General features: G+C 34.2%; 54 protein-coding genes (1 of these 54 running past the window's edge). 22 read left to right on the top strand and 32 right to left on the bottom strand.

The features are described from left to right. Positions 1 to 415: 415 nt before the first annotated feature. Positions 416 to 1,027: a recombinase family protein gene (locus HOY35_RS06320; protein ID WP_172211850.1), complete on the bottom strand. Its 612-nt coding sequence runs from the start codon at positions 1,025 to 1,027 to the stop codon at positions 416 to 418. Between the two features lie 241 nt (positions 1,028 to 1,268). Here HOY35_RS06320 and HOY35_RS06325 point away from each other — a divergent pair, with 241 nt between their 5' ends. The 10 genes from HOY35_RS06325 to HOY35_RS06365 all read left to right on the top strand — a co-directional run bounded on the left by HOY35_RS06325 (position 1,269) and on the right by HOY35_RS06365 (position 12,433). After that, positions 1,269 to 3,362 carry an InlB B-repeat-containing protein gene (locus HOY35_RS06325; RefSeq protein WP_172211848.1) on the top strand — a complete coding sequence of 698 codons (2,094 nt, stop codon included), beginning with the start codon at positions 1,269 to 1,271 and terminating at the stop codon, positions 3,360 to 3,362. Positions 3,363 to 3,626: 264 nt separating this feature from the next. Beyond that, positions 3,627 to 4,286, top strand: coding sequence for a CPBP family intramembrane glutamic endopeptidase (locus HOY35_RS06330; protein WP_172211846.1), 660 nt, complete (start codon positions 3,627 to 3,629; stop codon positions 4,284 to 4,286). A 919-nt stretch (positions 4,287 to 5,205) separates the two neighbouring features. Next, positions 5,206 to 5,691 carry a hypothetical protein gene (locus tag HOY35_RS06335; RefSeq protein ID WP_172211844.1) on the top strand — a complete coding sequence of 162 codons (486 nt, stop codon included), beginning with the start codon at positions 5,206 to 5,208 and terminating at the stop codon, positions 5,689 to 5,691. Positions 5,692 to 6,007: 316 nt separating this feature from the next. Continuing rightward, positions 6,008 to 6,610 (top strand): hypothetical protein, encoded by a 603-nt coding sequence (locus HOY35_RS06340; protein WP_172211842.1) that lies wholly within the window; start codon positions 6,008 to 6,010, stop codon positions 6,608 to 6,610. Between the two features lie 260 nt (positions 6,611 to 6,870). Continuing rightward, positions 6,871 to 7,023: a hypothetical protein gene (locus HOY35_RS13480; RefSeq protein ID WP_249666050.1), complete on the top strand. Its 153-nt coding sequence runs from the start codon at positions 6,871 to 6,873 to the stop codon at positions 7,021 to 7,023. A 6-nt stretch (positions 7,024 to 7,029) separates the two neighbouring features. Then, complete coding sequence (locus HOY35_RS06345; protein WP_249641502.1) at positions 7,030 to 7,662, top strand: hypothetical protein; 633 nt, start codon at positions 7,030 to 7,032, stop codon at positions 7,660 to 7,662. Positions 7,663 to 8,395: 733 nt separating this feature from the next. Then, positions 8,396 to 8,668: a hypothetical protein gene (locus HOY35_RS06350; RefSeq protein ID WP_172211840.1), complete on the top strand. Its 273-nt coding sequence runs from the start codon at positions 8,396 to 8,398 to the stop codon at positions 8,666 to 8,668. A 610-nt stretch (positions 8,669 to 9,278) separates the two neighbouring features. Beyond that, the gene (locus HOY35_RS06355; RefSeq protein ID WP_213173260.1) at positions 9,279 to 10,826 is read left to right on the top strand and encodes a T7SS effector LXG polymorphic toxin; all 1,548 of its coding nucleotides are present in this window, start codon (positions 9,279 to 9,281) and stop codon (positions 10,824 to 10,826) included. Continuing rightward, on the top strand, positions 10,826 to 11,437 hold the full coding sequence (locus HOY35_RS06360; protein WP_172211836.1) for a hypothetical protein: 612 nt from the start codon (positions 10,826 to 10,828) through the stop codon (positions 11,435 to 11,437). Before HOY35_RS06355 ends, HOY35_RS06360 begins: the two co-directional genes overlap by 1 nt. Before the next feature lie 318 nt (positions 11,438 to 11,755). Continuing rightward, positions 11,756 to 12,433, top strand: coding sequence for a hypothetical protein (locus tag HOY35_RS06365; protein ID WP_172211834.1), 678 nt, complete (start codon positions 11,756 to 11,758; stop codon positions 12,431 to 12,433). 423 nt (positions 12,434 to 12,856) lie between these two features. On the opposite strand, the gene HOY35_RS06370 is transcribed toward HOY35_RS06365, so the two are convergent. The 4 genes from HOY35_RS06370 to rplM form a co-directional block, all read right to left on the bottom strand. Then, positions 12,857 to 13,078, bottom strand: a complete 222-nt coding sequence (locus HOY35_RS06370) for a hypothetical protein (protein ID WP_213173261.1) — start codon at positions 13,076 to 13,078, stop codon at positions 12,857 to 12,859. A 152-nt stretch (positions 13,079 to 13,230) separates the two neighbouring features. Beyond that, entirely contained in the window at positions 13,231 to 14,250 is a 1,020-nt protein-coding gene (locus HOY35_RS06375; protein ID WP_349627496.1) for a LysM peptidoglycan-binding domain-containing protein, read from the bottom strand. 438 nt (positions 14,251 to 14,688) lie between these two features. Then, positions 14,689 to 15,081 (bottom strand): 30S ribosomal protein S9, encoded by a 393-nt coding sequence (gene rpsI / locus HOY35_RS06380; RefSeq protein ID WP_172211828.1) that lies wholly within the window; start codon positions 15,079 to 15,081, stop codon positions 14,689 to 14,691. A gap of 13 nt (positions 15,082 to 15,094) precedes the next feature. Beyond that, positions 15,095 to 15,541, bottom strand: coding sequence for a 50S ribosomal protein L13 (gene rplM, locus HOY35_RS06385; RefSeq protein WP_172211864.1), 447 nt, complete (start codon positions 15,539 to 15,541; stop codon positions 15,095 to 15,097). A 212-nt stretch (positions 15,542 to 15,753) separates the two neighbouring features. Between rplM and HOY35_RS06390 the strand changes: the two genes are divergently transcribed. Then, positions 15,754 to 16,551, top strand: a complete 798-nt coding sequence (locus tag HOY35_RS06390; RefSeq protein WP_172211826.1) for an MBL fold metallo-hydrolase — start codon at positions 15,754 to 15,756, stop codon at positions 16,549 to 16,551. A gap of 138 nt (positions 16,552 to 16,689) precedes the next feature. On the opposite strand, the gene HOY35_RS06395 is transcribed toward HOY35_RS06390, so the two are convergent. From HOY35_RS06395 to HOY35_RS06405, 3 genes are read right to left on the bottom strand one after another with little or no spacing between them, the layout of a single operon-like run. Continuing rightward, the gene (locus tag HOY35_RS06395) at positions 16,690 to 17,349 is read right to left on the bottom strand and encodes a TrkA family potassium uptake protein (RefSeq protein WP_172211824.1); all 660 of its coding nucleotides are present in this window, start codon (positions 17,347 to 17,349) and stop codon (positions 16,690 to 16,692) included. Positions 17,350 to 17,392: 43 nt separating this feature from the next. Beyond that, a complete protein-coding gene (locus HOY35_RS06400) occupies positions 17,393 to 18,040 on the bottom strand; it encodes a TrkA family potassium uptake protein (protein ID WP_172211822.1) in 648 nt (215 codons plus the stop codon). Beyond that, complete coding sequence (locus tag HOY35_RS06405; RefSeq protein ID WP_249641501.1) at positions 18,037 to 20,835, bottom strand: cation-transporting P-type ATPase; 2,799 nt, start codon at positions 20,833 to 20,835, stop codon at positions 18,037 to 18,039. Before HOY35_RS06405 ends, HOY35_RS06400 begins: the two co-directional genes overlap by 4 nt. A gap of 263 nt (positions 20,836 to 21,098) precedes the next feature. On the opposite strand from HOY35_RS06405, the gene HOY35_RS06410 reads away from it, so the two are divergent. Beyond that, the gene (locus HOY35_RS06410; RefSeq protein WP_172211818.1) at positions 21,099 to 22,259 is read left to right on the top strand and encodes a cobalamin-independent methionine synthase II family protein; all 1,161 of its coding nucleotides are present in this window, start codon (positions 21,099 to 21,101) and stop codon (positions 22,257 to 22,259) included. Positions 22,260 to 22,442: 183 nt separating this feature from the next. Here the strand turns inward: HOY35_RS06410 and HOY35_RS06415 are convergent, their stop codons facing one another. Beyond that, complete coding sequence (locus tag HOY35_RS06415) at positions 22,443 to 23,969, bottom strand: flavocytochrome c (protein ID WP_172211816.1); 1,527 nt, start codon at positions 23,967 to 23,969, stop codon at positions 22,443 to 22,445. 236 nt (positions 23,970 to 24,205) lie between these two features. After that, positions 24,206 to 25,438: a CapA family protein gene (locus HOY35_RS06420; protein ID WP_172211814.1), complete on the bottom strand. Its 1,233-nt coding sequence runs from the start codon at positions 25,436 to 25,438 to the stop codon at positions 24,206 to 24,208. Between the two features lie 347 nt (positions 25,439 to 25,785). On the opposite strand from HOY35_RS06420, the gene HOY35_RS06425 reads away from it, so the two are divergent. Next, on the top strand, positions 25,786 to 26,769 hold the full coding sequence (locus HOY35_RS06425; protein ID WP_172211812.1) for a sodium:calcium antiporter: 984 nt from the start codon (positions 25,786 to 25,788) through the stop codon (positions 26,767 to 26,769). A gap of 708 nt (positions 26,770 to 27,477) precedes the next feature. Here the strand turns inward: HOY35_RS06425 and HOY35_RS06430 are convergent. From HOY35_RS06430 to HOY35_RS06490, 13 genes are all read right to left on the bottom strand, one after another. Then, positions 27,478 to 28,470 carry a peptidoglycan recognition family protein gene (locus tag HOY35_RS06430; protein WP_172211810.1) on the bottom strand — a complete coding sequence of 331 codons (993 nt, stop codon included), beginning with the start codon at positions 28,468 to 28,470 and terminating at the stop codon, positions 27,478 to 27,480. A gap of 131 nt (positions 28,471 to 28,601) precedes the next feature. After that, on the bottom strand, positions 28,602 to 29,264 hold the full coding sequence (locus HOY35_RS06435; protein ID WP_172211808.1) for a hypothetical protein: 663 nt from the start codon (positions 29,262 to 29,264) through the stop codon (positions 28,602 to 28,604). Between the two features lie 24 nt (positions 29,265 to 29,288). Next, complete coding sequence (locus HOY35_RS06440) at positions 29,289 to 30,569, bottom strand: aspartate aminotransferase family protein (protein WP_172211806.1); 1,281 nt, start codon at positions 30,567 to 30,569, stop codon at positions 29,289 to 29,291. Continuing rightward, positions 30,556 to 31,668 carry an iron-containing alcohol dehydrogenase family protein gene (locus HOY35_RS06445; protein WP_172211804.1) on the bottom strand — a complete coding sequence of 371 codons (1,113 nt, stop codon included), beginning with the start codon at positions 31,666 to 31,668 and terminating at the stop codon, positions 30,556 to 30,558. The genes HOY35_RS06440 and HOY35_RS06445 overlap by 14 nt, the downstream gene beginning before the upstream one ends. Before the next feature lie 482 nt (positions 31,669 to 32,150). Then, positions 32,151 to 33,785 carry a M20/M25/M40 family metallo-hydrolase gene (locus HOY35_RS06450; RefSeq protein WP_172211802.1) on the bottom strand — a complete coding sequence of 545 codons (1,635 nt, stop codon included), beginning with the start codon at positions 33,783 to 33,785 and terminating at the stop codon, positions 32,151 to 32,153. Position 33,786: 1 nt separating this feature from the next. Beyond that, positions 33,787 to 34,734, bottom strand: coding sequence for a C-terminal binding protein (locus tag HOY35_RS06455; protein ID WP_172211800.1), 948 nt, complete (start codon positions 34,732 to 34,734; stop codon positions 33,787 to 33,789). Beyond that, entirely contained in the window at positions 34,731 to 35,600 is an 870-nt protein-coding gene (locus HOY35_RS06460; RefSeq protein WP_172211798.1) for a dimethylarginine dimethylaminohydrolase family protein, read from the bottom strand. The genes HOY35_RS06455 and HOY35_RS06460 overlap by 4 nt, the downstream gene beginning before the upstream one ends. A 38-nt stretch (positions 35,601 to 35,638) precedes the next feature. After that, positions 35,639 to 36,709, bottom strand: a complete 1,071-nt coding sequence (locus tag HOY35_RS06465; protein WP_172211796.1) for a histidinol-phosphate transaminase — start codon at positions 36,707 to 36,709, stop codon at positions 35,639 to 35,641. A gap of 84 nt (positions 36,710 to 36,793) precedes the next feature. Then, positions 36,794 to 37,795: an ornithine cyclodeaminase family protein gene (locus HOY35_RS06470; RefSeq protein WP_249641500.1), complete on the bottom strand. Its 1,002-nt coding sequence runs from the start codon at positions 37,793 to 37,795 to the stop codon at positions 36,794 to 36,796. 49 nt (positions 37,796 to 37,844) lie between these two features. Continuing rightward, complete coding sequence (locus HOY35_RS06475) at positions 37,845 to 38,690, bottom strand: aminotransferase class IV (RefSeq protein WP_172211792.1); 846 nt, start codon at positions 38,688 to 38,690, stop codon at positions 37,845 to 37,847. A gap of 143 nt (positions 38,691 to 38,833) precedes the next feature. Next, on the bottom strand, positions 38,834 to 39,661 hold the full coding sequence (locus HOY35_RS06480; protein WP_172211790.1) for a transporter substrate-binding domain-containing protein: 828 nt from the start codon (positions 39,659 to 39,661) through the stop codon (positions 38,834 to 38,836). A 50-nt stretch (positions 39,662 to 39,711) separates the two neighbouring features. Further along, a complete protein-coding gene (locus HOY35_RS06485; RefSeq protein WP_172211788.1) occupies positions 39,712 to 40,395 on the bottom strand; it encodes an amino acid ABC transporter permease in 684 nt (227 codons plus the stop codon). Positions 40,396 to 40,407: 12 nt separating this feature from the next. Further along, on the bottom strand, positions 40,408 to 41,187 hold the full coding sequence (locus HOY35_RS06490; RefSeq protein ID WP_283770051.1) for an amino acid ABC transporter ATP-binding protein: 780 nt from the start codon (positions 41,185 to 41,187) through the stop codon (positions 40,408 to 40,410). Positions 41,188 to 41,426: 239 nt separating this feature from the next. Here HOY35_RS06490 and HOY35_RS06495 point away from each other — a divergent pair, with 239 nt between their 5' ends. Continuing rightward, positions 41,427 to 42,305 (top strand): LysR family transcriptional regulator, encoded by an 879-nt coding sequence (locus HOY35_RS06495; protein WP_172211786.1) that lies wholly within the window; start codon positions 41,427 to 41,429, stop codon positions 42,303 to 42,305. A 115-nt stretch (positions 42,306 to 42,420) separates the two neighbouring features. Here the strand turns inward: HOY35_RS06495 and HOY35_RS06500 are convergent, their stop codons facing one another. Next, positions 42,421 to 42,855, bottom strand: a complete 435-nt coding sequence (locus HOY35_RS06500; RefSeq protein WP_172211784.1) for a universal stress protein — start codon at positions 42,853 to 42,855, stop codon at positions 42,421 to 42,423. A gap of 181 nt (positions 42,856 to 43,036) precedes the next feature. Between HOY35_RS06500 and HOY35_RS06505 the strand changes: the two genes are divergently transcribed. Together HOY35_RS06505 and HOY35_RS06510 are read left to right on the top strand one after the other, a co-directional pair. Continuing rightward, entirely contained in the window at positions 43,037 to 44,809 is a 1,773-nt protein-coding gene (locus HOY35_RS06505) for an oleate hydratase (RefSeq protein WP_172211782.1), read from the top strand. Positions 44,810 to 45,209: 400 nt separating this feature from the next. Next, positions 45,210 to 45,695, top strand: coding sequence for a DNA-deoxyinosine glycosylase (locus HOY35_RS06510; RefSeq protein ID WP_172211780.1), 486 nt, complete (start codon positions 45,210 to 45,212; stop codon positions 45,693 to 45,695). A 27-nt stretch (positions 45,696 to 45,722) separates the two neighbouring features. Here HOY35_RS06510 and HOY35_RS06515 read toward each other — a convergent pair whose 3' ends face one another. The 4 genes from HOY35_RS06515 to HOY35_RS06530 form a co-directional block, all read right to left on the bottom strand. Beyond that, the gene (locus HOY35_RS06515) at positions 45,723 to 46,673 is read right to left on the bottom strand and encodes a zinc ABC transporter substrate-binding protein (RefSeq protein WP_172211778.1); all 951 of its coding nucleotides are present in this window, start codon (positions 46,671 to 46,673) and stop codon (positions 45,723 to 45,725) included. A 36-nt stretch (positions 46,674 to 46,709) separates the two neighbouring features. Continuing rightward, on the bottom strand, positions 46,710 to 47,549 hold the full coding sequence (locus tag HOY35_RS06520) for a metal ABC transporter permease (protein WP_172211767.1): 840 nt from the start codon (positions 47,547 to 47,549) through the stop codon (positions 46,710 to 46,712). Beyond that, positions 47,533 to 48,288, bottom strand: a complete 756-nt coding sequence (locus HOY35_RS06525) for a metal ABC transporter ATP-binding protein (protein WP_172211765.1) — start codon at positions 48,286 to 48,288, stop codon at positions 47,533 to 47,535. The genes HOY35_RS06520 and HOY35_RS06525 overlap by 17 nt, the downstream gene beginning before the upstream one ends. 151 nt (positions 48,289 to 48,439) lie before the next feature. Further along, positions 48,440 to 49,087, bottom strand: a complete 648-nt coding sequence (locus HOY35_RS06530) for an NAD(P)-dependent oxidoreductase (protein ID WP_172211763.1) — start codon at positions 49,085 to 49,087, stop codon at positions 48,440 to 48,442. 134 nt (positions 49,088 to 49,221) lie between these two features. Between HOY35_RS06530 and HOY35_RS06535 the strand changes: the two genes are divergently transcribed. Beyond that, complete coding sequence (locus HOY35_RS06535; protein WP_172211761.1) at positions 49,222 to 49,548, top strand: helix-turn-helix domain-containing protein; 327 nt, start codon at positions 49,222 to 49,224, stop codon at positions 49,546 to 49,548. 82 nt (positions 49,549 to 49,630) lie between these two features. Next, on the top strand, positions 49,631 to 50,278 hold the full coding sequence (locus HOY35_RS06540) for a DUF998 domain-containing protein (RefSeq protein ID WP_172211759.1): 648 nt from the start codon (positions 49,631 to 49,633) through the stop codon (positions 50,276 to 50,278). A 674-nt stretch (positions 50,279 to 50,952) separates the two neighbouring features. Here HOY35_RS06540 and HOY35_RS06545 read toward each other — a convergent pair. After that, the gene (locus HOY35_RS06545) at positions 50,953 to 51,513 is read right to left on the bottom strand and encodes a TIGR00730 family Rossman fold protein (RefSeq protein WP_172211757.1); all 561 of its coding nucleotides are present in this window, start codon (positions 51,511 to 51,513) and stop codon (positions 50,953 to 50,955) included. Between the two features lie 93 nt (positions 51,514 to 51,606). On the opposite strand from HOY35_RS06545, the gene HOY35_RS06550 reads away from it, so the two are divergent. Together HOY35_RS06550 and HOY35_RS06555 are read left to right on the top strand one after the other, a co-directional pair. Continuing rightward, positions 51,607 to 51,930 carry a MazG nucleotide pyrophosphohydrolase domain-containing protein gene (locus HOY35_RS06550; RefSeq protein WP_172211755.1) on the top strand — a complete coding sequence of 108 codons (324 nt, stop codon included), beginning with the start codon at positions 51,607 to 51,609 and terminating at the stop codon, positions 51,928 to 51,930. A 236-nt stretch (positions 51,931 to 52,166) separates the two neighbouring features. Next, positions 52,167 to 53,024, top strand: coding sequence for a hypothetical protein (locus HOY35_RS06555; protein WP_172211753.1), 858 nt, complete (start codon positions 52,167 to 52,169; stop codon positions 53,022 to 53,024). A 210-nt stretch (positions 53,025 to 53,234) separates the two neighbouring features. Here HOY35_RS06555 and HOY35_RS06560 read toward each other — a convergent pair whose 3' ends face one another. Both HOY35_RS06560 and HOY35_RS06565 read right to left on the bottom strand, forming a co-directional pair. Then, positions 53,235 to 54,602, bottom strand: a complete 1,368-nt coding sequence (locus HOY35_RS06560; RefSeq protein WP_349627494.1) for a DHA2 family efflux MFS transporter permease subunit — start codon at positions 54,600 to 54,602, stop codon at positions 53,235 to 53,237. After that, the gene (locus tag HOY35_RS06565; protein WP_172211751.1) at positions 54,595 to 55,014 is read right to left on the bottom strand and encodes a MarR family winged helix-turn-helix transcriptional regulator; all 420 of its coding nucleotides are present in this window, start codon (positions 55,012 to 55,014) and stop codon (positions 54,595 to 54,597) included. Before HOY35_RS06565 ends, HOY35_RS06560 begins: the two co-directional genes overlap by 8 nt. Positions 55,015 to 55,571: 557 nt before the next feature. Here HOY35_RS06565 and HOY35_RS06570 point away from each other — a divergent pair. Then, entirely contained in the window at positions 55,572 to 56,327 is a 756-nt protein-coding gene (locus HOY35_RS06570; protein WP_172211749.1) for an SDR family oxidoreductase, read from the top strand. 74 nt (positions 56,328 to 56,401) lie between these two features. Here HOY35_RS06570 and HOY35_RS06575 read toward each other — a convergent pair whose 3' ends face one another. Then, entirely contained in the window at positions 56,402 to 56,920 is a 519-nt protein-coding gene (locus HOY35_RS06575; RefSeq protein WP_172211747.1) for a GNAT family N-acetyltransferase, read from the bottom strand. A gap of 254 nt (positions 56,921 to 57,174) precedes the next feature. Here HOY35_RS06575 and HOY35_RS06580 point away from each other — a divergent pair, with 254 nt between their 5' ends. Then, positions 57,175 to 57,671: the 5' portion of a GNAT family N-acetyltransferase gene (locus HOY35_RS06580; protein ID WP_172211745.1), read on the top strand. 52 nt of this gene lie beyond the right edge of the window; 497 of the gene's 549 nt are visible here — the first part of the coding sequence; it begins with the start codon at positions 57,175 to 57,177; its stop codon lies off the right edge, out of view.

The following is a 57,671-nucleotide window of genomic DNA, read 5'->3' on the forward strand; positions in this document are numbered from 1 at the left end:
TTCTTCCCGAAGGGATGAAGCCGATTCTCCTGCTAATAATCTCTCAACGATCTGAATTTTTAATGTCTCCGGATAATAATTATGTTTTGCCATTAGAAAAACACCTCCAAATTTATTTTACTAAATTTGAGGTGCTCTTTTTTAATTGTATCTAATTATAGTGTCAGTTCCCATGTATATTGTTTTATTTTTTTATTTGGACTTTATATGAACTATTTATAAAACCAATAATAGCTACAGACTTTAATGAACCGCTAGGAGGAATTATTCGCTCAATTTTCAAAATATTAATTTGGTTCATTCCTTTGTATTGGGATTTACTAACTATTTTACACATAAATCGATACGTATAAAAATCTTTTACTATATTATAGCGGACAACTTGTACCTGATTATAATATAGGAGACAATTCCTTTAGCTATCTCTTTGAGATAGCTTTTTAATTTTATAAACGGTAGGTCTTGATATATTGTTCTTTTTTGCAATTTCTGCAACTGATAAGCCTTTATTAAGCATAGCTACTACTGCTTCATATACTAATCGTTTTTGTGGATTATTTGATATTGCGGAATACTCAGTAGGTCTTCCTTTATAATGACCTGCGATTTTTGCTAACTCGATACCTTGCCTTTGTCTTTCTTTGATTTTCTCACGTTCATTTTGGGCAATATAACTTAATAATGAAAGAAACATATCAAACATTGCTGTATCTAATAATTCATTACCAGTATTGAAATTTAAAAATTGAGCATCTAGTATTTTTATATTGACCTGTTTCATTTTAAAATACGCTACTGTATTTTTTATATCTTCATAATTTCTACCTAAACGATCTAAGGCAGGTACTACTACTGTGTCACCTTCTCGTACATAATCTAATAAATTTTTGAATTCAATACGTTCAGTATTTTTGCCACTAGCTTTTTCTTGAAAGAGTTTATCAATATTTTCATCTTTCATCATCGATACTTGTCGATTTAAATTCTGATCTACAGTCGATACTCGAATATATCCAATTTTTGCCAACTACTGCTCCTTTTGAAAAAAACAATTAATTTACATTTAAAATTTACTTTCTAAATCACAGTTATTATAGCATTTTATAAAATAAATTTTAAGTACACCTAAAACTTACGAATTTTTTTACAATAAAATTCTTTAAAGATATATTTTCTTTTCTAATAGCGTTCTGAATTTTTATATTTTGAACGTAAATTTATATTTTTATGATAAAATAGAAAAGAGTATATAAAAAAGGAGATTACTTATGAAAAAAAATATTTATTTATTACTGAGTTTTTTAGTATTACAACCGATACTACCAGCTCTTGCAGAAACACAAAATGAATCCATTTTTTCTTATGCGGAATCTGGTTCAAACAACGGATCAGAAGGAACTGATAATGATGATAATTCTGGAATTCCCCAATTTGATGATGAAATAACTTCTTTACCTTCAGAATTGGGTAAAGAAGAATTAAAAAGTGATACTGAAATTAGCGAAGAGAATTTTTTTGAAAATTCGGAATCAGAAATTAAAAACTCTGAGAATGCTGATACAACCATTGGAATCACAACTTATGCAGGAGAAATTACAATTGATGTGATGAATTTCCCAGATGATAATTTCAGGAGATATGTTAACATTTATATTGACGCCAATTCCGATGGTGTATTATCGACAAATGAAATTAATCAAACAACAGCTTTAGATTTAAGCTATAAGGGAATATCAAATTTAACTGGGATTCAATATTTTACTAATTTAACCACTTTTAATTGTTCTAACAATCAACTCTCTAGTTTAAATTTAAGCAATTTAACTAATTTAACTAGTTTGAAGTGTTCGTGGAATAGTTTAACCAGTTTAAATCTAAGTAACTTACCTAGTTTGAGTAGCTTGCAAGCTTATACTAATAATTTATCTAGTTTAAATCTAAGTAACTTACCTAATTTAACTACTTTGAATTGTTCTAACAATCAGCTTACCAGTTTAAATTTAAATAACTTCCCTAAGTTAGCTGAATTATTTTGTACTAGCAATCAGCTTACTAGTTTAGATCTAAGTAATTTAACTAGTTTGAGTGACTTGCGAGTTAATTTTAATAATCTGACTAGTTTAGATCTAAGTAATTTACCTAATTTTAGTAACTTGTGGGCAAATAATAATAGTTTAACTAGTTTAAATCTAAGTAATTTACCTATTCTAACTAACTTTGATTGTTCTAACAATCAACTCACTAGTTTAAATCTAAGTAATTTACCTATTCTAACTAACTTTAATTGTTCTAACAATCAACTCACTAGTTTAAATCTAAAAAGTTTTTTGAGTATTGAAAAAATTTATTATGAAAATAATCCTAATTTAAAAACATTAGACCTTAGAAATTGTCCCAATTTAAATATAGCCTATCATTCCACAAATCAAGAAACTGTATATATTTCAGCTGGGATGACCACGTATATTGGATGTGATCTGATGAAAGAGCACACTGGAAATATTGTAATTGACTTAGCTGGATTTTATGCAATCAATCCCGATGGTAGTAAATCAGTTGATTTAAAAACTGTAATTTCTCCAACATTGATATCTGTTTTTGAACAAAATACACAAACAGGATATGATCCCAACACAAATATTTTAACAATCCCTGCAGGTGAAGCAAAAAGTATTTACACTGCTGGAAAAGATGATGAAAACAATCCAACTCACTGGACTTTCTATACAAATATTAATGAAGTGGATGATATTGTTGCAACATTTAATACAAATGGTGGTTCTATCGTAGAAGCACAAATAATTAGTAATGGTGGACTTATTTCACAACCAAGTGAAACAACCAAGTCTGGTTACAAATTTAATGGATGGTATGCTGACTCGGCTCTAACAACGCCATGGAATTTTGAAACGCCTATTACAGCAGATACAACATTGTATGCTGCATGGACAAAAAATACCGTACCTGTCGTGAATCACACGGTAACATTTAATAGTAATGGTGGAACAGCTGTTTCAAATCAAGTAGTTTCTGATGGTTCGGTAGCAAGCCTACCAACTGAGCCAACCAGGTCTGGTTACAACTTTAATGGATGGTATGCTGACTCGGCTCTAAAAACACCATGGGATTTTGAAACGCCTATTACAGCAGATACAACATTGTATGCTGCATGGACACCGGTCACATCAGAGTCAATAACTCAATCAGTTAATCATTCTAATTCAAATAAAACCCAATCAAATGAATTGTTACCCAAAACTGGTGAACAAATAACATTATTTAGTCTTTTTGGAATTTTTTTACTTGGATTAGTTGGTTTCATATTTTCTCACAGGAATCTTCGTAAAAAAAGATATTTTTAAACGACATATTAGCTAAACAGATACCATAAGCTTTCACTTACGGTATCTGTTTATTTAGTTTCCAACTTTTTTAATTTTTTAAACTTTTCAAAAAGTTCCAATTTTTCTGAGAATTTTCTCTACTTTCATGAGGTCTAAATTAAATACTACACTTTTTTGATATTTCCTTTATAGGATAAATTCATAATTATTATATAGAAAAAATAATGAAAGTAAAACAAGATTAATGTATAGTTAATCTAACTTACAAAAGGTGGAATGAATATGACAAAAAAAACGAATCTTTATCTGATCATATATATTGTTTTATTTTTTTTTATTTGGACTTTATATGAACTGTTTATAAAACCAATAATAGCTATAAACTTTAATGAACCACTAGGAGAAATTATTCGCTCAATTTTCAAAATCTTAATTTGGTTTATTCCTTGTATTTATTTACTCAAAAAAAATAATAATAATGTTTACATTTCTTTAGATAATATGTTTACGAATAAAATAAAATGGACGAATTATTTACCTCTATTTATTTTTTTCACGATTTTTTTAGTAGTAGGATCGTGGGTTCAATATGGTAATTTGTCGATAAAGGATACTTTCCAACCACATAATTTAATTGGCTCATTCTTGCTTGTTGGGATTACTGAAGAAATGGTTTTTCGGGGTTGGCTGTTGAATTCTTTTCTAACTAAAATGTCACCTGTACTAGCTATCGTAATTAATGCCTTTCTGTTTTTAGCAATTCATTTTCCTATCTATTTTTATAAAGGAGTATTGCTAGAAGTAATAATTTCAGGTCAATTTTTACAAATACTTATTTTAAGTATTATATTTAGCTTAACCTTTATTAAAAGTAAAAACCTATTAGTTCCAATAATATTTCATATGTATTGGGATTTACTAACTATTTTATTTTACACATAAATCAATATGCGTAAGAATTCTTTAAAATATTATAACGAACAATTGGTATTGATTAGAGATAGGTTTAAAAAATTGGCTGTTTTTTTACAATAAAGGGAAGTTAAGTGGTCCCCATATACGTTATACTAAACAACAAAACTTTTAGCTTGTCGCCAAATTTTGTCAACTGTAGCAGATCAATTCACTAAATTATAGGCGACAAAATATCTTAACATTCTAAATAATAAAAAATAAGAGTAAGCTACTTTTAAATCAGTAGCTTTTTTATTTTTTCCAAAAAATTTCAATTTTTCCGAAAGATGAAAAGCTGTTATATCAGGATTTTTACTCACTACTACTACTTTTTAGGTCAAAAACAGTCAATATCACCTATACCAATCAAAATTTTTTGTTATTATTGTCGCCAAATTTTATCAGCTGCAGCTGCTCATGTTACTTTATTTAGGCGACAAAATATATAATAATTCTTAAAAAAAAATAAAAAAGCTATATATGATAATTTCTATATTATCATATATAGCTTTTTTTAAAGTGATGTCAAAGTTTTAAATGCTCTTCTTTTATCTGCGTCTAAAGCATTTTCTACATAATAATCTAACATTGTTTCAATCGTTTCATATGCAAATTTATTGTCAATAAATTTAGTTAATATATCAATCTCACTTTTAGTTTGATATGAAAGTTTTATATTTGCATCTTGATTTTTATTTTTGGTTTTTGGTTTTGAAGCAGCTACTACTTCATCTTTAATTACTTTTTATAAATTAAATTTTAAGTAGACCTAAAATTGACAAATGTTTTTATACTAAATTGGCTTAAAGATATGTCCATTTTTATAATAGTGTTCCACTTTGGTATAATACAATTGAAATAAAATAATTTTTTTCATAATTACATAATTGAAATGGAAAACAGATATATGGGAGAATCAAAGGAAATTCAAGTACAGAATTTTTATGGAAAATTCCTTTTAAATTTACTAATGAAAGGAAAACCTCTCATTCAAATCACTCCAGAAGGAGTAAAAAGAAATTTTTTAAAAAAGAGTGTTTCTATTCCTTGGTCAGAAATAAAAACAGTTTTTGAGGACTGGAAAATAGTTCCTAATAGCTTCACTGATTATTATATAATTGGCATAACAACTACAAATCAATATGCTTTTCAGCATTATAAGAAAATATTTTCTGTAAAACAACTCATTCGAAAAAATAAGCCTTATAGATATTCTCGTGGCATATTGAATAACTTTAATGAAAGCGAAAAAATAATTCAAAATCTTCAAAAAGAAAAAATTGTAATCTATATATATCGTAATCAGTTAAAAAAGAATGGAAAAGATTTATTTAGTATATTACAAAAAAACTTCGAAATTACTAAGACAGGATTTACTTATATTAGACCATGAAATATTATAATTTATTTTATTTCGAAATTTAAATAAAAATATGCGAGAGATATAAAAACATGAGTAACCGACTATAACTAATTATCATCCTTTTGAAATGAATAAAAATTTAGAATATTTTATAGATGCCTCTGGATTTATTTATTTAGGTGACAAAAGTGAGTTTGATGATTTAGAATCAGCTCTTGATTTTTCCAAAAAGTATTTAACTAATCATGATAATAAATTACTTATATTCCAAATTATTTATAAGAAATTTTAGCATTAAGTATGTTTGTAATAAACAAAAGTATTGAGTTTAAAAGGAGAAGATTTGATGTATAAAACTGAATATGATGAGCTAAGAATAAAGGGAATACTTGATGTATTGCAGCACGACTATCCTCGGAGCACTTGTGCAGAAAAAATAAAAAATATTTTAAATTTTTATGCAGGAAAATCTACTAATAGTTTTATTTATTATGCACTTAATGATTTAGAATGTTTTCTTGAAATTTTTCCAGCGCAGAACCATAATAACTTATTATGGTATAAATCGCTATCAGATGAAATGACTTACGAAGAAGGAAAAAAATATTTTTTGGATTATTTATCGACCTTAGAAGATGCGCAAGATCTTGAATATATAACTCCTAAACCACATTTATTTAACTTTTATCAACGTTGGGTAAAAGTTAATGGATATAAATTTGAGATTAAAGTCATCTATAATGTTGCTTATAGTTATACACTTATGAAGGAAATTGAGAAAGATAATTATTTTATAAACATTGAACAACATAGAGGAGCTGCTTCAGGTAGTCTAGATTATAAGTTAAATCAAGAAGATAACAAAATTTTAAAAAGTCTTTTAGAGGTAGGAAATAAAAAAGAAATTAATCATTTTATTAAGGAAAAGTATCCAACAGTTGAGGATTGAGTGACTAATAATTTTCGTTGTATTATATAAAAAGGATTTTAGTCACTACCAGTCCAATTAATCAAAAAATAAACTGATTTTATACCGATTGATAAAATTTAGATAAAAAGTGTTTTTCATTTAAAATTAAATACTTAAAAAAAGCACAATTTATTTGTGTTTTTTTATTGAATTTATTTTTTTCATGATTATACTTAAATCATCTTCATTTCAATAATATTGAAACAGGGAAAATGTTTATTGGGGGTGCTACTTCTACTATGGCTAATTTTGATTATTCAAAAGAGAAAGTTCAAGATATTTTTATGATTGATGTTAAATCATTTTATGCCAGCTGTGAATGTGTTGCTCGTGGCTTAGATCCGCTTAAAACATGTATGGTCATTTTATCACACGCCGAAAATACAAGTTGAGGTGGTTTGGTACTTGCTGCTTCTCCTGCTGCTAAAAAAGATTTTGGTGTGACCAATGTCATGCGTGGTCGAGATTTACCAATATCTAAATCATTCAATAAAAAATTACTAATTGCTGAAGCTAGAAAAGAGAAGTTACCTGTTTATGATGAAGCACTTAATTTCTATCGTGTGCCTCCAAGAATTCGATATTATGTTAACGAAAATATGAAAATAAATACAATCTTTAAAAACTATACTGCACCAATTGATTTGCACCCTTATTCAATTGATGAAACAATACTTGATGTGACAGCATCTATCAACTACTTCTTTCCTGATAAACACCTAACTAGGTATCAAAAAAGAGAGCTATTAGCAAAACGAATACAGATTGATATTTATAAGCAATTTGGATTCTATGTGACGGTTGGTATTGGCGATAATGTAATTCTTGCTAAGTTAGCTATGAACAATGAAGCAAAGCACAATCGAACGATGAGGACACAATGGACTTATGCAGACGTTGAAACAAAAGTCTGGGCAATTAAAGCTTTAACTGAATTTTGGAGTATTGGCATATGTAGTTTGTTTACGTTAAAGCTGTTAAGTCATTTATCAGCTTTCGTATTAATAATCGATAAATTTGAAGGACTTTGATACCAATGAAAATTCATTATATATTATCAAATACGAATAAAAAAGCAATTGCTAATATACTAATTAAAAATAAGGAAATAATCTATTTAACTAAGTATTTATTCCGTTTATATCGAATCCGATATCACTAAATAATTAAGCACATCTGTCAAATATTTTAAAACTTCATTCCAAGCAATTCGGATATAATATCATAATTTATAAAAACATATGAACAAATATTCCATATATTTCGTTTTAAGAGCTTTTTTGTGCAACTGGTCTAATTTGCTATACATTGATAAAAAATGTAAAATTAATAGCTTAAATCGAATATTTAGATAATATTAACAATTTGCCTTAAGTTTTAAAAGTTATTTCAAATTATTATTGAGTAATCAATATATTCATGTTCTCTTCAAAAATACAAAATATGTCTGTAATCATACTCCTCTACCGGAAAGCAGAATTAAGAAAACCTTTATTTGGATGAGATTCAGTGCCATTTTCTACAATATAATAATTTTCTATTTTGTGTGAAAATTTATAGATAATAAGTTTAATCATCCATGTATATAGTAATATATTAAACACTTAAAAAATGTATCAAAAAAAATTGATCCATCTACATTCCAACTCAAGAAACCGATATGATTCTAATTAAAGATTACTTCATTATTTTAATAATTAACATTAAATATAATAACTAGAGAAAACATAGTTTCATATTATTTTTATGAGGTTGGTGTGAACAATGGAAAAAATATATTGCATTACTACACATTCTGGTTCAAAATATGTAGTCCTATATACACCTAAAGGGAAATGGCTTGAAAGATTATCTTTAGGAAGAATAGGTTCTCTGAGAAAAGATAAAGAAAAAATTAAAATATATAAAATTTTAAAATTATCCTTAGGAGAACCAGCAATATTTATATTAGAACCACTTAGAAAAGGAGACTTTACTTTAAGACAAACCACAAAAGTTACAAAAATAAAAATTATAACTAAGATTTTCAAAAAATAAAAGCGAAACTTATTTCAAAGTCTCTGGGTAATTTGCACACAGTAGCAGAATGCATGTATATCCATCCCAAAGCAAAAGAATTTATGATATTAATAACAAATTCAAATATTATAGATAATTCCCAAAATATAAGTGTCATTTTTTGGAGGTTTGGTATTTGTTCATTACTCCTCATATCTTTAATTTATTTAGAGAATATTAATGATATAAAATCATTGCTTGCGAAAATAACATTAGTTTGTTTCCAGGTATATTATATTCTAATACTAACCAAATTTTGAAAATTATACTATCTAACATAGCATTAAGTCTAGGTATAGCATATGCTTTATATGTTCTTACAGAAATAATTTAAAACATATATAAGGAGATTTTAGAATCACATAAAACTAACCATATGAAACAATATGGCATATTAATTCCCATAATTACGTTTAATATTAGATTATTAGTAAATAATAATTAATTTTTTTCTAAACTCCTACCACCGTCAGAGATGATGATGGTTTTTGTTATTTTGGACTTCTACTTGTCTTTAAAAAAATGCTGTGATAGTCTAATTATAAAATGTTAAAATAACATGGAAATTTTTAAGAAAGGGCTGACCAACTTGGGATTAAAATATGCAAGTGGTGAATCTTCAGAATTAATTTCAGCACTGACCACTAACATTAATACAGCGAATTCAACGATTGAGTCGTTGAAATCAGGTTCTCAACAGCTGACTGCTGCAATCGATGGCAATACCTTATCAGGTGCTGCTTATACTGCTGGAAAAGGTTTATTTCAAGAATTAATTATACCAACAATTACTCGGGTCACCGAGGCAACTGACGATGTCAAAGCTGATTTATCCAAATATAGCGCTGCTAACGACACTGTTTCAACGGAATCATTGTTGGATGAGACTAACTTGAAGCAACAAATTGCAATAAAAAAGGCTTCAAAGGCGGCAGTAGATGCTGCCAGTCGTTCAATTCATTTACAAACACTCTCTAACCCGATTGCTAAGCTAGCAGATGCTTTATTCGATACTCAAAATCGATTAAATGGTATTTCTGACGATTTGCAGGATGATATTGACAAATTACAAAAGAAGCTGGATAAGCTTTATGAATTTTCAAGTGCAGTCAGTGGTTTATTTAGTGACAGCTTAAATAACTTTAAAATTGCGATGCAAGGTGTTACTGTTTTAAATAATACAACGGTTAATAGTGATGGCACTTATTCATTACCTAAAGGTACAGATAAAAGTTGGTTTACGGATAAAAAAACCGATGATGATATTATAGAACAAAACATAGCGCTTTTAGGGCTTCCTAAAGCAGCAGAAAAGTATTATCAAAAAGAGCTGAAAAAAATCTTGAAGAATGTCCCTAAAGAACAATGGGGTAAGACAATTCAAGAAATCAATGAAGGTTTATTATTTGATGATGAAGGCAATCTCTTATTAATTGGCAAGGCTAATTTTGGTAGTGGTGACGGTCTGATTGTTCTAAAGAACGGTAAATATGATGAGAAGCTGACAAAAATTGCCAATCAAGAGGCCAATGCAGAGCACTGGGAGAAGGTTAAAGACAATAGCGGAAAACTTATTTTTGGTTTAGCTGCACTTCTTGGTGGCGGTGGGCTTGGTTTACTTTCTGGAACAGTAACCGTTGGTTCTGGTGGGACATTAGCACCAGCGGGTGTAGCTGGTCTTTTAACTTCAGAAAGTATGATTGCTTATGGTATTGGCGCACTCGGCGCAACGGTTGCAACAGTAGGTGCAGCCTCCTCAATCAGTGGTGTTAGCAGTATTGAACAATCAAACTCTGGATTGAATTATAGCTTTGCTAAGAATTATGATGATCGAGTTTCAAGCTCTTCTAAGTCAGTAAATAATATGGATGAGTTTTTCGACACAGAATTTGGTTCGGAGATTAAAGATAACCTTTCAAAAACAACTAAGCGAGTTGATGGGCAAACTGTTTACAAAGTTGAAAAAGATATGCCAAAATATGGCTTGAAAAAGAAAGATCAAATTTATTTGGATGGTCTTCATAAAGATCACCTTGAGATTTTCAATAAAAGAGGACATGCAAAAGAAGTTAGAAATTTAGACGGAACTATTAATGAAATTAAATCAAAAAAAATAAATGGGAGGACGATTAACTAATGTCTAAAATGTTTAATGATGTTTATAAATATTTGACTCAATTAAATCAGCAATTTGATGGAAAATTAATTGATCAAGAAGATTTGGATGATCTGCTTTTAAATTGGAATGATATGCGTAATGAAGAAAAAGAGTTAAACGATTCAGTCCAATATCTTTTGTCATTACCTAGTTTTTCCGAAACATGGGATGAGTTAATAAATGAAAATTCAGAAGAATTGAAAAATGGCAATGAATTACATAAAAATATTCTAGAGATATATTCAAATTGGGAAGAATTGTATGAGATAATCATTAAAATAAATAAATCTTATTTAAGAGCAATACATACACCTCTTGATGAGAGAGTATTTTACGATTTTGGTGAAGCAAGTATCACTAAAGAAGTTGAAAATGATGAAAACATGGAAATGGTTTCCAAAGACGGTATGGATGCTTTAAGGAAAGAACTTTTTGAACTAAGAAAATATAAAGCGGCAAGTTTGCCTAGTAACAAGAAAAATTTTGACTTACTAAAGAAAGATGAACCTATAATTATTACTAAATCAGAATATGAAGAACTTATTAGACTACGTAAATTGCAAAAAATACATAACAACAGTGATATTTAAAATAATCCATTTAATTTTTTATTCGTTTAATCATTATAAGTTATTATATAATGAATTGGGTAATCCTTAATCTTCTTATAATTATAAAAAAATATTCTTCATGAAATTAATAAGTAACTTACTCATTAAGCAGATTACTTAGATTTGCGGTGTCGTATTGACGTGGTGAATTTATAAAATTTAATATTTAAAGAGGTCTGTGTTTTTGTCCATATTTGACCTCTTTTTTAGTTTTATTTGATCTTATTTACTTTAGATTTTACGCATCCTGTAAAAAAAGAGGTCTAATAAGAAAAATTTATAGTTAGGGTGAATACATTGAAGAAACTCTTAAAAAAGATGAAAAAAGATTTAGAAGATGATACATTATTACGTTATTCATTTATATTAATGCTATTTTATCCTTGCATATATTTAGTACCATTGTTAAAACAATACACTTCAAATATTATTTTTGAAATCGTATACTTAGTAGCAATAATATTTTCAACATTTGTATTACTTTTAGTTGAATACACAATAATTACAAAAGAAATAAGAAAATTTAATAGAATACTTAATCAGATAGACGATTTAAAATTAATTGATTTCGGATTTCCAAATGATTTAATCAATTCAATTGTTCTCAAAAATCAAATAATAAAAAATAATCATAAAAAAGTTTATCAATATCTGTCGGAAGCCATCCATGGATTAAATAAACAAGAAACACTATTTGCCTTAATTAGGATAAAAAATTATAAGAATCCATTTTCCTTTATGGATACAATAGTAAGTATAATATTATTTATTTTCGGCTATTTTAGTCTAAGTGTTTTATCTAAACAGATTTATTTCATCCTCGCTCTCTTGCTAGTAACATTCCCATTTTTTTTAACTTATTATTTTTCATATAAGAAAAAAATGTATATCTGCAATATTTTAAAAGATTTATTAAATTTTCATCTTGATGAATTAAATGATGAGATTATTAAACATTCTACATCACACATATAATAAGAATTTCGATCCAATAGACCCAGAAAAATTTAATTTTCTTTGAAATGTAATGATATATAAGTTGTATAGTATATACTCTATAATTTTAGTCTATTTATAAGCTAATGATAAAAGATTATTATTATTTTAAATTCCCTTAAAATTCATTAATTGCATCATAAGCCACAACAACATTAAAATTGATTTTAACTTCAGACATAATTAACTTTATCAATATTATTTTATAGATTATAACATCGATAAATAGGTTAATAAATTATCATACTAGCGCAACCATAAACAATTCAAATTCATATATCTAAAATGAACTGACTTGCATTCTCTTATCTTAAATTATTTAACTTTATTTCATCACAAATATCTATGAAAAAAATTCAGCATCCAATTCTGACTTCTATTAAATTACAGGATATAAAAATACTAAATATCTAAATAATAATAAAAAAAGGCATCCTTATTCTTTTCATTGCTAAATATACTGATAAAATCAAAAACATTAGTCGTATTATTAAATTCTGATAAGTTTTTCTTTATTCCAGAAAGCATTTTATACAAATCATATGCAAAAATGTTTTCATTACCAATTAATAAATATCCACCTTGATATAATATTAATTCTAACCATTCATCAATATCTATCACTTTTCCCCACCTTTCCGAAATCAATGTCTGGTATAGTACTTCTCCTATTTCCGTTCCAGTAAAATTTATCATTAGCCTCCCATAATAGTAAAAACAAAGATACTCAAATTAATGAGTATCTTTAATTATTTTTATTACATTACTGATTTATTTTAATAAAAATATACTACATCCAAATCAAATGAGTTACTTGCTGATCCCCAGCCTGAATATTCTCCATTACCTACAAAGAAAGGTGATCCTTCTGTTAAAAGTAATTCTTGGGCTGTATGAATACGTTCATCTCTTTGTGCCAACGTATATTGACCTAAATCTCCGTTATCTTCACCTTGATAGAATGTACCTAAAACTAAACCATTGGCATTACAATATGCTTGTAAGTCTGCTGGTGCCGCAATTACTACTCGTCCATCTCCAGGATTAACAGGATCTACTGACTTAGCTTGATAAAAAAAGTTAAGTGTTTGAGCTTGACCTGAAATAATTGCTGTTTGTGCATACTTACCATCAGCAATTTCATAACCATCAATTGTGATATAACTTGCATAAACTTGGTCACCAATCGCTCCAGTTAATGTTGTTGATGGTGCTAATACTGTACCATCTGTAGAAACATAGTTAACTGTTACTGGCTGTGCTACTACTGGAGCTGGTGTTGGTGTAGGGTCCGGAGTTGGATCTGGAGTTGGTGTAGGTGTCACATTTCCACCACCATTATCAGTGTTACCACCGTTATCGGTATTACCACCAGTTGAACCACCATTATCAACAGCGCCATTTCCACCATTATTAGTACTATTTGAACCATTAGTAGTTGAACCATTAGTGTTTGAAGTTGAACCAGTAGTTACACCAGCTGTTGATGTTCCTGTATTTGTTGTTGATTGAGCCGCGGTTTGAGCTTGCGCTACTGCCGCTGATTGTGCACGTTCTACTGATTTTGCTTGAACACCTGCTACTGAAGCTCCTGAAAGTGTAAACGAATTACCTTTTGAATCTGTTACAACCGCTCCATTAATTGATAATTGATTACCAGCATAGATCAAATCTTTATTCACAACGTTATTCCAAGATGCTAAATCATCTACTGTAATACCAGTTGCTTCTGAGATACCACTTAAATAGTCACCCCATTGAATTGTATAAACATCTCCTGAAACACCTGCTTTAATTTCCTCTACTGAACGTGGTGCCCATGTACCATCAACTTGATCTGCACTTGCTGAAGTAGCTGATACAAAACCAAAACCTAAAACTGCTGCTGAGAATAATAAACCTTGCCAAAATTCATGGAATGAGCATTGAAGATATTTCCCAAGGTCTTACACATTCAGATATTGCAACAACAAAAATATATGTTAATAACGAAAATGTCGTACAGTTAACCCCTGCTGATTTTGCATATAATAATCTCAAGAAAAAATTAGCAAACTGAAGGTGGGGATTCGGTGGGGATTTTGGTGGGGATTTCCAAAATTCATAAAAAAAGCGCTTCACAAAATGAATTGAGAAACGCTTGAAACGTTGTATTGATTGGTACTCGATTTCTTCCGAAATCTCCGTCCCATACTGTATCCGTAAGCGAATCAATTCGCAACGGCTCCAGCATATTAACGTTTTGAGAATTGTGAAGCTTTACGAGCTTTTTTAAGACCTGGTTTTTTACGTTCTACCATACGGGCATCACGTGTTAACAATCCTGCTGCTTTCAATGAAGCACGGAAATCTGGGTCAACTTGTAATAATGCACGTGCAATACCGTGACGGATTGCGCCTGCTTGCCCAGCATAACCACCACCTACAACGTTAACTAAAACATCGTAAGAACCTGCAGTTTCAGTCACTGCGAATGGTTGGTTAATCACTAAACCAAGGTCAGCATGTGGAATATGTTCTTCAACTGGTTTATTATTTACAGTAATTTTTCCTGTTCCTGGTACCAAACGTACACGAGCAACAGCGTTTTTGCGGCGTCCAGTGCCGGCATATTGTACTTGAGCCAATGAATAATCCTCCTTAAATTAAATTCGTAATATCTAATACTTCAGGTTGTTGCGCTTGGTGAGTGTGTTCAGCGCCTGCAAATACTTTTAATTTCATGCCTTGCGCACGACCTAAAGTATTTTTTGGTAACATACCTTTTACAGAAGTTTCGATTAAACGAACGGGATTGTTTTCACGCAATTCGCCAGCAGAAATTTGTTTCAAACCACCTGGGTATAATGAATGACGATAGTAAATTTTATCGCTTGCCTTTTTACCAGTTAATTTAATTTTTTCTGCATTAATAACGATTACAAAATCACCTGTATCAGCATGAGGTGTGAAAGTTGGTTTGTTTTTACCACGTAGAATCTTAGCTACGACAGCAGATAAACGACCTAATGGAATATCAGTCGCATCTACGACATACCATTTACGTTCTACTTCGCCTGGTTTAGCCATATATGTTGTACGCACGATTATTTCCTCCAATTGTTCTTTTGTTTACATTTCATTTTTCGGTTCCGGGGCCTTAAAATGGGGTAAACATACCGTTGTCTATAATACTTGTTTTACCTGATGAAGTCAAGAAAAATATTATGGAATTCGATATTTTCCAAGCTTTTGCTATGAAATACTTTAAATTTTTGCTATCACAACGTATAATAGAACTTTGAGAGGACTGATAATTCATGGAAGGCTTTAAAGTTAGTATCCTTGCTTCTGGGAGTACGGGCAATTCACTATATATTGAAACAGACCAGCGTAAAATCTTGGTTGATGCGGGACTATCTGGCAAAAAAATTACTCAGCTTTTAGCCGAAATTGGACGAACACCGGATCAAATTGATGACTTATTTGTTACTCATGAGCATCGTGATCACATCCATGGTGTCGGCGTCTTAGCACGTAAGTATAAAATGAATGTCCACGCCAATGAAAAAACTTGGTACGAAATGGATAAATGCATCGGCAACATCGATGGCGAACAAAAAAAAATATTTGAGTTAGGTAAAACAATTACCTTCGGCGATATTGATGTAGAAAGCTTTGGTGTCAGTCATGATGCAATTGAGCCGCAATTTTATCGTTTTATGAAGGATAATAAATCATTCGTTATGCTAACTGATACTGGCTATGTCTCAGATCGTATGCGGGGCATTATAAAAAATGCAGATGCTTATCTAATCGAAAGTAATCATGATTTAGAAATTTTAAGAATGGGTAAATATCCGTGGAATTTAAAGCAGCGTATTTTGAGTGATAAGGGGCATTTATCCAATGATGATGGCTCAAAGGTAATGACTGAGGTACTTGGTAATAAAACTAAACGGATTTATCTAGGGCATTTGAGTAAGGAAAATAATATTGTCGAATTAGCTCATATGACAATGGAAGCAACCTTAATGAAAAAGGATCTTGGTGTTAATGAACAATTTAAAGTTTATGATACCTCTCCTGTTCAACCAACAGATTTATTTGCAATCTAATCAAACACATTATGAATAGCTAAATACCGAACCTTTTATTGAGGTTCGGTTTTATTAATTTAAAATTTAGGTTGTTAATAATAAATCAATACCCTAACATGAACAAAAAATAGCCATCCGTAGATAGCTATCACAGGCTCAATTAAATAACTGGTAGACCTCCCGTGTCTCCGCTGAATTAGTATACGCTAAAATATGATCGCCGACCTCTAACACTGTTTCGCCTCTTGCCACGATGTTTTCACTTGCACGTTGAATGGCAATCAAAACCGTCGTTTTCGGAATATGTAAATCCTTCAGCGCAATATTTTCAACCTTAGAGCCTGATTTAATGGTCAACTCGATAATTGAAGCATCTCCTTTATTTAGACGCATCAAGGTTGTTATATTTTCCATATCAATTTGATCAATAATGATATTAGATAATAAGTCTGCCTGACTCACCTTAACGTCAACTCCCATTTCAAAGGTATAAAGCCATTCGTTTTTCGGATTATTGACTCGAGCGATTACCTTATCAACGCCAAATTCAAATTTAGCAATCGTTGAAGCAACCAGATTAATTTCATCTGCCCCCGTCACGACAGCTAACACATCTGTTCGACTAATACCTGCCTTTTCCATAATTCTTGGATCAGCACCATCTCCATAAACTAGGACCTCCTCTGGAAAAATATTTCTCAAAGCCGCCATCACGTGCTCTCGATGCTCAATAATTTTGACACGATTACCAGAATCTAATAACCTTCTCCCGACATACGAGCCAACCTGTCCGCCACCAACTATAATAATATCCATCTATTCTTCTCCTCTCATAATTCTTGTTAATAACAAATACTGCTTATAAATCTAAAATTCGAGTAATTCGATCAATTGAATCAGTAAGAACAGTAAAATATAGAATATCATTCGCCTGCAGCAGGGTTTCACTATTTGGAATGAACGACTGGTTGCCTCGGCTTAAAGCACAAATACGGATTTCATTTAAGGGTAGCGCGTCTTTAATTTTCTTGCCAATCAGTAATTGAGGCACACTAATTCGGACTAGCTCAACCGGTGTATTACCAATACTCATTACCGTTTCTACATGATTAAAGGTTAATAGCTCCTTCGCACGAGCTACGCCCCATTGTGTTGTGGCAATGACTTGAACACCTAGTGCATTATAAATAGATACCTTACGGCTATCGTAAAGTCTGGCTATCACCTTTGGCACCTTATAATTGATTCGAGCAATTCGAGCAACGAGTGCATTCGTTTCATCGCTCTGAGTACAGGCAATCAGGCCATCTGCCGAACCAATGCCTGCTTTTTCAAGAATCTCTTTATCAAATTCCTTACCACAGAGAATAGTGCCTGAATAGGTTTGCTCTAAGCGCTTAATTTCTTCAACATTTGAGCTTACAACAGTTACTTTTTCTCCGCCTGCCTCAAATTCATTGGCAAGACCAGTTCCTAATCTACCTGAGCCGACAATGACAATTTTCATAAAATGGCCTCCTTATTTTTAATCAAGCGAGTTCTTTGATGTTTCTTTCTTAATTCTTCAATCAAAACAACTGGTATTGGACAAATTAGTAAGAATAACCAATCCATCAGACCAAGTGGTGCTGTATTAAATAAATCATGAAAAATTGGGATATAAGCTAAGGCAATAAATAACAGAATTTCAAAGATAATTCCTTTATTAATCAATTTATTACCCAATAAACGAATTGAAAAAACCGAATGTGCCTCTGTCCGACAATTCATGACCATCCCAATTTGACAGAAGATAATCGCACCTAGGGTCATCGTCGTTGCTTGACGATAGAGTAAACCGCTATCGGCTAGATTTGAAAGTGAGCCACCATGTGTAAAATAGCTGAAGAAGTATGCCGACATCGCAATCAAGGCCTCTATCAAGCCATACCAAAGAAATGCTTTAACAATAATTTTGCGATTTAGCAGAGAATCACTCTTCTTACGTGGCGGTCTTTCCATAATGCCAGGCTCCGGTAGCTCTGTACCCAAGCCAAGTGCCGGTACCATGTCTGTCCCTAAATCAATTGCCAAAATTTGCATAATCGTTAATGGCAGCGGAATCTTCCCCTTAGAAAATAGGAAGAATGCTGAAGGTACAGCTTCTGCCATATTACTATTGAAGATATAAAGCAAGAACTTCTGAATATTTGTGTAAACGGCACGACCCTCCTCTACTGCGCGTACAATTGAGGCAAAATTATCATCAGTCAAAATCATGTCTGCCGATTCCTTGGCAACATCAGTACCCGTAATCCCCATTGCAACACCAATGTCCCCCTTTTTAAGAGCTGGTGCATCATTAACGCCATCACCTGTTACTGCGACGACATTATCTAATTCTTGCAAATTGGCAACAACTCGATATTTTTGTTCGGGGGCAACTCGAGCAAAGATGACCTCATCTTTTAAGATTGCTTTCAATGCTTCATCTGATAAATCTGTTAATTCAGCGCCTGTCACCACACGAGGATGCTCACCTTTGACAATTCCAATTCGTTTAGCAATACTCTCAGCAGTCAAGCCATAATCACCAGTAATCATGATAATGCGAATACTAGCCTGATGACATTTTTCAACAGCTGCCGCCACTTCAACTCGTGGTGGATCTGCCATCACAACTAGACCAACAAAAGTCATTTCCTGCTCAATGACCTCACTTGTATATTCACTTAATTTTTGTGGAATACCCTCAACATTATCTAAGCCTCGATAAGCAATCGCCAAGACACGTAAGCCTTGACGGGCATAATCATCATTTGCCTTCATGATTTTAGCAAGCTGTTCGGGGGTCATTGCTTTGATTTCATTATTTATTAATATTTTCGTACATAACTCAGCAGTTTCCTTAGGTGCCCCTTTAATAAAGGCAACTCGCTTAAAGCCTGCAATTTCGTGCTTCGCCTGATGAATCGTTGTCATTCTTTTGCGAGTTGAGTCAAAGGGTAATTCTCGGATTCTTGGAAAGTCCTTTGCTAATAATTCTAGGCTGATTCCTGCCTTTTGGGCAACGACACTCAAACAGGCTTCAGTCGGATCGCCCAAAACAGTATAACGTGGATGCTCTTCATCAGGAGATACAATCTTGGCATTACTACATAAGGCTGCAGCAGTTAAAACTAAATCTAAATCAGAATGCTCATTCACAGATGTTTGCTTGTCTCCTAGGAGTAAATCACCCTTCGGTGCATAGCCTAAGCCAGTCACCTCAAACTCTTTTTCTGGTAACCAAACATGATTAACTGTCATTTCATTTTGAGTCAATGTCCCTGTTTTATCTGAACAAATAACCGAGGTTGAGCCAAGGGCTTCAACAGAGGACAATTTCTTAACTAAAGCATTTTCTTTAGCCATTCTTTGAACAGCCATTGCCAAAGACAAGGTAACCGTTGGTAATAGTCCCTCAGGGATAAAGGCAACAATCATCCCAAGTGAAAAGACAAAGGCCTGTGCAAGCGGTTGTTTAACAAATAAAACGGCAGCAATAAAAAAGAAGATACCGATTGACACCGCAATAATCGAAATTTGCTTCGTTAGCTTATCTAATTCTTTTTGAAGCGGACTTTTTTCGTCGGTCATTGATTGTGTCAATTTCGCAATTTTACCAAATTCAGTCTGCATCCCAATTTTAGTGACAATTGCACGACCACTTCCGCTAGAAACTGTTGTACCAGCAAAAATCATATTTTTCTGTTCAAAGCCGTCATGCCCAGCTACAGCAATACTATGCTCGTTTTTACGAACGGGACTAGATTCCCCAGTTAGCGCCGATTGATTAACCTGTAAATCCGTTGACGCAAATAAGCGTGCATCCGCAGAAATTTTATCGCCCTCTTCAACTAATAAAATATCATCAGGCACTAACTCCTCAGCCAAAATCTGAGCTTCCTCACCATCACGAAGAACTCGCGCATAATCAGCGAGCATTTTTTTCAATGCTTCTGTTGCTTTACTTGCCTTGCTCTCTTGGAAGAAGCTGAATAAACCGTTAATGACATTTACTAGCCAAATTGCAATCCCTAACTGTGGTGTATCGGTAAAAAAGAAGGCTACAAAGCCACCGACCCAAAGCAGGATTGCCATCAAGCTAATAAAATGCCTAATAAATTTAAGGAATACCGACTCTCCCTTAGGCGTTTCAATTTGATTATAACCAAATTTTTCACGACGCTTTAAAACCTCTTCTTGATTTAAACCTTTATCCGTCATTACCGTATCATTATTACTTATTACGGCTGGCGATTCGTTTGAAGCTGTTACCATATATACCTCCCTCAACTCCATTTACCGCCATTCTACCACCACGTTTATTATTATTAAAGTATTTTCATTATTAAACAACACTATGGTAATAATTGTTGTTTATTAATAAGAATTATGCTTATTAATCATTTTAAATAAATTATATTCAAGTATTTCTTAATATAAGTTTTACCTATCTCTTGCTATAGAAACTAAGTGTTTTTCATTTCATCCATTAGAGATTAAACTATAAATACATTATTAATAATAGGAGGCAATAATTAATGAGTGAAAAATTCCAACTAGTAGGTAGTCTATTAAGACCTGAGGCTTTATTAAAATATAAATCAGAAATTGAAAAAAGAGATGACATCATTTATCCTTTCTATGATGCTTTCGAGGGCTATGAGGCTTGTGAGCTAGAAGCAATTCAAACTGTTGTTCAAGAACAAATTGACCACAATATTGAGATTATTACAGATGGCGAGTATTCAAAATCACTCTGGCATCTTGACTTTGTTTGGGGCTTATCTGGTATTGAGCGCTACATTGCTGAGCATGGTTATTTTTTCAGAGATAAAGATGAGGTAGAAAATTACGAAACACGTAAGGATGTCGGCTTGCGTATCGTTGATAAGCTAGGTGGCACAAATCACCATTTTATTGCTATTTTTGAAAAGCTAAAGGCGGCGGCTAAGGGACATTCAGTCAAGCTTTGCATTCCTTCACCCTCACACATTTTTGGTGAGCTCAGCTGGTCAGATAATATTGGCGGTCAAGACGCCGTTTATAATACAACGGCTGAACTAAAAGCTGGCTTATTAGGTGCTTATAAAGAATTCTTCACTGACTACGCGCAGGCTGGTGGTAAAATTATTCAGCTAGATGACTGTCTTTGGGAAATGTTTGCAGATGACAATCCAAACTCACCATTCACAGGTGAAGCAAATAATGAAGCTGCTGCGACTGAATTGGCAACTGAATTTATTGAATTAAACAATGCATTAATTGATTTTGGGCATGAGCTAGGCTTAAAGGTTTGGACACATAACTGCCGTGGTAATTATGATTCACGCAATATGGGTGGCGGTTCATACATTAAAATTGCCAGTCTCTTCTTAAAACAATTAAAATACGATCGCTTCTTCTTAGAATGGGACGATGAACGCGCAGGCTCGTTAGATGCTTTAAAGGTTTTCCAAGATCGTCCAAATGTTGAAATCGTTCTCGGTCTACTTTCTAGTAAAACAAATACCTTAGACGATGAAAAAAGAGTAATTCGCTTACTAGATGAAGCTAGCAAAATCATTGACAAGGAGCGCTTATTATTATCACATCAATGTGGCTTTGCTTCCTGCGACGGTGGCAATGAATTGACTGAAGCTGAACAATGGGCAAAAATTGATCAAGGACAGCGAATCGCTCAAGCATATTGGGGCAAATAAATTAAATTGAACGTTTGCTTGAAACAAACAGGATTCAAACCAATGTATGCCATTAATGATGTAAATATGAAGGATACTGTAATTACAATTACAGTATCTTTTTTATGACAGAAAATTAATTTCTGTCATCTCAGCAAAAAGCACCCTCACTAAAAATAGTGAGGGCGCTAATTTACTTATTCTTTATTGCTCTTTCGCAAAAGCCGCTGATTGAATGCCAGCTTGGCGGCCAAAGATAATAATTTCAGCTACCGAATTACCGCCAATTCGATTTTGACCATGTAAACCGCCAACTACTTCTCCAGCAGCATACAGGCCTTTTATTGGTTCATTTGATTTGTTTAATACCTGTGTTTCAGTATTAATCTTCACACCACCCATGGTATAGTGAATACCCGGTGCAATTTTAATTGCATAGTATTTCGGTGTCGAAAGATCATGATCCATCGCGGTCGTCCGACCAAATTCAGCATCCGATTTATTCGCAACGCTTGTATTCCAAGTAGAAACGGTTGATTCTAAATCACCTGCAGGAACATTCATTTTTTCGGCAAGTGCTTCAATCGTATCTCCTGAGATAACATAACCCTGTTTATCATAAAATTCAATTGCCGTAGCTCGATCTCTCACACCTTGATCAAAGACTAAATAAGCAGATTTTTCAGGCAAGGCTGTAATCGCAGCCGAAACCTTATCACGCGTATCTAATTCGTTAACAAAGCGTTTCCCCTCATCATTGACAAGGATTGCACCTTCACCACGAACAGCTTCACCGATTAAAATACCTTTATCCTGCTGTACCGTTGGGTGAATTTGAATTTGATCCATATCCACAACCTGACCGCCTAGTTTTTCAATCATCGTAATACCGTCACCAGTGCTACCTTCTTGATTAGTCGTCACATAGCCTTTAAGATCTGGACGATATTTTTCAATTAATTTTTCATTCGCGCCAAATCCACCAGTTGTTACAACAACTGCCTTAGACTTAATTGTTTTAGCCTTTTCACCTTGAATTGTCACAGAAACACCATCAACTGTGCCATCATTTTCCTTAATTGAAGTCACATCTGCATTAACAAAAATTGGAATTTCACGCTTATGCACATTTTCAATTAGACCATTCACTAAATATTCACCAATCGCTGAACCATCAGAAGGGCGATGCGTTCTTTTTTGACTCATACCGCCAGTAATTGTTAAATTATCAAGTACAATACCATTTTGATCCAACCAATCAATTGCATCGGCTGAGTGGTCAACAAAGTAACGCAATAAATCCTTGTCATTTGTCCCCTTGCCACCCTTTAAGGTTTCTTCATAAAATGCGTCGTTACTATCTTCAATCCCCTGTGCCTTTTGAACTTTGGTATTAGAAGCATTCATCCCACTGGAAGACTTCGAGGTATTTCCGCCAGCAACAGGCATTTTTTCAAAAATAACTGGATTCATACCAGCATCCTTGGCTTCAATTGCCGCGGTCATTCCAGCTCCACCAGCACCTACAATGATAATGTCATAAGAATCTTTCAATTCTGAAGGATCGGTGTATGTATTCTCCGATGCACCTGAATCCACGTCTGATTGTTTTTCGCTGCTTGCCTCACTTTGAGAACTCGTCTTTTTGTCTGGTTGAAAAATAGCACAAGCAGACAAAAACAAGCTCGCCACGATTAGTAGTGAAGCAATACCCAATAATTTCCTTTTCATTTAATAGCTCCTTTATTAATAATTATTTCTATCAAATTATAACAAAGCATTTGTGAAATTTCAATCAAACTATTCAATATAAAATCGCTATTGGAGATAATAAGCATTATAATTATTGGCTTATTCTAAAATATTGATTTGTGAAAGATGAGCGTTTGTTCATCAAAATGAAGCGTCATAATCAGCATATACCCTCATTAATTACGAATAATCAAGCAAAATACTCGTAGTTGCTATCATTGAATATTCAATAAATCAATCATCTCATGATATGCCGTCTCAATTCGTTGCCGCTTTTCTTCAGAAACAGTATCCACATACTTACCACCACTTAAATAGTCCTCTGCTAGAAAAACCTGATAATCATAGGCTGGATAACCCAAAAAAGTGCGATCAATTGGTTCCCTTGATACCCAGGTCGGATGTGCCTTAATACCAGTTAAAGTCGTCTGATTATTTTCCTTGGTTACCTCAACCTCCATAATCACACCACGCTCGGTCCAATAATTTTCTAAAGTCTCATAACGCTGATTTGAAAGTAAATTCCCCATCGAATAGATGATAAATTTTTTGGCACCATCTTTTTCAATAATCTCCGTTGACTCAGCAACATGAGGATGACCGCCAAAAATAATATCAGCACCATAATCCACCATCTGACGATATTTAGTCTGCTGTTCTTCAGTTGGTTCTAAGCTATATTCGACACCTGATTGCGGCATCACAATAGTCAAATCCGCCTTTTTTTCAGCTGCCTCAATCTTGCTTTTAACATGCGCCATATTTAAATCATTTAAATAGTGATCATAATCAGCCTGACTAATCGTTGCCTCAATCCCATTAAAACCATAGCTAAAGCCCAAAATAGCAACCTTAATTCCATTAATTTCCTTTATTAAAATATCATCATTTGGAACATTAACACCAAATGTATCAATACCAGCCTTTTGAAAGGCATTAGCGGTATACTCCAAGCCCTCAATCCCAGTATCAAGAATATGATTATGTGCTAAATCAATTGCGTCATAGCCCGCATTTTTAATGCTTGAAATCACTGCCTCTGGGGCGTTGAAAATTGGATAGCCAGCCAATTCACGATTTGGATTAATCGTTCCTTCAAAATCACCGAGCGCTAAATCGGCTGATGAAACCAAAGGTGTAATCTGCTCATAATCATTGGTGAAATCATAGCTTTGACCATCAAAAGCACTTCCATAAACAATATCATGATAGAGCATATCTCCACTCGCCGTAATCGTAATTTTTTGTGCTGATGATTGCTCCATTGCTTGCGATGAATTAGTTTCTGTGGTCGTTTTGTTAGCAGTCGAATGCTGTCCTGCTTTTTTATCACCATATAAACCAAAAATTAAAGTAACTATTAATATAATTAAAATTATAATTAAAATTGCAATACTGATGTTTTTTCGAAAAAGATGCTTTCGTCTTAAGTGCTGCTGACGTTTCATTAAATCCTCCCAAATAATAACAAACCGACTTAATATGAATTAATTAATAATATCTTTATTTATTTTATCACAGCTCTATTTAAATTAATTAATCGTTTTCATTATTTTTTATCAAAAAATTGTAATTTATACTGATCTTCGACAAGCACAGCATTTAAATTTTAATAATTTATCAAATTGATTTATTAAGCAGGTCATGTTAATATCTAATCAGTTAAATAAAAAAAAACGGTTGGGCTGTTGCTTCAAGGTTTATTCTTCTTAGGGCAGGAAGAATACTTGAGCAACGCCTTTTTTTATGAAAAAAACTAGACTTGCCAAGCAAGGTGCAGAAAGGAATTTATTCTATGGATCAACTTTTTACTAATTCACCATTATTTATAATTATTATCGTCTTTTTAATTGCATTATTCATTCTTTCTAAATCTGCTGATTACTTAACAGATTCGGCAATTATCATTTCAAAAACTCTAGGGATTTCAGATATTATTATCGGTGCGACAATCGTTTCCTTAGGCACCAGTTTACCTGAATTTGCAACAACGATTACTGCATTATTAAATGGTTCCAACGACTTAGCGCTTGGTAATGCACTCGGTTCAATTATCACAAATACAAGCATTATTTTGGGTATTGGCATTCTATACGGCAAAATACCAGTTGCTAAAAAAACTGCGTTCAATGTATGGATTACTTTTTTGTGCTTAATAAGCATCTATTTAATTTCAATTTTAAATCAAGCAGTGATTCCTAGATATACCGGCTATATCTTATTAATAATCTTACCAATTTATCTTTTTTATGCGTTCAAAAAAAGTTCTAGTAATAAGCAATTACAACATACGGAAAAGAAAAAAACGGTAACTGCCAGTAAATTGGTCATACTAATAGCAAAAGTGATTTTTTCAGCACTCATCGTTGCCGTAAGCTCAAGCTTTTTAGTTGCAACCGTACAGGCTTCTGCTAATCGTTTAGGTATCTCAGAAGCAATTATATCAGCGACCATCGTTGCACTTGGCACAAGCCTACCTGAGCTATCAACTGTCATAGTCTCTGCTAAAAAGGGGCATGGTGGTCTAGCCTTTGGTAATTTAATCGGTGCCAGCTTAATGAATATTCTATTGGTTTTAAGCACTACCATTTCGTTTTCAAAAGCCTCACTTGTAGTACCAAAAACTTTTTTATTATTTCACTTTCCAATTGCAGTTATCATTTTTTTATATCTTCTTTACTGTATTTATAATTCTAACAAGCATGAATTAACCAAAAAGGAAGGTCTATTTTTTATTATTATTTATTTAGTCTATTTACTATATAATCTACTTTTTTAATTGGTGCACATTTCGCAAAGGACATCCTTTTCTAGTTTGCTCTTATTTTGCCTTTGAACTAAGATTTTTAAAGCGCCCTTTGGTTGCTTGAGGTGCTAAATCATCTTGCTCATGGATGCGCAACAGAAGCTAAGACATTGTTTATTTAGTTGAGCAGGTTTTGCCCAACCAATGTCTGTACTTCTGCAAGCATTCATAGCTGATTTAGCCCGTATACTAAAAATAAGTTCAAATCAAATGTCACACTTTAGCGTGCGCTCAAGTGCACCATGCTGGTCAGACTACTATTTTAACAACATTAAGCAATAGTCCTATCTGCTGACGCAGATAGCATCATGGAACCTTTGTCACTAATCTAGCTTCAATGGTCTGTGGTTAAGAAAATAGATGATTGATGCGCACGTGCGTTGCACGTTTACGCTAAATCCCTAATTTTCTACACCACAAAACGACCATTTCAGCTTTTTAAATAACTGCCTCAAATTTCATGCTGAAATTTTCGGTGAGTAAGTGACAATGGCAAAAACCACCGTCATTTCTGACAGTGGTAGGCGTTTATGAAAAAGATTAATTATTTGGGATGACTTAATCATATAAAGAAAAGCTTAAACGAGGCTTAATATATTATCTAAATAACAATTAAGCTTAAAATCACATGCCATAGCGTTTTAAACATTAAATTAATATAATAAAAGCTTCAACATCAAGTTAAGAAAGTGTAATATAATAAGCCAAAACTAAATTTTTAAAATTCTCAGCTGTATATTCACTATTGAAGAGTGAGCTTGCTGAAGTTGTCCAATAATCAGTAGGGTCAGTATGATCAGTCCCTCCTAAATAATCGCTAACCATCTCATGTGTCCAGATTGTACCTGTTCCATCTGAATCACCTAGGGTAACCTCTAAATTATTTTCCCTTAGCATTAAGGCTGTATAGTAGGCTGACATTGCGATTTGTGAGGCAAACTCCTCTGCTGTATAAACGTGTGTCAATTCAAATTGAATATAATATGGATTAGCTTTTTCTCCCGCACCTTGAGCCATGTAGTCTGTATCTGCAATATTAACAACCTGCTCGCCATCTATAAAAGTATGAACGAAAACACCAGCCTCACTATAAGCGTCAATCATGTAATTCACTTCACTCTCTATAGTAGAGTATTCAGTCCCTGTATCGTGAATCAAGACACCAATCGGCTTTTGATTATCAGTCTGATATGCCTTCTTTTCAAAATTAGAATTAATTTCTTTCGTAACGCTTGTGGTCGGAAAGCCTAAATTTTCAACCGCAACATTTACTGCATTTGTAAATTGTAGTTCAATATTTTCAGCTGATACATAATATGATTTTGAGTCATTCGTAAATTGGGCGAAAACCTCATTATTAGAAGTCACAATATATTTATTAATTGTTACCTGCGTATCAATTGGCATAGTTGCATCACTTGACTGATTAATATCTGAATATAGTTTAACCGTATCACTTGTAGCAACTAAGGTTGCATTATCTTCACTTTCAAATTCAATATCAATTTCAAGCTTATCTTCTGCTAGAATTTGACTTTTTGTACTATTAGTCATTATCAATTGAGGTACCGTTACAATAATAGCAATTACTACGATAAATGAAACGAAAAAGACTACTTTTTGTTTTATCGACTGGCTATCTTGATTATTCTGCTGTTTTCTGCTCGTTTTCATTGTCACCTCATTATATTAAAATCTCATCTCACAGTAAGATAAATATAATGAATCTAGCTTAAAATATACTTAAAAAAGGGGCAATAAACTCCCCGCTTCAATCTATCCATTGACGTGAAATTTGCTAGCTACTAATAACTAATCCGATGTACCAAACGCTTGTGAATATGATTATCTGACCAGCCAATGACAGAGCCTTGAAAGCAAAAGGCAAAAATTGTCCCAAAATTGACCGCAGCAATTCGCCCAGTCTTAAAAAATAAAATTAAAATAATCATTAACGGTATCAAAAAAGTAACAATTTGTGCTTTTCTAGGGTCTCCCTTGAAATACTTAAATCTTAAAATATTCGTTAACTCATCCCAAGGATGTAACAATAAATTAATACGTTGAGAAATTGAGATACCAATTCCCACACAAAAAGTACCTACTATATCCAATATAACTCTAAGGGTAACTGATAGCTCCGGCACACCAATCAACCGAAAAAAATGGGTAAAGACTGCAACAAGCATTCCAAAAAAACAGACAACTATTAAATTGCCAATAATTCTTCGATAGTCCACCATTTGTGATAACAAGCAATTGACAGCAATTTGGATCACCCCATAAATAATCAAGACCAGTCCCAAAGTTAAATTAAGAAACTGAGCGATATTAACAGCACTCGCTGTCCACATTGCACTGCCAAAATTTGTTGCAACCGTTAATCCCATTCCCAGTGCATTAATTCCAATCGCAATAATCAAAAAAAATACAGCTTCAAATGAAGAAAGATTACGTTCCTTATACATAAATCACTTCCATAATTATGAACATCAGTTTAAAACTTTTTTCTCTACAATAATCTCACTAAAAGCTTCAGTTAAAATCCCAAGCGCCTCATCAATTTCTGATTCACTTACAGTGGTTGGTGCAATAAATCGAACGACATTATGCGCTGTGCCACAAGAAAGCAGCAATAAACCTTTTTCCAACGATTTTTTTAATATTTGAGCCGTTTTAGCAGCATCTGGTTGACCATCTGTCTCAATTTCCATTCCAATCATTAAACCAACACCACGGACATCGACAATACAATCAAATTTTTCTTGCAGCCTCTCAAGCTCTGCCTTAAAATATTGACCTTGCTTAGCAGCGTTATCAATCGCCCCACCCAATAGCACATCTAACGTTGCCAAGCCCGCAGCACAGGCGACAGGATTGCCACCAAAGGTACCACCATGCGCACCGGGTGACCATTGTAGCATTAAATCCTTTTTCGCTAAAATAGCAGAGAGCGGCAGACCTGACGCAATTCCCTTAGCAACAGTTCTAATATCTGGTTCAACCTCAAAAACTTGAGAAGCAAATAATTTACCCGTCCGACCAAAGCCTGTTTGGATTTCATCAAAAATTAATAAAATACCATATTCGTCACAAACCGAGCGAATATATTCAAGAAAAGCCTTCGGTGGTACAACATAACCGCCCTCACCTTGAACAGGCTCTAAAATAATAGCTGCAACATCATAAGGATCAACTAGAGTATTAAATAATTCAGTAAATTGATCATAAAAATGCCGATCCAGTTGACCATCAACTAATGGATTTTTATAGACATTTGGGTAATCTAGGTAATAAATATCAGGTAGGGTTGTATAATATTTACGATATGCCGAACTAGAAGCTGTCAAGCTCATCGCACCGATTGTACGACCATGGAAGCTATTTTTAAAGCTAATAATTGCTTTACGCTTTGTTACATATTTTGCAAGCTTGATTGCGCCGTCATTTGCCTCAGCGCCACTATTACTAAAATAAACCATTGAATCTGGACCGTTTAATTCAGCTAAGCGCTCAGCAAGCTTAACATAGCTTTCATAGTAAACCACATTATGTCCTGCGTGGATTAATTCGTCGACCTGTTGATGAATCGCCTCAACCACCTTTGGATGATTATGTCCGATATTACAGACTGCCACACCACTGGCAAAATCTAAAATTTTTCGACCATTTTCGTCAATTAAATAACTACCCTGACCACTTTGAACACCTAATTGTGTTGCTCTTTTGGCAACAGGCGCTAACACCTTCAAGCTACGTTCATACAAGTTCATGTGACTGCCTCCACTCATTTTTCCATAATTCTTTCAAAATTACTTCATCTACTACACCTGAGGTATTTGCCAGACTACCACTTTGGACCAAGGTTTGCTCAGTAAATTGAGCAATTTCCTCTTCTCTGATTGCCGGTGCGCTACCAATTAAGCCTTGAATTTTTTTTACCAATTGCTCAGCACTCATCCCAAGGGTATCTAGGGCAAACTCTAGCTTTTGCTCGTTAATCTGTTTTAAATATTTTAAATAGGTACCTAATAAAAAGCCATTTGCCTGTCCATGCGGAATATCATAATGCACAGTATAGGCGTAGCCCATCGCATGTACCACTGTGACACCAGTATGTGAGATAACCATCCCGCCAAGCATTGAAATATATAATAATTCTTTACGAAGTGCGCTCGAATAATTCAAATCAGCTAGCTGATCAATTACGCTTCCAAAACGTTTAAGCGCATCTAAGGCTAATGTATCCGAATATGCCGAGGCTCTATTCGCTAGGAAGCCTTCAAAACTATGTGTAAAAGCATCGATTGCGGTATGAATCGCAATATCCTTTCTCAAGCTTTCTGTATATTTTTCGTCCAATAAAGCAATTTTAGGGAAGGTTAAAGGACTGCCAAAGCTAACCTTGGTGCCAATATCTTGACGATAAAGCACACTATAAGGCGTCACTTCACTACCAGTACCAGCTGTTGTCGGAATGGCAACAATCGGTAAGGCCTTCGTAAATTGATTACGGAATAATTCATCTAGGGTCAATGCCTCATTAACTGCTAAGACAGCTACCCCTTTTGCAGCATCTAACGGACTACCGCCACCGATTCCGATAATAAAATCTGCATCGACAGTTTTTGCATATTCTGATGCAGCAAGTACTGTTTCAACAGTTGGATCATTTTCAATTTGATTAAAAATAGAATACTTAATATGATTTGCCTCTAAGCAAGCAATCACGTCCGACTCAGCACCACTTAATTTAGCAGAGCTTCGACCAGTGATTAATAATGCTGATTGACCTAAAAGCCATGCTGATTGATTATTTTCAATAACCGCATCATCAATTAGAACTTTTGTAGGCATAAAAATAGAACTCATTGTTACCTTCCTTTCGTAAAAAGTTGAGAGCGTTGGTTAGGCATACTCGAAACAGGCTAAATGTACTGTGATTTTTGAAAAATCTACAACATCAACTTTGGCAAGGATTGCCAAAGTAAATGTATTGATGCTTAGGATTTTTTACAAAATCACGTTCAAGTGCATTTAGCACCTTGGTAAACAGTAGCTTAATCATTTTTGAGATAAAGGAAACTTACAACTTTAGTTGTTAGTTGACTTATTGAAAAAAATAGAAAGCTCGGGAGAGTATCGCCTAACGCTCGAAACTGGATTTCATAAAAAGTTGAGAGCGTTGGTTAGGCATACTCAAAACAGGCTAAATGTACTGTGATTTTTGAAAAATCTACAACATCAACTTTGGCAAGGATTGCCAAAGTGAATAAATGCGAAATTACCTTAATCTTCAACTTTCTATCAAGCAGATTTAGCACCCTAGTAAACGACACTTAGCACTTTGTAGCTTATTCTTCACTTGTCAACAATTTCCGTGTAAATGATTGAATAATTTTAGGTAATGTTTGATAAGAATATGGCTTATATAATCGCTCTTTCCACGTGTGCGCACCCTTACCATAAACTCCTAAATCAATCGCTGGAATATCCAATGAACGAATTGTTTCAAAGGGCAATGGATAAATCACGTCAGATAATGGAAAATTATTTAATAAGCTATCAATTTCTGCTTTTGATTCACGCATTGAAAGATAGCTGCTGTCAGATAGATAAGGAAAAAATCGACGCTTCTTAAAGATTTCAGCGTCACTAAACTCTGCCAAAGTTTGATCCAAAACTCTATCCACTCGACTATCTTGATTAATAAAATTATGTGGGCAAAAAGGCGGGGCAATAAACAAAACAACCTTTGGACTATCTTCGCCAGTTGCATTTTCAAGATAATCAATTAATTGAAAGCCAGCTTCACGTCGATCTAAGTCAGAAGTATTTTTTTTAAATGCTTCAATCAAACCCAAAGCATCATAGCCCTTATCAATTAACATTTGACAATAGGTATCAAAGGTATAAAACCGAACCTCGAAAGACGTTTCAGTCGAAATGCCAATACTATTTTGATAGCGGGCAAGTCTATTCTGATAATTTTCAATTGTTGACTGAATTGCTTTTTGGGCAATCCCGGAAAAAAGCTTCAAAATATCACTTGCACTTTTTTCATACAAAAAAGTATTGAAATAAAGACGGGCAATTTTAGCGGTCTGAACATTATAAAAATCCTTCTGATCCCTTTGATAAAGTACCGAGCTAGGTAAGATTTCTTCATCTGGAATGGTTTCGCATAAGTCTAAATTAGTGTTAATCGCTAGATTAATTGCACTTGATAGCAATGTCGGATCAATCCCTTGCAAAGTCGAGCCAACATGCGTTTCACGACCTTTAATATAAAAGCAGGATAATATCTTTCCAGCAGCCCCTGTATAAATATAACGAGTTGTATCACCTTGATACAATGGTGATACAAAATCAGTATTAATGGCCGCTAAAAATTCATAGCCTTCATTTTTCATCTCAGCAATCACCTGTGTTGATTCAATAGCACCTGTATGGTCATTTTCCTCAACAGGATTAACCATCAATAAAATATTACCTGACAATTCCTCTAAGTGCTCTGAGAAATAAAGGATATTACTGATATTAACAGCAATTCCACTCTTCATATCGAGCATGCCACGACCAAATAAATAATCACCACTTTGGGCATCTGCTTGAACTTCTAAATCCTCGGCATAGTTAGCAAAAAAATGAGTCAAAGCATCAGAATCACCTGCTAAATTTTGAATGGTGCCATAATCCTCAATACCAACTGTATCCATGTGAGAATGAAAAATCACGGTGCTACTTTGTTTTTCTTTTCTAATCAACGCAAAAATATTTTTGCGCTTCAAATTGTCACCAGTTAATTCCTTCGTCCATAGTTGTTCTGGAAATTTTTGAAAATAGGGAAAGCTTTGCAATATTGTCTCAACACGATTAGCAATCGCTAACTCTCCGCTCGTACCATTAACGCTCAATATCGAAACCAAATCTCGTGCAATATATTCAATTCGTTCCGCTTGTGTCATTGCTTTTAAAACTTCATACATATTATCGCCCCCAGGCTATATCCACTGCATTCGCTACTGTTTTCTTTTGTAAGTATTCAATTGATTGCTCGCTATAAAATGCCGCATGTGGTGTCAGCTGCACATTTGTTCGATTTAATAAAGGATGAGCCTTTAAATTTGGCTTTTCCGAAGCAAGTACATCAAGACCTGCACCTCGAATCAAGCCTTCATCTAGTGCTCTAATCAATGCCGATTCATCAATCAAGCTGCCACGAGCGACATTAATAATCAAAGGATTGCGCTTTAATGTACTAAAAAAGGACCAATCTAACATTTTTTCATTTTCCTTGTTCGCAAATAGATGTAAGGAAATTACATCTGCCCTTGCCTTGATTGTCTCAAGATCAACTAGCTCAACGTTATTTGCTAGTGCAAGCTCTGGGTCAATAAACGGATCTACAGCAATTACTTTCATACCAAAGACCTGTGCCCGTTTATTAACAGCCTGTGCAATCTTACCAAAGCCAATTAATCCAAGTGTTTGAGCACCTAAACGCTGAATATTGCCGACCTCTCGATAACGCCAAATACCCTGTTCAATGTTTTCCGTATGCCCCTTTAATTTTTGATTTAATAGTAAAATAAAGGCAAGCGTTTGATTGGCGACATCCTCGGTACTGTAATTAAATAACGGCGAAACTCTAATTTGATGCGCAGAGGCTGCTGTCTTATCAATCGTATCGGTACCTGTTGCATTGACAGCAATTCCCTTTAATTTCGACTGATTAGCTAATAAGGCTTCATCAATTGGCAAGAAGGCTGTTAACAGAACATCTGATTCCTTTAATTTATCGTTTAATTCCATTTGGTTATTATATGGATACACTTCAATAACCGCTTGGTTGTCCAAACGATTTAACTCATCGATTTCAACTTGAATATTTCGACTTTCTAAAACATCAGGATAATCGCTGATTAAATATTTCATCCAGCTGTCACCTCAGCTTCCAGCTCAGCAACTCGCTTCAACGGGAAAGTCATACAATGAATGCCACCACCAGCCTTCAAAAGCTCTGTAATTTCAACTTCAATAACCGTTAATCCCTTCTCACGCATCTTAAGATTCATTTCACTATTTTGAGCTAAGGATAATACTCGATTATCACCAATTGCTTGAACATTATAACCATGCTTGTAAATCAATGCTTCGCTTCCAGTGATTACATCAATTTTCTTTTCTTTTAGCAAGGCTATAAAAGACTGCGGTAATCCTTCAAGATAAGCAATCGCGATTTTGGGAGCAACTAAATTAAAACACATATCTAAGTGGAGGTAGTCTGGATTTGCAGGTACAGCATGGACATCATAACCAAGTGGCGTGAGCTGTTCTCTGATTTCGTTGATACCAGTCGCATTTGTTCGATCAATTTGCCCAATCGCTATCGTTTTTTCATCTAAAAAGGCAAAATCGCCACCCTCAAAATAACCATTTTTAACTTCAGCAACTTTAGGTACTCCCAATGCTTGCATTTTAGCAGCATACATTTCTCTTTCTTGCTCACGAATTGATTTTTTAAAGCGACCAAGAATATAACCCTCTTTAATACATCCCCCAAAATCACGAGCAAAGACTGCATTAGTAGTCGCTTCATTACCTTTTGCTTCAATCACTTCAACTCCAGCTGCACGATAGGCTTCAACCAAGTTCTGATATTCTTTTTGCATTTTATCTCGATCCAATGGCTGCCCAGCATATATTTTTGAAATTTCATTAATTGGCGTTGGACTAATTAAATATTCTGGCGGACTGAGTAAAACTTTAGTTAATTTTGAAGTACCATTGATTACAAACATATAAACTCCTTCTAAAAAACTGACAACAAACTGATAAATTATTTAGCATAAGCAAGTGTATCTATTTCTAATAAGGCTTGAGTTACAGCTGCCATATCCTCTTTTCGCCCAATAGAAATCCGTAAATATTGATTAATAATTGGTTTATTATAATAACGAACAAGTATTTTTCGTGCCTTTAATGCTTGATAAATATCTTTCGCAGTCTTATTTCGCGGCTTAACTAGAGCAAAATTCGTTGTGCTATCTAAAACTGTGAAATCAGATACTCTCAACTGTCTGATAAAATCATCACGCGTCTCAATAATTTTAGTTTTCGCGGCTTTAAAATACTTTTCATCATCCAGTGAAGCTTCCGCCATCGCGATTTGTAAGCCACTCATGAAAAACGGATTGACCGCACCACGTATATTATTCATATCTTCGATAAGCTCAGCTGATGCAATCGCAAAACCAAAGCGACCACTAGCTAAATTACGTGATTTTGAAAAAGTCTGCACAACAATTAAGTTTTGATACTCCGAAACCAGTGGCGCAACCGATGTGCCGCCAAAATCAATATAGGCTTCATCAACAATCACCAAACGATTTGGATTACTTTTCACCACAGCTTCAATTTTTTCAAGGGGATGATAATGACCCGACGGTGCATTCGGATTGGTGATAATACAATGCGCATCACTATTAAGATAATCATTCAAATCAATTCTTAGCTGCTCATCAACAGGTACTTCTCGATAATCATAATTCATTGATTTCGCATATGTTTGATAGAAGGGATAGGTAATATTTGGAAAAATCAACGCATCGCCTGCCTTGAAAAAAGTACGACAAATTAAATCTAAAACATCATCTGCACCATTACCAATCGAAATATTTTCAGCGGTTAAATCAAATTTACTAGCGACCTTTTCACGAATATCGTGATAAGTAATGTCCCCATAAAACCTAAGATTATTAATTGTTTCTGAATTTAGTTTTTCAAGCATTTTCGGTGAGGGTGGATATGGAGATTCATTAGCATTTAACTTAAGATAGCCTTCACCTAATTGCTCTCCAGCCTTATAAACGACGATGTTTTGATTTGCTTCACTTAAAAAAATACTCATTTTTTATATCTCCCTTTATTATTAATTTTTTAGCGTCATAAAGGGAGCACTAAACCTATTCAATCTAATTAATGATCATTCAAATTAACTATCCAAGAAATCCAGCACCATGCCATCGGAAGCTTCTAGTGCTTTTTTGTAAACATAGTCAGCAACAATAATATCTGTAGCTCCCATGCCAACGGGTGAAGCCAATATTTTATCCTTTTCATTTATTCGACCAGATATCTTATTGATAATGATATCGCCAATTTCACCAGTAATCGTTTCCTCGGTTATTTCTTCATAAGCATCGCCAGTTTCTTTAGCATGCTCATTACCCAAAATATTTGTCCGTTCAATAAAGCATTCGGTGAAATCCACAATCGTATGATCAAATTTACCCGCAAAACGATTAGTAATATCCTCTTCAATACATAGAACCGTCGTACCATCATCGTAATCAATATTGGCTAGAAGTGGCACCTTCGAAGTTGCTGCGCCAACAATGATATTTGAACCCGTTGAAGCTGATTGAATATCGCTCAGCTTGATATAATCAACATCTGGAAAAACTGCACTTGCCTCTTCGATAAATCGCTCCTGTGCCTCAGGGTTAATATCGACAACACGAACCTCTTTAATTTTTGGTAAAACAGATTTAATCATCACAAAGCTGGATAAGCCCTGTGCACCTGAGCCAATAATGGTAACAACTTCAGCACCTTTAGCAGCTAAATATTTCGCCATCACAGCAACACTCGCACCAGTTCTAAGAGCAGTAATATGAGTGCCATCCATAAAAGAATAAGGAATGCCCGTTTCAGGGTCATTAAGAATAATCGAACCGACCGTAACGGGTAATTGATAATCCTTCATATTATCCTTAAAGACACTGACCGATTTCATACCGGCCACACCAAATCTTGTTAAATAGGCAGGCATTGAATTAATATAGCCTTCATAAGTCGGATTCATCGGCAGGGAGAGTTTAACCGGATTAACCACAAAGCCTTCGGCATATTCAGAAAAGGCTTGCTCAACTAAATCCAAAACAATCGTTCGCGTTAAATATTTTTTTACTGTTTTTTCATTTAAAAATAACAATTTGCCCTCATGTTTCATATTATTAATCAACACCCCTTATTATTTATTTTCACTCTGTTTCTCGAAGATAATCCTGATACATTTTATCCTGTAGCTTTTTGAGTAATTGTGGTGCTTTGCCACCAACTGCAACACCATCAATTTGATTGACCTGAATACATAAATCAGCAGTCGCTGTGATCATTACCTCATCTGCTGAAAATAAATCTTCCGTTGAAAAAGCTTCTTCTCGTACAGAGATGCCCATTAAATGACAATTTTCTAACAAAAGCTTACGTGTCACACCCGGTAAAATATATTGATCAGTTGGTGCCGTTTGCAGAATACCATCTTTTAAAATATGGACGTTGCTGTGTGCACACTCTGTCACTCGACCATTTCGATGATAAATTGTTTCAAATAACCCTTTTTTGTTTGCACGATGTGTTGATAAAACATTTGGTAATAGATTTAATGTCTTAACATGGCACATTGCAAAACGAATGTCCTCTTCAAGCTGGACAGCGACAGGTTGATAAAGCTGCCCTAACACATCAAAGCCTTCTCGGATCACAATACTAACAGTTGGTTTCAACTTTATATCATAGTCATGATTGCGTGGCGCAACACCTCTCGAAACTTGAAAATAAATAAACTGATTAGCTAAATCAACCTTCCGACTCAATTCATTAAGTAATGTAACCAGCTCATCCTTGTTAAAATTTGGTTCAATATCAATTAAAGCTAAGCTTCTAAAAAGCCGATTTAAATGGTCATCTAGCTGAAAAATATGATAATTTCTTGCAATGGCAGCTTCATAAACACCATCTCCAAAAAAACGAGCGCGATCATCAAAAGGAACTTTTAAAGTAGCTGATTCTGAAATCTCACCATCAAAATATGCTAATTCTTTCATGCCAACTCCTTTCCTACAGTCTGCTTCAATCTGATTTTCTTAAAAATGACGCTTACCACTCAGATTAAATGCCCTTGAGCAGTAAGCTAATTTTTAAGAAGATACGTATGCGCGTATTGACAACTCCCAGCGATATATGCTAATTATTCAGCTGTAGCTGATTTTTGAGCAATAATTGAGTATTCCTCTAACCATTTTTCAAAATTACCATTATCCTGATTTTCTTTAATTAATTTATTGAGTCGTTTAACCAAATCCTCATTGCCCTTTGGCACAGCGATTGAGGTATATACTTCACCAGGAATATCAACATCGGCATAAGCAATTCGATCATCAGTTAAAACATATTGCATGGCTACTGAACGCTCTACAACAACACCGTCTACTTGACCAGTTGTTAAATTAAGAAAGGCGTCTGGCAGCTTATCTAATGAAACAAGCTGCTTTGGTTTTAAATCATCTTTCGCAATTGTTTCCTGAGTGGTAGCTTTTTGCACAGCCAATTTGGCATCTGCAAATGAATCCTCCGTCGCATACTTACTCTCGTTACCCTTTAAAACAATAACAACATTTTTATTGATGACATAAGGATCTGTAAAATCAACTGATTTTTTACGTTCGTCTGTTGCAGTCATTCCAGCGATTGCGAAGTCAACCTGATTTTGTGTGACAGAGCCTAAAATGGCGCTAAAGGTCATATCCTTAACCTCTAAATCAACACCCAAGTCATCTGCTACTACCTGCGCGAATTCCATATCTACGCCGACAATTTTTTTCGGATCACCATTTAAATCAAAGAATTCATATGGTGCATAGCCTGAAGCAGTTGCAACTACTAATTTTTTAGCAGATTTAATTTTATCAATCGCACTTTCAGAAGCTTCTTCTTTTTTACCACAGGCAGTGAATAATAATAACGCTCCTAACGTTAAACCTAAACCAACTGCAAATTTCCTCATTTTCTTTTTCATATTAATCCTCCATAATTTTTCATATATTATATTTTTTAATACCAAATTAATTATGCTCTACTTTTTCTACTCATTTTTCTTTCCAACACTGAAACGACTCTTGTGATTGAAAAAGTGAATAATAAATAGATTGCACCAGCGGCAACAACCGCTTGGAATGGTTTGTAGCTAATCCCTTGAATCGTTTGTGCGGCAAAGAGTAGATCGGCAACACCAATAACCGAAGCCTGTGATGATGATTTAATATTATTGGCAAATTCATTGGCAATCGCTGGTAAAATATTACGAATTGCCTGTGGCAAGACAACATATCGATAGCTTTGCCATTTGGAAAAACCAATTGAGCGAGCACCTTCTAGCTGTCCCGGATCAATTGACTGAATTCCTGAACGAAAAATTTCAGAAACAAAAACACTCTCACCAACAGTTAGTCCAACTAAGACAGCAGCAAAACGACTCATATCAACACCCATAATTTGATAATCTGGAAATTGAATACCTAACATTGGGATGCCATAAAAGCAAAGAAACAAAATAACTAGCATTGGTAAGCCACGAATAATTTCAATAAAAGTCACTGTAACATAATGAATAATTTTATTCTGACTCATTCTGAGCGCCGTCAAGACACCACCTAAAATAAGTGCAAAAATCATTGATACAACAGAAAGAATAATCGTCATGACTGCACCATTCCATAAGAAACTGCCATATCTATCTAAAAATTCAACCATAGCCCTCGCTCCTTATATTATTTTATTTAAAAATGATGCAACACGTTCGTGCGGATAATCTCGATTCAATTCCTCTGGCTTCATATCTGCAATTAGCTCTCCTTCTTCTAAAAAAACAATCCGATCAGCGACTTCTTTAGCAAAGCTCATTTCATGAGTGACAACAATCATCGTCGTACCACTCTTTGCGATATCCTTCATTACATTTAAAACCTCACCAACCATTTCTGGATCAAGCGCCGAAGTTGGCTCATCAAATAAAATAATCTCTGGTCCCATTGCCAAAGCTCTGGCAATCGCGATTCGCTGTTTTTGACCACCAGACAGGTTTTCAGGATAATCATCCTTCTTATCTGCTAAGCCAACTTGATTTAATAATTCATCAACCCTTTGATCTGTTTTTTTAGCATCCCAATATTTTAGCTTTTGCGGTCCAATTCCAATATTTTTGCCGACTGTCATATTCGCAAATAAATTAAAATGCTGAAATACCATATTAACCATCTCTCTGAGCATATTATTATTCATATCAGGGTCATTAATATTTTTACCTTTAATCCTTATTTTTCCGCCATTAATCTTTTCCAGTTTATTAATTGTTCTAAGCAAGGTGGATTTGCCTGAACCAGATGGACCAATCAAGACAACCACTTCGCCACGTTTAATTGTTAAGTTAATATCCTTTAAAACTTCAAGCTGGCCAAACTTTTTTGAAATATGTGTCATTTCAATCATATAGGGTGCCCGATCATCAAACCTTGACTCGCCTTTTTGTTTTGAAAAAAATCCCATCTCGCTACCTCCATTCCATGTCACTATATTACCCGAAAAATGAACAGACTCAAAGTTTTTATGTCATAAAACATGACACGAAAGTTTTGTGGATACGCTTAACCAGCTAATAATACTGATTTTTTTGGAAAAAAACTTTTTTTCAGAAAATTGAGAAAAATAAATCACTGTAAACAAATCGATAACAAGTTTTTATGTTATAATTTATTACATAACCAATAGTTATAAAAGGAGAACTTATGGATATTGCAACTTTAAGAACCTTTCTTGTCTTAACAATTGAACGAAACTATACTGTTACTGCAAGAAGAATGGCGATTAGCCAACCTGCTGTCAGTAAGCAAATCGCTAAATTAGAAAAAGAATTTGGCCCACTTTTCGTCAAAAATGGTCGAAGACTTGAATTAACTGCCGCTGCAGAGCTTTTAATACCCATTGCTCGAAAAATTACGCAGCAGGTTGAAAATGTTAAAAATGAAATTGAAGCGTTAGTGCCCAAAAATGAACTGGTTATCAATATTGGTGGTGATATTAACTATTTACAGACTAATTTTCAAACAATCGTTAACCATCTCGTAAAAAATAAACAAAAGCTACATATTCACTTTAATGCAATTGATAATTCAAGACGAATACTAGAACAGGTGGCAAAAGGAAAAATTGATATCGGTCTGATGGCGGGGAGCTATGAGGCAAAGGGGATTAGGAAAATTGAACTAATTCAAGATGCAGTCGTTCTAGCAGGCAGAAATGAGGTCGTTGAAAAATATCAAAGGGGGGAAAATGTACCTTTGCTAGTTTATGAAATGAAAAGTGCCTATCACAGTACACTTGATGATTTTATCCGTGAAAAGAATTTTGAAAATAAAGATGTCATCCATGTTAATAACATGGGATTGATGCGCTTCGCATTGAAAAATGGGATTGGTTTAGGTATTGTCAGCCTTGATATTATTCGTGATGAGCTCAAAGAGGGCACTGTTCAAATCATTGAACGTGCCGATAAAAGTATTTTTGTCAGAACCTCAATCGCCTATCGAATGGATAATCCAAAGCTGAGCATCATCAACGAAATTACACGCCTCATCAAAGACAATTACAATCAAATCAAACAATAGTATATAACGATACTTCTAATCAAAAAAAAGCAAGAAAAACCTGCTCTTTTTTAGGACTCTTTAAAAAGCCAAAAAGAGCAAGTCAAACTCGCCACTATTTCTTAGGATTACAAAGCTACTTAATTACTAAAACGTTACAGGGCGCATGATTAACAACATAGGCAGTTGTCGAACCAACTAAGGTCTGTCTAATTTTCCCCTTACCAGTCACACCCATTACAATTAAATCAATGCCATATTGCTCAGGGAAGGTTTCTGTTAAATATTGCTTAGGATTACCGACCTCAATAATCGGTACCACTTCGGCTATCGATCTCTCATTTGCCTGTCTTGCCTTTTCGTATAAGGTTGCTTCCACTCGCTCTTTGTCCTCAGCAAGTAGCTTCGAGAAGGCAAAGGCGCTTGTTGATAAATCCGCATCATTGATAATCGAAGCAAGATACAAGGTGGCATGGTAGCTTTCAGCCATCATCAGCGCCTCATTAAATGCTTTTTCAGATTGGTTAGAACCATCAAGGGCAACTAAAATATGTTGATATTGATTTGTCATTGAAAACGCCTCCTTTTTATTTAATTATAACATTTTTTATTTATTAATTGTTATTTAATAGAAAATAATGGTGACGAACAGCTTAAATAATAATTTATCATTATAAATAAATATAGAATTTGTTTATAATTATAAACAGTTATATACTGAAGCTATCAATAAATCAAAAGGATGGTGTCTTATGTATAGGAGTAACGGAAATTATGAGGCTTTTGCAAGACCAAAAAAGCCCGAAAATGTTGATCAAAAATCAGCCTATCTAGTTGGTTCCGGCCTTGCTTCACTTTCTGCAGCGGCATTTTTAGTACGTGATGGACAAATGAAGGGCGAAAATATCCATATTTTAGAAGAGCTCCCCATCGCAGGTGGTAGCCTAGATGGCATTTTAAATCCAACACGGGGCTTTATTATCCGCGGCGGACGAGAGATGGAAAATCATTTCGAATGCTTATGGGATTTATTCCGCAGCATCCCTTCACTTGAAGTTGAAAACGCATCAGTTCTCGATGAATTTTACTGGCTCAACAAAGAGGATCCTAATTTTTCAAAGTGTCGGGTGATTGAAAATCGTGGTCATCAAATCAAAACAGATGGTAAATTCACACTTTCTGATAAATCTTCTGAAGAAATGATGAAGTTATTTTTAACGTCTGAGAGCCAATTGCAAAATAAAAAAATCACAGATGTTTTCTCCGAAGAATTTTTTGATTCAAACTTTTGGATTTACTGGTCATCAATGTTTGCTTTTGAAAAGTGGCATTCTGCAATTGAAATGCGCCGCTATATTATGCGCTTCATCCATCACATCGACGGACTCCCTGATCTATCAGCTCTAAAGTTTACCAAGTATAATCAATATGAATCGCTCGTATTACCTCTGGTCAAATATTTGGAGAAAAATGGCGTCCATTTTCAATACGATACAACTGTTAAAAATATTTTAATTGAACAAAGGGCTGAGAAAAAATTTGCGAACGCGCTTATCGTAAATATTGATGGTGAAGAAAAAACCATTTATCTAACAGAGAATGATTTAGTTTTCGTTACCAATGGTAGCATTACCGAAAGCACAACCTACGGTGATAATGACCATCCTGCGCCAGTTAATAAGGCATTGGGTGGTAGCTGGCAGCTTTGGAAAAGCTTATCTGAACAGGATAGTAGCTTTGGCAAGCCTGAAAAATTTTATGATAATTTACCTGAGGAAAGCTGGTTTGTCTCAGCAACCCTAACAACACTCGATGATAAAATTGCACCTTATATTGAAAAGATAAGTAAACGCGATCCCTATGCAGGTAAGGTTGTGACAGGTGGCATTGTGACAGCTAGGGATTCAAATTGGATGCTGAGCTATACCTTAAATCGTCAACCTCATTTTAAGGCGCAACCAAAAGATCAATTAGTTGTTTGGATTTACGGCTTGCTTTCAAATCAACCGGGCAATTTTATTAAAAAGAGCATTACTGAATGCTCAGGTAGTGAAATTGCTCAAGAATGGCTCTATCATCTTGGGGTGCCAGTTGAGGAAATTCCTGCACTAGCACAGCACTCAGCCAATACAATCCCATGCTACATGCCTTATATTACCTCGTATTTTATGGCACGCGCTGACGGTGATCGTCCACTAGTCGTACCAGAAGGTTCTATCAATTTAGCATTTATCGGTAACTTTAGTGAAACCGAAAGAGACACTGTTTTTACAACCGAATATTCAGTCCGAACAGCTATGGAGGCTGTCTATACCTTGCTTGAGGTCGATAGAGGAGTGCCAGAAGTTTTTGCTTCTGCTTATGATATTAGAACTTTACTTAATTCAACCAGTCGATTACTTGATGGTCGGAAATTAGAAGATATCAAAATTCCCTGGCTCCTCAGAAAATTAGAGAAAAAAGGACTTAAAAAAATTCAAGGAACATTGATTCAGGAGCTTTTACAAGATAGTGACTTAATTTAAATCAATAAAAGCAGATTTTCTGCTAAGCGTTGACTAGTCGTTGTCGCATCGTTCCCCGTAATTACGAACAATACGAAAGGAGGTGGGACTTTTGTCCCACCTCCTCTTGGTTTTAATGAAAGAAAGTATCAGAGCCTAATTTGCGGTCTTCTAATAAGCGCTTTGCCAGTAAAGCTTCTCCATAGGTCACTAAAGCGACGCCTAGGAAAATAGAGAAATTTCATCTAAGAAAATGCTTTTCTTTTAAATGGTAGCCCGTTCAGATGAGCCCACCACCTTTTATCACAGCTTCTTTTATGCTAATCTTTATTAATAGATTTTGTTAGATAATCAGTTTTTTAAATGATATTGTCTTTTTAACATACATAATTTATTAATAAAATGATTGGAGCATTAGCAGATGCACGAAGGACTACAACCAATATACAATCAGTCAACTGAAATACTAATATTAGGTAGCGCTCCTAGTCAAAAATCAATTGAATTTCAGCAATACTATGGAAATCCTAGCAATCAGTTTTGGAAAATTATCTTTCAAATTTTGGCAATAGACGATCCAATCACGTACCAAAAACGAATTGATACTTTATTAAAGCAGCACATTGGTCTTTGGGACGTCTATCAAAGGTTTGAGAGAATTGGAAGTCTGGATGTAAATTTCACCTCAGTCGAATTAAATCACTTCGATGAAATTCTAGAAAAAGCGCCCATCAAGAAAATCATTACCAATGGCAAGCGCGCCTATCAAGAAGCTCAAAAAATTAATGAATTTAAGTATAGTCAGCTCGCCATTATCCCAGTACCATCAACCAGTGGTGCAAACAATGGTAAAGGTTTAGCAAGAATGGAAGCTTGGCGTAAAGCAATCAAAAATAATCACTATTAGTTACCCATTAACTCCTATCAATAAAGGCTAATTTGCTAAACCATCATGAATTTTATCTAAATTCCATTTCATCATGGTATAGTAGGTGTCTCCTGTACTACCTTTTTTGGCTAATGAATCCGTAAAGATTTTAGAGTAAATCGTTAAGCCTGTTTCATCAGCAACCTTATTCATTGATTTGGGTGAGACGGAAGTCTCGACAAATAAGTGCTTAACATCATATTTCTCAATTTCTGATAAAACTGCTGCCATTTGCTCAGGTGTACCTTGGGTTTCTGTATTAATTTCCCAAATATACGCTGGCGTTACATGGTACGCTTTTGAAAAATATTTAAATGCGCCCTCCGAGGTCACAAGTAAACGTTGATTTTCGGGTATATCTAAAAATTTAGATTGGGCTGTTTGATGTAGCTCTGACAGTTTTGCGATATATTCATCCGAATTTTTTTGATAATAATCAGCATTCTTAGTATCTTTCTCTTTTAAAATTTTCGTAATTGTCTTAACATATTGAATTCCATTATTTAAATCTAGCCACGCATGTGGATCCTCTTCTGTTTCATTAGTCGTTAAATGCATGGGTGTTACGCCTTCACTGGCAGCAAAAACATCCTTATCGAATTCTTTATGCGAAGTTTTTACTAACTTTTTAAACCAACCACTACCACCTGTTTCTAAATTAAGACCATTATGAAAAAGAACATCTGCTTTTGTTGCCTCAGTAATATCGTTTGGACGTGGCTCGTATTCATGCGGATCGACACCACGTTGAACAATACTATACAAATGAATTTTATCCTTTGCAACATTTGATACCATATCCTCTATAATGGAATTGGTCGTTACAACTCTCAATTTGCCATCAGCTTCTTGAGCTGTTCCATTGGTACCTTGATCATTATTACGACTATTTACAAAATAAAATACGCCCCCAATCATCGCGACTACTGCAATAATACTTATAATTATCCTTTTCAAAAAATCACTCCTTTATAATAATTCTATATAATAATTCTATTTTTTAAATTTTAAAAAACCCTGCTTAGGTGAGCAAATAAATGAAATTAAAAACAGCAATGCTGCGAAAATGACAATCGCCGGACCCGATGCCCAGTTCAGTGTGTAGCTAAAATACAAGCCAAAAACAGAAGCAATCGTACCAAAAATTGCTGATAAAACCAGCATGATTGTTAATTTATCTGTCCATAAAAATGCTGTCGCTGCAGGTGTAATTAACATAGCAACTACTAAAATAATGCCAACGGTCTGCAATGCTGAAACTGTAACTAACGTTAAAACTAGCATTAGCCCATAGTGCAATAATTGAGTGTTCAGACCGTAGGTTTTAGCATAGGTTTCATCAAAGGAGGTAATTAATAGCTCCTTATAGAAGCAAACAACAAACAAAATAACAATACCAAGCACAACTGCCGTAGTTAAAATATCACCATTACTTACCGCCAAAATATTCCCAAATAAAATATGATGTAAATTAGTAGAGCTCTCAGCCAAGGAAATTAAAATGAAGCCTAAGGCATAAAATGCACTAAACACAATACCGATTGAAGTATCTGTTTTAATTTTACTGTGAGAAGCTACAAAGCCAATCAATAATGCAGCAATAACACCAAAGATAGAGGCACCAATTAAGATATTAATACCTAACATATATGCAAGCGCAACACCGGGAAGGACAGCATGGGAAATCGCATCACCCATTAATGACATCCCTCTTAAAATAATAAAGCTACCGATAATACCTGACATCACCCCAACCATTATCGCTGTAATCAAAGCGCTTTGTAAAAAATCATATGTCTGTAAGGCATGCCAGAAACTAATGAGTGAATTCACGATTATCAGCCTCCTTTTGATTAAATAAAACAGATGACAAATCTGCACTAAATGCCTGCCCAATATTCTTAGCATTATAGACCTGCTGAGTAGGACCAAAATCAATCAAACCATGATTCATAATTACTAGATCATCAAAGTAGCTTGAAACCTTGTTTAAGTCGTGGTGAACAACAATAATTGTCTTATTTTCTAATTTCCATTGCTTCATAATCGCCATAATAGCTGTTTCGCTCTGTAAATCAATGCCTACAAATGGTTCATCCAAGACAATCACCTCTGCCTTTTGAACAATTGCCCGAGCCACAAAGGCACGCTGTAGCTGACCTCCAGATAGATTACCAATTTGACGGTGAGAAAATTCAGTTAACCCTACCTGTTCAATTGCTCGCTGGCAAGAATTAACGGCGTTTTTATCCGGACTTTTAAAAAGGCCAAGCTTGCCATAGGTACCAGTCAGCACCAAATCGAAAACATCTATTGGAAAGGATAAATCTAAATCCTTACGCTGCTCAACATAAGCAATATGCTTTTGAATTTTTTTTAGCGGCTGCTTTTGATAGCTCACTTCACCAGAGGTTGACTTAACCAATCCTAAAATCGCCTTAATTAAGGTCGATTTTCCTGCCCCGTTAGGCCCAATAATACCAGTAATTTTTCCTGAATTAAAATTAACCGTTAAATCATTAAAAACTGGAACTTGACCGTATGAAACGGTTAGCTGATTCACAGATAACATTTTACCCTCCTTTTTAGGTGTGCCTAATTTTTATTAATGATACCAAAAAATATAGTTATGTGCAAGCGCTTAAAAAAAAAATCGTTTTTTGACAATAAAAAAAACTTATCCGACTAGCAGTAGTCAAAATAAGTTTTCAATAGATTATTAATTAATCGTCAATAACTGTAAAGCGTCCTTGATGATACTTAGGCGTTTCAATTTCATTTAAAATTGCAACGGCTAACGTACCGCTTGAAGTGATTGATTCGTTCTTTTGATTGAATAATAGATGATTTTCACCAGAAATAAATGAGCCTGCACTACCATGCTGGAAAGTAACTCCTGGCGAAACTGCAACCCAATCTACATTATCAATCATACGTAAAAATTCAAGCTCTTTATATTGATTATCTGGTATCGCAATCCAGCTTTCACTATCCGGTGTGAGCTTTAAGTCATCTAATAATAAATGATTATCAGAACCAGTCTTTAAGCTACCCGCCCCTACAATAAAGAAAAGCCTTGTTTTTTTATTTTCCCGAAATAAATGAACTAATTTAGCAGCTAAGTCAATGTGTAAATAAGCTTTTGGAGGCATTGTCGCAAAAGCGTTCACAACAACATCAAATTGCTTTAAATCATCAATTGTTAAATCAAATACCTCTTTTTCAATTATCTGAACTTTTTGCTCGCCAAGTTCACCTTGCAGCTTTGCTTGATTTCTGACAATTGCCGTTACCTCATGATTTCTAGCAATCGCCTCCTTCAGTACCGCTAACCCTGCATTACCTGTTGCACCAATAACTCCGATTTTCATATAATTACCTCCCTGTAATTGCTTATTTTCCTTACAAGACTTATAATAAATCATAAAGTATCTTTTGGAAAGTAGGCACTTTTTAGTAACTAAGTTTCCAATCCCTGATCTAATTATTATATTAAGGAGAAAACATGATCAACAATCAACTACCCGCCTGCCCTGTAGAAACTACGCTTCAGCTTTTAAAAAACAAATGGACAATTTTAATCGTTCGTGACCTACTAACTGGTACTAAACGCTTTAGTCAGCTTAAAAACTCAGTAACTGGCATTTCGCAAAAGGTTTTGACTGCTAATCTCAGGCAAATGGAGGCACAAGGCCTGTTAAATCGCGAGGTGTTTCCACAAGTGCCCCCAAAAGTAGAATATACTTTAACACCACTAGGCTATACGCTTGAGAATGTGATTAATTCGATGTATGCTTGGGGTGAAGATTATCAAAGCTCAACTTTTTCTTAGCAGATTAATTTGAGCATTGCTGAAATTATTATTCTAAGCGATTCATTTTTAATTTTAAAAAAATATTTGCAAGAGGCGCATAATGGTTAATAAAAAAAATTTAGGTTTCTATTTGATGATTATTACAATTACCAGCGAAATTATCTTACCCTTTATATTGGGCAGCTTTTATCCTGAGTTCAATCAATGGAGTAATCTAATCAGTGATTTCGGAGCCTCAGGTAGTCCAGTGCAGAATACATTTAAATTATGGGAAATAATCGATGGCAGCCTATTGATTATTGCTGCCTCAGCCTTCTATTTTCGTTTTAAATCGACCTCTGAGTCTCTAGCAAAGCTATTAACCGTTTTAATAGTCCTTTACGCAATTGGTGACTGCATTATCACAGGCATAGCAGATCGAGTTCAATCAGCCAAACCAACGATTATGGGGCAAATCCACGATTACGCTTCTGGCATCAGCCTAATTGCGATTTTTCTTGGAATCCTTGTTCTAATCATTTTGTATCATTTTGAAGATAATCAATTGATGACCCGCGCCTTCATAATTATTTTAATTTTAGCAGGGCTTACTATGCTCCTATTTGCAGCACCACGATTACCATTGATTAACCAGTTACACCTCCCTTACCGAGGTCTTACTCAAAAAATACTATTGTATCTACTCTTCAGTCCGTTCTTTTTCACTTCAATTCAAGCTCTAAAGAATAGAAATTGGTCAGCCATTTAAGAATTACCTAAAATCTAATCTCTAGTGTTGAGGCTAGTTTTGATTTCAATGAGTTACTCCAATCAATGCCTATCACAGTTGAGCTGCGCAAATTGACCAAATTATTGAACCTCTCTTAGCTAAATTGACTAGCCACTTCCCTCTTTATAAATAAAGGAATGCCATCTCCACATATGATTTGAGAAACTTGAATAATCAAACAGTCAACCTGTTTGGCAGCGTATAGAGGCTACAAGAAGCCTATTGCCAAAAACAAATCAAATATTTTGATTATCAGCAAAATGCTAAACAAATTCGACAACCGAACCATTGATTGCTGCAAAGTCTGTGACTGAAAAATGAGGCTGATGCGTATTTCGTTGTTAAATCAATATTAACTACCTTTTCCAAATGACTTAACTCATTAATGGTCCACTCCCCCATTAATACGCTTACCATTTCACAATAAAGCTTTTCATAATCTGTTTTCTCAGCCGTTCCTGTTGAATATAGCTATTCTAAATTATCATTTTTTATCAGCTAAGCAGCTAGCCATCGAAATACACCTTCATAATTTCCACCTCATTATTTAGTAAAAGTATTAAAAATGTAACTAAACAAGCATTAATAATAAAATTTTAATAATGCTATCTTATCTATCACACAATAACTTTAAATAAACTAAAGAAAGCCGCTTAATACTGTCTAATAACTGGTGGCGTATAATGCTCAATGAAGTGATCAATCTCTGTTAAAGAATTAGAAAATAAAATTTTCTGGCGGTCAGCTGGCGTTAAAAATTCAGAAGAAACCATTTGATCATAAAAATTTTTAATTGGTTCATAGTAATCATTTTCATTAAAAAAAACACATGGATTAGTATTTTGACCAACTCTTGCCCAAGAAACAACCTCCGTGATTTCTTCTAATGTCCCAGGACCACCGGGTAATGCGAGACAAGCATCACTTAACGACAGCATCGCTGCTTTGCGCTCAGACATTGAGTCTACTACCCTCATCTCTGAAATATCGGGATGTGCTAATTCTCTTTCCTGCAAAAAGGTCGGGATAATACCGATGACCTTGCCACTATTTTCTAAAACTGAGTCTGCAAGAATGCCCATTAAACCAGCTCTTCCGCCTCCATAAACCAAGGTATTTTTGTTACTCGCAATCCATTTACCTAATTTAATAGCTGCTTGCTCATAAATCGGATTATTTCCCTTACTTGCACCACAATATACCGCAATATTCAAAAAAATTCCTCTTTTCTTTTTTTATCAATTAATTATATTATATATATAAACGGTAGCTACTTCTACTTTTCTAATTTTAATTTGGAGGTTAAAATGAATATTAATGATTATCAAAAATGGGTTAGTGAATTTTATAAAAAAAGGCATTGGTATGAATACAATCCCTTTATCAGAAGTAATTTCTTGATGGAGGAGGTTGGCGAGGTAGCTCAGGCAATCAGAACCATTGAAATTGGTAGGGATCGCCCCGATGAGCTTACCCAGAATACTGATTTACAGCTTGCACATTTGACCGAGGAGTTGGGTGATGTATTAGATAATATCTTTATCTTGGCTGACAAATATGATATCTCTCTTGAAGAAATCATGCAAAGTCATCAAGCAAAATTAACTGCACGTTATCAATCAAAGCAATAAAAGTGAGTAGCGACTATGGCGCTACTCACTTTTATTATATTAACTATTAAATATCTTCTTATCTCATTCTAGCTAAAAAATCGTAGTATATTAAAATAATTTTTCTTGCATTTTTAAAATAAATCAAAATAACTAAGAAAAGAACAGCTTTTTAGTAAAAGATTCTTGAAATTTATATGCTAAAATTTTTCTGGATAGAAATAATAAGCTTTAAAAATAACGAATGGAGAATCAATATGAAGAAGAAAAAAATGGGAATTTTAGCTTTAATTGCTTTGACGGGAGCAATGGCATTTTGCTCAATCCCTCAAAATGCGCTAGCAAACGAATTGGAGGCTGCTGCAAAGGGAACTAAAGAAAACCCAATCATCATTGGAGATGGCGGTGATTTGCAAACATTATCTGAAACTGCTAAGGATACTTATTATTATGTTAAAAAGGGTGGGACTATTGAAAGCTTGGCGAAATATTCTTATGTAACCAAGGTGGAATACGGTGGTAAAATTGAACACGCCTACTATGGATCGCGTGTTGAAAATTTACAGGGACTGGTTCAAAGTGCATATAATGGAAGTACCATTTCTTACGTTCACGATAATGGTGTCGTAAATTATGTCAACACTGGGGCAATTGTCGAGGATGTATATGCTAGCGGAACCATTACAACTGTTAATGGAGGGGAAGTCGGGACTGTTTACCATGGTGGGACTGTAAAAAATGTAATTAATAATGGTATGGTTTCCCAAGTAGAAGGTGGCGTCGTAGAAAATGTTTCTAGTGGCGGCAATGTTGGAGTAGTATGGTTCTCGAGCTTAGTAAAAAATGTTAATGCTGGCGGTAAAGTTACTTTGGTTTCTGCTGGCTATGTTACCAACGTCAATAATTTAGGTTATGTGAAGGACCTTGATGGTGGTGGTGTAATATCCAATATTAATGATGGCGGTAGAGTTTCAACCGTCAACTTCGGATTTATCGAAAATTTATATAAGGGCGCGACTATAGAAGATCTAACCGAAGGAGGTAAAGTAATCAATCAGCAAAAAGGCAGCACTATCATAATTAATAACGGCGTCATTGCAAATATAATTGATTAATCAATTCATCATTTAAAAATCAATAGAGCCTGCATCAGTCACTATCGCTAATTTGACTGATTGATTACTTATAATTGCTCTTATAACAACGAAAACCCACCTGCGATATAGGTGGGTTTTTCATATGCTATAGCAGCTAAAAGCCGATGATTAAGTCATAAAAGTCATCAATGAATTGCTCTATCAAGAAATTATTTCTGAATTAATCTATTAATTAATTTTATTTTGATAGGTAGCAGTTTTAAACATTATGATAAATAAAATAAAAATAATGACACCAAGACCACAAAACAGTAATAGTGTATGATTCATTCCTACTTTAATATTCGGTGAGGCGGCAGAAATTAAAGCAACAATTGCGGTCCCGAGCGCACCTGCAAATTGTTGTGCAGTTTGAAAAATCGCACTCCCATCAGCTCGATTTTCAGCTTTAAGATGTGCCAAAGCTGAAGTATTTAAAACACCAAAGCTCATCACACGACCTAATGCAAAAATAGTATATAAAACGGTCATACCGATAAAGCCCATATTTTCCGTTAAAATTGACATTAGAATAAGGGCAATTAAAAACAAGGAATTACCTACATATAAAGGAATTTTTTCCCCTTTTTTATCATAAATTTTACCAAAAATTGGATTTAAGAGTCCCGCTAGCAAAGTACCCGGTAATAGCGAAAAGCCTGCTAAAAGACTTGAAACGCCAAAACCAATTTGTAAATAATTTGGAATAATAAAATTACCGCCAATATTAGCAAATTGATAGAAAAAGAACGGAATCAACGCCATCAGGAAGCTTAATTTACCTAAAACTCGAATATTAAGAAACTCAGATTGACTGGTTAAGCTTCGCCAAATAAATAAACCAATCGTCATTATGAAAAGCATCAATAATAATAGATTAAAATGACCACTTTCTAATTCAGTGACCATAATTAAAAGCGAGGTGAGAGCAGCTGATAATAAAATAAAGGCAATAAAATCAAAATTAATATTATTATCTGGCTTCTTCACCTTCTCAAAGCTAGAGAAACCGATTAGCAGCGCAATAACAGGAATCGCTAATGTTGTATAAAAAATCATTCGCCAGCCTAAAGTATCAATTAATAAACCACCATAGGTTGGGCCAATTGAAGGTGCTAAGCTTAAAATCATAGAGGCAAAGCCCATCCATAGTCCGAGCTTTTTCATTGGGACATATTCCAAAATTAAATTAAAGGTTAAGGGTAATGAAATACCTGCACCAATTCCTTGTAAAATCCGGCCAATCAATAATATTTCAAAATTTTGCGCCAGCCCACCGACAATAGTGCCGATGATAAAAACAATCACACTAATTAAAAAAAGGGATCGATTCATAAATCGTTTATAAAGAAACGAGCTTAAGGTCATCACAATCGCTACCGCTAACAAATATGCTGTCGTCACCCATGAAATCGTACCCATGCTAATATTAAATACCTTTGTTAATTCAGGAAATGTAACATTCATCGCTGTCTCACTCATAATACCACCAAAGCCCATCAATGCAGCTGCAATAATCATCAGCTTTGTTTTAATTGTTATTTCTTCCCTATTCACTAATGCCACCAACCTTCTTTAAAAAACGAGTCAAAATTAATAATTCTTGTTCTGATAAATCCTCTGTCATCCGTTGATGATCTTTCATTGTGTATGCCTGAATAATTTCTGTCAAATCGCTCGCTTTAGCGGTCAATTTAATATATCGCTGCCGTTTGTCAACTGGACTCACCTCACGATTAATAAATCCTTTTTTCTCCATTCGACCCAATAGGACTGAGACTGTCGAGGGTTTCAAATAAAATTCATCCTCAATATCCTTTTGTACAACTAATTTGGTCTGATTTCTAGCTAAAAAGTCTAAAATCGTCATTTGAGATCCTGTTAATTCAAATTGCTTGGTATATTTATCAAGTTCACGCGACAAATTAATTGAAGCAATTTTAATTAATCTACCAATATTTTCTGTCAATTTTATTACCACCTTTAATTTTTTGCTACTTAAAAAGTATAGGCTTAATATTTTAGTTAGTCAACTAAGTATTTTATGATAAAAAAAACATACCATTCATTCTTAAAAACAGTATGATTCAATTAAGCACGATATTTCAATTAAAAAATTAATCTTATAACTTTTGACTATTATTTTTTTCAATCTGTTTGGTCCACCACTTGCATAAAATCGTTACTAAGCTAATACTAACTATCCCAAATATCAAGCAAATCATCATTCAATCGCTTCCTTTTCAATAATACTTATTTACTCATCCAATAATATAAATATATTACAATTGTTCTGGATTTCAAATCCATCCTAGGATGGATTTGAAAATATAGACAAAGTATACTTTTATAGTCTGCTTTTTCTTTTTGACTCTAAAATCAATTGAACTGATAGATATTTCGAGCCTTTTTTTATTGGTCTAATTTGGAATTGTTTCTTAGAAGCAATGCTGATAACAATTCGTTCATTTGTCAAACAACTGAAATTATGAGACGATAAAAAAATGGAAGGGATGTGTAAACAAAATGGATTTAAAATTGACAAATAAAACAGCACTAGTTTTAGCCTCAAGCGATGGATTAGGTAAAGCAATCGCTCAAGAGTTAGCCAATGAGGGTGCAAACGTAATGATTGCAAGCCGTAATGAACAAAAATTGATAAAGGCTGCCCAACAAATTAAGCTGACAGCCACAGGTAAGGTTGATTACACTGCTTTCGATCAAACAAGCAAGAAAGATATTGAACACCTTATCAAACAGACTCAGCAAAAATTTGGTAAAATTGAAATATTGGTTAATAACTCTGGTGGACCAAAGTCAGGGCATTTTGAAGAGCTTGATGAGCAGGACTGGCAGGAGGCTTATGAATTAACCCTATTAAGCTATATCCGAATCATCCGAGCTGCATTACCTGATTTAAAAGCAACCAAAGGGAGAATCCTAAATAACACCTCCAGCTCAGTCAAAGAACCAATTGATGGTCTCACCTTGTCTAATGTTTTTAGAATGGGGATTTCTGGGCTCTCTAAAACTCTCTCTCAGGAGCTAGCAACGGACGGCATATTAGTTAATACAATTGGGGCAGGGCGATTTAATACCGAACGCTTAAGATCACTTCATCCGCAGGATAATGACAGTAATTTGCAAAATCAAATACCTATTGGCAGAAGCGGGGAGCCCGATGAATTTGCTAAAGTAGCTACTTTTTTAGTTTCTGGTGCAAATACCTATATGACAGGGCAAACGATTTTGCTGGAGGGTGGGCTGGTTAAAGCCTTTTAATCAGAAATTCGTATAACGGCTTAAGGTATATCTCAATAGTCGTTACTAAAGCTAAATTGAAAAACAGACTTCAGCTAGTCGCTAATTTTTTCAAGAATTAAGTCGCGCTGTGTATCAGTCCCCAATTGAAAATAATGTGCACCAGCCTCAACAAAACCAAGCTTATTGTAAAATTTTTGAGCGGCTACATTGTGTTCCCAAACACCTAACCAAATTGTTGTTTTTTTATTAGCTATTGCAAGCTTATCGGCTTGCTTGAGTAATTTTTTTCCCAAGCCAAGACGTTTATACTTTGATAAGATATAAATTCTTTCAATTTCTAATGTGAAATCGCCTCTTGCCTCTGTTTGTGCATCGTTAATATTTAACTTAAGATAACCAGCTAGCTCATGATTATAGTAGATAAAATAAAAAAATGAGTTTGGATTGTTTATTTCGGTAGATAAAACTTGTTGATTACAATTTTCGGCATAATATTGCTCTAAATCAGCTGCAGTATTACTGTCACCAAATGTTTCTTGAAATGTATCAATTGTAATTTTTTGTAAAGTATTGATATCAACAGACCTAATCTGAATAATTTTTACTGTCATGCTTTACTCCTTTATTAATTTCTAGTAGCTTCAATAATTTTTTATCAAAAAAAGCAGAAGCAGCTTCTTCTAAGACCTAACGAAACTGTTCTGCTTACCCGGTGGCAATAATATTTATTAGTTTATTATATTTAATTTATTATTATTTTTCAATATCTTTTCATTCTAAGATAAATAACAATCCATTTTTATTAAAATTATTCAACAAAAAATTTTTAGCAATACTTTAACATTATTAGAAATGAGGAATGCTTATGAAAATTCGTATCGCAACACCAAAAGACAGCGCTGCTTTAATTGAAATATATGCCCCTTACGTTACTGATACAGCAATTTCTTTTGAATATGAGGTACCCTCAATTGAAGAATTTGCCGAACGAATTGAAAATACATTAAAAAAATTTCCCTATCTCGTTTTAGAAGAAAATAATAAAATTATTGGTTATGCTTATGCAAATGCCTACAATAAACGCACAGCCTACAACTGGGCGTGTGAAATTTCAATTTATATCCGTCAGGATAATCAAAGCCACGGTGCAGGCACATTGCTCTACCTTGCATTAGAAGCTATTTTGAAGCAGCAGCACATTGTCACAATCGTTTCTTGTATCACAGAAGGCAATCAAAAAAGTGAGGCCTTTCATCAAAAGCATGGCTTTGAAAAAGTAGCTTTGTTTAACAATATTGGCTATAAATTTGGTGAATGGTATCACGTTTGCTGGATGCAAAAAGCTTTAACTGCCGATCTTAA

This window comes from Enterococcus sp. MMGLQ5-1, assembly GCF_013155265.1.
Taxonomy (GTDB): domain Bacteria; phylum Bacillota; class Bacilli; order Lactobacillales; family Streptococcaceae; genus MMGLQ5-1.

Bases quoted from the DNA above. Each gene is read 5' to 3' on its own strand.
- HOY35_RS06325 (WP_172211848.1), top strand. From the start codon at position 1,269: ATGAAAAAAAATATTTATTTATTACTGAGTTTTTTAGTATTACAACCG.
- HOY35_RS06330 (WP_172211846.1), top strand. From the start codon at position 3,627: ATGACAAAAAAAACGAATCTTTATCTGATCATATATATTGTTTTATTT.
- HOY35_RS06335 (WP_172211844.1), top strand. From the start codon at position 5,206: ATGGGAGAATCAAAGGAAATTCAAGTACAGAATTTTTATGGAAAATTC.
- HOY35_RS06340 (WP_172211842.1), top strand. From the start codon at position 6,008: ATGTATAAAACTGAATATGATGAGCTAAGAATAAAGGGAATACTTGAT.
- HOY35_RS13480 (WP_249666050.1), top strand. From the start codon at position 6,871: ATGGCTAATTTTGATTATTCAAAAGAGAAAGTTCAAGATATTTTTATG.
- HOY35_RS06350 (WP_172211840.1), top strand. From the start codon at position 8,396: ATGGAAAAAATATATTGCATTACTACACATTCTGGTTCAAAATATGTA.
- HOY35_RS06360 (WP_172211836.1), top strand. From the start codon at position 10,826: ATGTCTAAAATGTTTAATGATGTTTATAAATATTTGACTCAATTAAAT.
- HOY35_RS06390 (WP_172211826.1), top strand. From the start codon at position 15,754: ATGGAAGGCTTTAAAGTTAGTATCCTTGCTTCTGGGAGTACGGGCAAT.
- HOY35_RS06395 (WP_172211824.1), bottom strand. From the start codon at position 17,349: ATGGATATTATTATAGTTGGTGGCGGACAGGTTGGCTCGTATGTCGGG.
- HOY35_RS06400 (WP_172211822.1), bottom strand. From the start codon at position 18,040: ATGAAAATTGTCATTGTCGGCTCAGGTAGATTAGGAACTGGTCTTGCC.
- HOY35_RS06405 (WP_249641501.1), bottom strand. From the start codon at position 20,835: ATGGTAACAGCTTCAAACGAATCGCCAGCCGTAATAAGTAATAATGAT.
- HOY35_RS06410 (WP_172211818.1), top strand. From the start codon at position 21,099: ATGAGTGAAAAATTCCAACTAGTAGGTAGTCTATTAAGACCTGAGGCT.
- HOY35_RS06415 (WP_172211816.1), bottom strand. From the start codon at position 23,969: ATGAAAAGGAAATTATTGGGTATTGCTTCACTACTAATCGTGGCGAGC.
- HOY35_RS06420 (WP_172211814.1), bottom strand. From the start codon at position 25,438: ATGAAACGTCAGCAGCACTTAAGACGAAAGCATCTTTTTCGAAAAAAC.
- HOY35_RS06425 (WP_172211812.1), top strand. From the start codon at position 25,786: ATGGATCAACTTTTTACTAATTCACCATTATTTATAATTATTATCGTC.
- HOY35_RS06430 (WP_172211810.1), bottom strand. From the start codon at position 28,470: ATGAAAACGAGCAGAAAACAGCAGAATAATCAAGATAGCCAGTCGATA.
- HOY35_RS06435 (WP_172211808.1), bottom strand. From the start codon at position 29,264: ATGTATAAGGAACGTAATCTTTCTTCATTTGAAGCTGTATTTTTTTTG.
- HOY35_RS06440 (WP_172211806.1), bottom strand. From the start codon at position 30,569: ATGAACTTGTATGAACGTAGCTTGAAGGTGTTAGCGCCTGTTGCCAAA.
- HOY35_RS06445 (WP_172211804.1), bottom strand. From the start codon at position 31,668: ATGAGTTCTATTTTTATGCCTACAAAAGTTCTAATTGATGATGCGGTT.
- HOY35_RS06450 (WP_172211802.1), bottom strand. From the start codon at position 33,785: ATGTATGAAGTTTTAAAAGCAATGACACAAGCGGAACGAATTGAATAT.
- HOY35_RS06455 (WP_172211800.1), bottom strand. From the start codon at position 34,734: ATGAAATATTTAATCAGCGATTATCCTGATGTTTTAGAAAGTCGAAAT.
- HOY35_RS06460 (WP_172211798.1), bottom strand. From the start codon at position 35,600: ATGTTTGTAATCAATGGTACTTCAAAATTAACTAAAGTTTTACTCAGT.
- HOY35_RS06465 (WP_172211796.1), bottom strand. From the start codon at position 36,709: ATGAGTATTTTTTTAAGTGAAGCAAATCAAAACATCGTCGTTTATAAG.
- HOY35_RS06475 (WP_172211792.1), bottom strand. From the start codon at position 38,690: ATGAAAGAATTAGCATATTTTGATGGTGAGATTTCAGAATCAGCTACT.
- HOY35_RS06480 (WP_172211790.1), bottom strand. From the start codon at position 39,661: ATGAAAAAGAAAATGAGGAAATTTGCAGTTGGTTTAGGTTTAACGTTA.
- HOY35_RS06485 (WP_172211788.1), bottom strand. From the start codon at position 40,395: ATGGTTGAATTTTTAGATAGATATGGCAGTTTCTTATGGAATGGTGCA.
- HOY35_RS06490 (WP_283770051.1), bottom strand. From the start codon at position 41,187: ATGGGATTTTTTTCAAAACAAAAAGGCGAGTCAAGGTTTGATGATCGG.
- HOY35_RS06495 (WP_172211786.1), top strand. From the start codon at position 41,427: ATGGATATTGCAACTTTAAGAACCTTTCTTGTCTTAACAATTGAACGA.
- HOY35_RS06500 (WP_172211784.1), bottom strand. From the start codon at position 42,855: ATGACAAATCAATATCAACATATTTTAGTTGCCCTTGATGGTTCTAAC.
- HOY35_RS06505 (WP_172211782.1), top strand. From the start codon at position 43,037: ATGTATAGGAGTAACGGAAATTATGAGGCTTTTGCAAGACCAAAAAAG.
- HOY35_RS06510 (WP_172211780.1), top strand. From the start codon at position 45,210: ATGCACGAAGGACTACAACCAATATACAATCAGTCAACTGAAATACTA.
- HOY35_RS06525 (WP_172211765.1), bottom strand. From the start codon at position 48,288: ATGTTATCTGTGAATCAGCTAACCGTTTCATACGGTCAAGTTCCAGTT.
- HOY35_RS06530 (WP_172211763.1), bottom strand. From the start codon at position 49,087: ATGAAAATCGGAGTTATTGGTGCAACAGGTAATGCAGGGTTAGCGGTA.
- HOY35_RS06535 (WP_172211761.1), top strand. From the start codon at position 49,222: ATGATCAACAATCAACTACCCGCCTGCCCTGTAGAAACTACGCTTCAG.
- HOY35_RS06540 (WP_172211759.1), top strand. From the start codon at position 49,631: ATGGTTAATAAAAAAAATTTAGGTTTCTATTTGATGATTATTACAATT.
- HOY35_RS06550 (WP_172211755.1), top strand. From the start codon at position 51,607: ATGAATATTAATGATTATCAAAAATGGGTTAGTGAATTTTATAAAAAA.
- HOY35_RS06555 (WP_172211753.1), top strand. From the start codon at position 52,167: ATGAAGAAGAAAAAAATGGGAATTTTAGCTTTAATTGCTTTGACGGGA.
- HOY35_RS06570 (WP_172211749.1), top strand. From the start codon at position 55,572: ATGGATTTAAAATTGACAAATAAAACAGCACTAGTTTTAGCCTCAAGC.
- HOY35_RS06575 (WP_172211747.1), bottom strand. From the start codon at position 56,920: ATGACAGTAAAAATTATTCAGATTAGGTCTGTTGATATCAATACTTTA.